A 57,671-nucleotide genomic window follows, 5' to 3' on the forward strand; every position below is an offset into this window, starting at 1 on the left:
GGCCACGGCGCGGGCTTTGACGTCATCGCTCAGCGTCGAAGGGCTCGACTTCGGTCGGCGTGTCCGAGGTTCGAGAACCGCAGCCGGCCCTTCGGTCTTTGCTCGTTTGCGTAACTCGTAGAACGACTTTCGTGAGATGTCATGCTCGGCACAGAACGTCGAGACCGCTCCACGGGGCGCGTCATCGGGCCACTGCGAGATCGCGAGGCGGACACGAGGATCGATGGGTTCATTGACAGCCACCCCCGCAGCTTCGGTGCAGAAGTGTCACCACCAAGACCCCTCGAAGTGTCACCGATGTCCTGATGCACAACTGTCACCGATGTCCTGATACATCACAAGATAATGTGTCGGACCCGGCTGGCATAATCGAACACATGTTCGAGACCCGGGGTGTCGCCTCCCACCTTGATGCCACCCGCGATCAACTACGGGCCGAACGTCAGGCCGTTGCGCTCAAGGTGATCGAGGCCGGCAAGTTTGCGCAGGCCAGGATGGCCGAGCTGGGTCACGCGTTCGAGGATCTCATCGTCGATGACTGGGAGTTGGTCGCCGCCGAGCTGGGTGCCGAGCTCGGGATCAGCCGCGGCCGGGCCTGCACCCTGATCACCCAGGGTCGCGACCTGCTCACCCGGCTGCCGGCCTTCGCCGCGGTCTTCGCCACCGGCGCGGTGGATCTGCGGGTGTTGCGGGTCATCCTGCACCGCACCGCCCTGATCACCGATGACGACGTCATGTCGGTCATCGATGCGCAATTGGCCGAGGCGGCACCCTCGTGGAATGCGTTGTCCGATGAGCGGATCGCCGAGCTGGTCGACTGGATGATCGTCGACGTGGACCCCGAGGCCGTACGGCGGGCACGGCAGGCGCGGAAGCAGCGTGGGATCACTGTCGAACCGGTCGGCGACGGCATGGTCGAGATTCACGGCCGCGTCGATGCCGCCAAGGGTGCAGTCTTCGATCAGGGCCTCGATGCCTTGGCGCGCACGGTGTGCCCGGATGACCCGCGGTCGTTTCAGGAGCGCCGCGCCGATGCCGTCGAGCCGCTGAGCCTCGGCGCAAAGAGCATCCCGTGCCTCTGCGGACGCGAGGATTGCCCGGCCGCAGACAACGAGGTATCCAAGGGACACATCGTGATCCATGTGCTCGCCGAACAGGCAACGGTGACCGGCGCATCGCCAAAGGCGGCGCTGATCCCCGGGTACGGCGTCGTGCACGCCGAGCAGATCCAGGAGATGGTCCCGCACGCCGAGGTGCGGCCCCTGCCCATCGCGGCCGATCTCGGCATCGAGGGCGGCTACCAACCCTCGCGCAAGCTCGCCGACTTCACCGGGTGCCGTGATCTGACGTGTCGCTGGCCCGGATGCAACGTCCCGGTCGGACGATGCGATATCGACCACACCGTGCCGTGGCCCTACGGGCCGACCCATCCGTCAAACACGAAGCTGTATTGCCGAATTCACCACCTGATCAAGACTTTCCACTGTGGTCCTGGCGGCTGGACCGATCAGCAGCATCCCGACGGGACCATCACGATCACCGCTCCCAATGGTCGTGTGTACACGACCACGCCCGACGGCGCCCTGTTCTTCCCGCAGTTCGCGGTGCGCACGGCCGAACTGTGGCCGACCACCATGCCGACGGCGAGCCCGCACCGAGCACTCGCCGCACCGAAACGCTCCCGCACCCGAGCGCAGAACCGCGCCTACCGAATAGCCCACGAGAGGGCGCTCAACCGTGCGTACCAGGAGGCCGACCCCCCGCCTTTCTAGGTGGCGGGGGATCGGCTCGACGGAGCGGAGCTACCCGGTGACCGCGATATTGGTGATATCGCCGCTGTTGCCGAGTGACTGCCAGGTCCAGTTGACCACCCGATCGGAGGTGGGCACCGATTTCACCCGCTCGATCAGCGGGAACCACGCCAGGTCTTCGGTGGCGATCCGGTTGGCCTGCTGCCAATCCGCCTTCGGGTCTTCGGCGGCGAACGCCCGCGTCACTGCGGCATTGAGTTCGGGGTTGTCGTAGGTCACCCCGTTCCAGGTGCCACCCGGCGCGAACTCCGAATCCAGCCAGCCGCCCAACGTCATCCGGGCGCTATTGCCCTGCCAGTCCGGGGTCCAGTTGGTGATCGCCAGATCCCACTGATCCAGTTTGGACTTGTCGGCAAGGAATGAGCTGAACGCGCCCCAGCCGTCACCCGGGATGGGTGTCAGTTTGACGTCGATACCTGCCCGCTTCGCCGCGGCCTGCACCGACGTGGCGATCTTCTCGAACTCGGGGGTCGTCCGGTAGGCCACGTTCACGGTCAGATTCGGCTTCCCGGCCTCGGCGAGCAATGCCTTCGCCTTCTCCGGATCACCCTTGTCTTCGGGTGTGGGATAAAGGTTCTCGTCGTTGTAGCCCACGATCGTGGAGGTCAGGATCTCGTTGCTGGGAATCGCGGCGTCCGGGCCACCCAACCCGCGCACCACGTCGGCACGGTTCAGCGCGTAGTTGAAAGCCTGGCGCACCTTGAGATCCTTGAACGCCTCCTGGGCGGGCGTCTTGGGTTCGGCCGGGTTGTTCCAGCTGACGAAGATCGCCGAGCCGCTGGCCGATTTGTGCAGGTGATCGGGATCGGTCTGCTTGTACTGTGCGATCACATTGGCCGGGTAGGCGCGGACGTACAGCGCGATGTCGGCAGTGCCGGTCTGCAGCTGCTGGGAGGCGGCGTCGGGGGAGGCCACCGTGGTGTCGAAGACGATCTTGTCGGCGTACGCCTTTCGGGGATCGCCCTCGGCGTTGTAGCCGGGAACCTTGGCCAGCGTCAGTTGCTTGCCCGGGTCGTAGGACTCGATGAAGTAGGGGCCGCTGGAGACGTAGTTCTTGCGGAACTCCAGGCTGTCGGCGTAGTACTTCGACACCACCTCCTCGGGCAGTGGGGTGACGAAGTTCAGCGTCAGGATGTCCAGGATGTCGCTGGCCGGCTGGGTGAGGGTGAGCTGTAACGTCTTGTCGTCCAGTGCCTTCAGCCCAGTGATCTCGTGGGTGTCGATGAAGTTCTTGACCGCCCCGAGATCCCCGGTGGGCACCTTGGCGAACTCGTCGGAGTATTCGGTGAAGCCCTCGAACAGCGCGTTGTAATAGGTGATGGCGCTCACCTGTGCGTTGGGGTCCGGGAAACGCTTCACCGCGTAGACGAAGTCCTGTGCGGTGATGGGCCGGGTGCTGGCCCCGGAGAAGTTGATGTCGTCACGCAGGTGGAAGGTGTAGGTCTTGCGGTCCGGGCTGATATCCCAGCTCTCGGCGAGGTCGGGCACCACCTCGGTGTCGGCGCCGATGCTCTCCTTGTTGCCGGCATAGGTGACCAGCTGGCGGGTGGTGGCCCGGATCACCTGCCAGGATTCCGCGGAGTACGCGATCAGCGGATCGAGTGCGTCGACATCGCCCACCGAGGCGACCTTCAGGGTCCCGCCGGTCAATTGGGCCGGGTCGGTCGGGGTCGGCTGTTCGGCGCCGGTGCCGCAGCCGGCGACCGCCAGCATGGCGGCCGCCGCGACGGCGACGATGGACCGTTTGGACATTCTCACGGTGACGCTCCTTTACTTGCCGCTGCGGGCGTGGGTGATGATGTCGACGACCGAGGTGGCGACGACGAAGATGACCGCGCCCAGCAGGGTGCAGCCGATGACCACGGGGGCGTCGCCGCTGTTGGCGGCACTGACGGCCAGCCGTCCGACACCGTCAAGGCCGAAGATCTGTTCGGTGATGATCGCACCGCCGAGGATCGAGGCGAATTCGATGGCCCCGAGGGTGAGAATCGGATTCAGCGCCGCCGACAGCGCATGATCGAAGTACACCCCTTGTGGGCCGACGCCTTTCGCGCGTGCCGTGCGGATGTAGTCCTTGCCGGCGACCTCCAGGACCGAGGCGCGTACCACGCGTTGGAACAGGCCGACCTGGGCGATCACCAGCGTCAGCCACGGCAGCAGGAGGTGGCGCGCCCATTCCGTCGGCGACGTGGTGAGCGCCACGTAGCCGCCGCTGGGGAAGAACTTCACCCCGGCCAGGGACAGCTGGTAGTAGCAGACGAACAGCAGGATGACGCCGGTGACGAAGGTCGGCACCGACAGGAACAGATAGGAGATCCCGGAGGTGACGGTGTCGAACCAGCCGCCGGGGCGTCGCGCGGCGTACACGCCGAACAGCACCGACAACGCGACCCAGGCCACCAGGGCGCCGACCGCCAGGCTGACCGTGACGGGTAGCTTCTCCAGGATCAGCCCGGTGACCGGACGCTGCTCGCGGTACGAATAGCCCAGGCTCGGCGGCCAATTCAACAGACCGCTCGCGGTGCCTTTAATCTCCGGGCCGTGCACGACGTAGTGCCACAGCTGTATATACCAGGGGTCGTCGAGGTGCAGGCTGCGGGTGATCGCGTCGACGGTCTCCTGGGTGGCGTTCTCCGGCGCCAGCATGCGGCCCGGATTCTGGTAGGCGATCTTGGTGAGCCCGAAGGTGATCAGCACGACCGCGAACACGGTCAGACTCATCCGGGACATCCGCCAGGCGATGAAGCGGGTCTGGGTCATGTCAGCCGACCGACCCCGGATCGAAACGGCTGCGCAGCCGGGTGCTCAGCACGTTGAAGCCGAGGACGGTGATGAACAGCGCGGTGGCGGGGGCAATGAGCATCAGTGGCTGCGGCTGGTACAGCGCGGAATCCTGCGCGTTGGCGATCATGGTGCCCCAGCTGGGTGTCGGCGCCTTGATGCCGACCCCGAGATAGGACAGCGACGCCTCGGCGATGATGTTGATCGGCAGTTGCACGGCCCAGTAGATGATGACCGTCGGCGCGATATTGGGCAGGATCTCCCGGACGATCACCCTGGTGTGCGAGCTGCCGGCCCCGACGGCCGCCAGCACAAAGGGTTTGGACTTGATCTCGATCACCGAATTGCGCACCAGGCGGGCGAAATACGTCCAGGAGAACAGCGCCACGACGCCGATCACCACGAAGACGGGATCGATCAGCGTGCTGCCCGCGGTGCCCCGGTTCAGGGTGACCACGCTCAGCGCGGTCACCAGGAACGGGAACGCCAGGGCGATATTGGTGACCTCCGAGAGCACGGCGTCGATGCGGCCGCCGAAGTAGCCGCCGACCAGACCGACGAGGACGCCGACCAGCATGGCGATGGTGGTCGCCGGGATCCCGATCCCCAGTGAGACCCGGGCACCGTAGAGGGTCCGGATGAAGACATCGCGGCCGCTGCCGTCGGCGCCCAGCAGGAAACCGTTCCCCCCGGTGATGGGCAGCCCTGCCGCGTCGAGGGTTTCGTCGGGGAACTGGTCGTTGGGTCCGTGCCCGACCAGGGCGGCGATCACCGGTGCGGCCAGCGCGGCCAGCACCACGAAGGCGACCAGCGCCGAACCGGCGACCAGGCCGGGATCGGCGAAGAAGGATCGCAGCCGGCCACAGGCGAGCGGGGGCGGCCCGGCGGCGGGCCGCATCAACAGCTGACTCATGAGGCGTGCGCCTGCACCCGGGGTACCGTGTCCAGCAGCGTACGGGTGTATGCCGATTGTGGTGCGGTGAAAACGTCTGCGGTGTCACCGGTTTCCTCGACACCGTCGGGGCCCAGCACGATGACGCGCTCGGCGATCGAGGACACCACCCCCAGGTCGTGGGTGATGAACAGAAACGCGGTCTGGTGCTCGCCGACGAGGCGACCGATGAGTTCGATGATCTCGGCCTGGGTTGTGACATCCAGGGAAGACAGCGCTTCGTCGGCCACGATCAATTGCGGGGACAGCACCAGCGCGCGGGCGATGGCCACCCGTTGGCGTTGTCCGCCGGACAGTTCGGCGGGATGGCGGTCCATCAGGATGCCGGGCAGCCGGGCGGCATCGGCCGCTTCGGCGACCTTCGGGCCGATCTGTGCGCGGTTCACCCCCTGGGCGAGCAGCGGCTCGGCCAGCGATCGCGCCACGGTACGGCGCGGGTTGAGGCTGGAGTACGGGTCCTGGAACACCAGTTGCACCGCGCGGCGGGTGGCCCTGTCCAGCGGCGGTACGCCGTCGTGTACCCCGGTCGGGTAGCGGGCACCGGCCAGCGTGATGTCCCCGGCGTCGGCGTACTGCAGGCCGGCCACGATCCGGCCCACCGTCGACTTGCCGGAGCCGGATTCGCCGACCAGGCCCACGATCTCGCCGCGGCCGATGGTGAAGTCCAACTGGTCGATGACGGTCCGGCGCTCTGCGCGCGTGCGGTCCCGGTAGGACTTGCGCAGCCCGGTCACCTGTAACAACGGCGCGCGCTCCACGGGCGACCGTCGCGCGACCGTGGTGACGTCATGCAACCGGGACGCCGCCAACAGTTCGCGGGTGTAGTCCTCCCGCGGGGAGTGAAAGATCCGGTCCCGTGGGCCCTGCTCGACGACCCTGCCGTCGCGCACCACGGCGACAGTGTCCGCGATCTGGTGCACGACACCGAGATCGTGGCTGACGAACACGATGGCGGTGCCATGATCGCGCTGCAGACGGCTGAGCAGACGCAGGATGCCGGCCTGCACACTGACATCGAGTGCGGTGGTGGGCTCATCGGCGATGATCAGCGCGGGGTTGAGCGCGATCGCGATGGCGATCATCACCCGCTGGCGCATCCCGCCGGAGAATTCGGCCGGGTAGCTGCCGTGCGCGGCCTCCGGGTCGGCGATGCCGACTTCGTCGAGCAACTCGATGACCCGGCGGCGACGGGCCCGCCGGTCACCGTAGCGGTGGATGCGCAGCACTTCGTCGATCTGTGCGCCGATGGTCTTGAACGGATGCAGATTGCTCTGCGGATCCTGGAAGACGAAACCGATGTCCTTGCCCAGTGTGCGTCGCAGTTCCCGCGGGCTCAACGCCAGCAGGTCGCGGTCCCGGAAGCGCACCGCGCCCGAAACATCGGCATCCGGGCCGAGCAACCGGGTGGCCGCGAGCAGCGAGACGCTCTTGCCGGAGCCGGATTCCCCGACGATGGCCAGTGTCTGCCCGTCCTCGACGGTGAAGCTGAAGGACTCGACGGCCCGCACGGCTCGCCGGCCGGTGGCCCGGTTTCCGGTGTGCAGGGTGACGGCGAGTTCAGTGATCTCAAACAGAGCCATCGCGCACCATCATGGGAACCATGATCCGCCAACCAGCCTGCGCGGCCACCGGTTTGGCTCAGCCGGAAGTTATTCTCCGACTCAGAAATAAATGCCGGAATGCGGTGCCTGCGCCACCGTGAACAGCTCATCGGCGGCCGCGAGCGCCGCCGCGTTGCGTACCCGCACCAGGCCGGCCAACGCCAGATCCCTCCACCGGGTGCCGCCCAGCAGTGCAGCCCCCAGCGCCGCGACGTCCGCCTCCAGATCGGCGGGGGCAGTGGTGATCTCGGACCCCTCCGCAGAGATCAGGTAGGTCGCGGTGTTCCGGGTCAGCACCGGGTCCTCGATGCGCACGGTGACGGTGCCGGTCCCGGCGTAGCTGCGTTTGCCCAGGGCGGCGGCCACATCGATCACCCGCAGCCAGGTCTCGTCCCGCAGTCCGGTGACCTGAGCCGCGCGCCGGTCGTGCAGCAGCCACGGCAGCGGGTCGTCGACCGGGGCGAGGCTGAACACCAGGCGGTCCACCAGATCGAGATCGAGCAGGAAACGCAACAGTCCCAGGTAGGCCTCTTCGGAGGGGGCGAAGAGATCATCGACGACGACGGTGCGCTGGTCGCTGACGAACCAGGCGTCCGTGTCGACCGGGTGGTAGCGCACGAATCCGGTCTCGTCCCCGGCAGGTCCTTGCACCGCAACGTATCTGGCGGCCGGGCTCGCCTCGGCCCGCAGCTGCTGGTTCAGCCACCAGGCGGCATTGCGGTCGATCGTGCCGGCGCGATTGCCACGGTTGGCCGCATAGATCCGCGGCAGCACATCCCATTCCCGACCCGGGTCGATGAGCCGCACCGGGCCACCCGGCGCAACCCCGGGACGCAGGCCCGCCCGGTCGGTGCGGACCTCGATGGTGGCCGTGCTACTGGCGACCGCGTAGCCGAATCGCTCGTAGATGGTGGCTTCGGACGCCCGCAGTGAGGCCACCACCTCACCGCGGTCGGCGATATCGCGCAGCTGGTGGCGCAGCAGTTCGCGGGCGATCCCGCGGCGGGTGTAGGAGGGCAGCACCCCGACGTGGGTGACCGCGGCATGACTGACCTTCGCCCCGCCGGGCAGGGTGAGGGTGCTGGTGGTGGAATCGGAGGTGGCGGCCAGCCGGCCGTCGACGAAGACGCCGAGGGTGCGGCCGGGCTCCAGGAGCTTGCCGATCAGGCCACGCTGCTGTTCGTTCAGCGGCGGGAAGCCGATCATCGCGGTGCGGAAGATGTTGCCCGCCTCGATGAGTTCGTCATCGGTGGTCAGTACCCGGATGTCAGGTGTCTCGCCGCTCACCGGCGCGACCGTACCTCGAGTGCGTCGCGGTACCGGGCGGCCGGGTGGTCGTCGCGCACCCGGGTGTGCCCGTACAGGCGTTCGCGCAGAGTGGCGTGCCCGGTCGGTCTGGGTCGCAACCGGCCGCGCCGGTCCAATTCGGGGACAACGAGTTCGGCGAAGTCCCGGTAGCTGTCCGGGTTGACGATGTGGATGAGATTGATGCCGTCGGTACCGGTGTCGGCGAGCCAGGTCTCGAGCTCGTCGGTCACGGCGCCCGGGGTGCCCACCAGCGTGTGGGACCGGCCGAAGCCGGTTTCGGGCGCCAGGGCCTGGCGCAGTGTCCAGTTCCGGTCGGCGCCGGCGAACATGCTCAGCAGCGAGCGGTTCGAGTCGGTGTGATGGTGGCCGATCGGGCTGTCCAGGTCCTGGCCGGAGAAATCCACCCCGGTGCTGGCCGAGTAGTGGGCCAGCGCACCCTCGACGCTGAAATAGCGCTGATAGTCGGCGAGTTTGGCCCGCGCGCCGGCCTCGGTGTCGTCCACCACCACCGACAGCGCGCTGACGAATTTCAGTGAACCGGGGTCGCGGCCCTGCTCGGCGGCCAGCGATCTGATGGCGTCCACGTTGCGTCGAATGCCGGGTGCATCGGCCCCGGCGACGAACACCGTCTCGGCGTGCCGGGCGGCGAACAGTTGACCGCGCGGGGAACCGCCGGCCTGGAAGAGCACCGGGGTGCGTTGCGGACTCGGCTCGGACAGATGGGCGTCGGGGACGGTGAAAAACCGTCCGTGATGCCCTATTCCGTGCACCTTGGCCGGGTCGGTGTAGACGTCGCGGGCGTGGTCCCGCACGACGGCATCGTCCTCCCAGGAGCCCTCCCACAGCTTGTAGGTGACATCGAGGAACTCGTCGGCGCGCTCGTAGCGTTCGTCGTGCGGGATCTGGCGGTCCAAGCCCAGGTTTCGCGCGGCGCTCTCCAGCTGCGAGGTCACCACGTTCCACGCGACCCGGCCCCTGGTCAGGTGATCCAGCGTGCTGAACTTGCGGGCCAGCAGATAGGGATGCTCATAGGTGGTGGACACGGTGATCCCGAATCCCAGGTGCGATGTGCTCGCCGCCATGGCCGACACCAGCAGCAGCGGGTCGCTCACCGGCGACTGGGTGCCGGTGCGCAGCGAGGCGTCGGCGTTGCCACCGTGGGTGTCAAGCAGCCCGAGGGCATCGGCGATGAACAGGGTGTCGAACCGGCCGTCGTCGAGGATGCGGGCGAGTTCGGTCCAGTATTCGATGGTGTTGTAGCGATGCGTCTGATCCCGGGGGTGCCGCCACAATCCGTAGTTCACGTGCGAGACGGCATCCATCGAGAATGCGTTGAGCACGACGGGTTCGGGTGCCGCCATCAGGATGCGGCGGGGACGGACACCGCGCGACGGCGGCCGATCAGGTCTCCCCATGCGGCGAAGGCCTCGTCATGGCCGCCCGAGGACGCGCCGCGGGCCAGCGCCGCCAGTCCGGTGGCGATCCCGCCGATGCCGATTCCGGTGTGGTTGACCACCTCGACGAGTTCCTCGAACGCCGCCTGCTCCGAGCAGCCACGCAACCCGACCAGAATGCCGACGGCGACGTCGATCTCCCGACGCGATGTGTGTTCTCCGGCGCGATAACTCATGCCGCCAATGGTGCGCGCCACCGGTCTGCCCGCCGATACTTTGGCGCGAGCAGACGCAAATGGCCAGAGGTCAGGCAGAGCCCTCCGCGATGCGGCGGACCGCGTCGATGAACACGTCGATCTCGTCGAACGTGTTGTAGAACGCGAACGACGGCCGCACCGTGGCCTCCAAGCCCAGACGGCGCAGGATCGGCTGGGCGCAGTGATGCCCGGCCCGCACCGCGATGCCCTCGGCGTTGAGTGCCTTGCCGACCTCCAGGGGTTCGTGGCCGGCCAGCACGAAGGACAGCACGCTGGCCTTCTCCTCGGCGGTCCCGACGAGCCGGACCCCGGGAATGGCGGCCAACCGCGGCGTGGCGTACTCCAGCAGGGCGTGCTCGTGGGCGGCGATGCGTTCGATCCCGATCTTCTCCACGTACCGAATCGCCTCACCCAGCCCGACGGCGTCGGCGATGTTGCCGGTGCCGGCCTCGAACTTGTTCGGGATGCCTTGGTAGATGGCACGATCCAGCGTGACGTCGGCGATCATGTTGCCGCCGCCCTGCCATGGTGGGGTCTCCTCGAGTGCGTCCTCGGTGCCGTAGAGCACGCCGATCCCGGTGGGCCCGAAGATCTTGTGCCCGGAGAACACGAAGAAGTCCGCCCCGAGCGACTGCACATCGATCGGGATGTGCGGTATCGACTGGGCGCCGTCGATGAGCACCCGGGCGCCGTAGCGGTGCCCGAGTTCGACGATCTTCTCCACCGGGGTGACCGTGCCCAGCGCATTGGAGACCTGCGTGGCGGCGACCAGCTTCGTCCTGGGCCCGAGCAGTTTCTCGAACTCGCCCAGCAGCAGGTTGCCGGCGTCGTCGACCGGGGCCACCTTCAGCACCGCTCCGGTGCGCTGCGAAAGCAGTTGCCAGGGAACGATGTTGGCGTGGTGCTCCAGGTGAGTGATGACGATCTCGTCGCCGGGACCCAGATGCTTGCCACCCCACGAGTACGCCACCAGGTTGATCGCCTCGGTGGTGCCGCGCACGAAGATGATCTGCTCGGTCTTCGGTGCCCCGATGAACCGGCGCACCGCTTCGCGGGCATCCTCGTACGCGTCGGTGGCCCGCGCCGCCAGCTCGTGCGCCGCCCGATGGATGTTCGAATTCTCGTGCGCATAGAAGTACGCCAACCGGTCGATCACCGCCTGCGGCTTCTGGGTGGTCGCCGCGTTGTCGAACCAGATCAGCGGTTTGCCGTTGACGGTCTCGCGCAGGATCGGGAAGTCGGCGCGGATTGCGTCGACATCGAAGATCTCGTGGTCATCGCGCAGCTTCGGCACGGGCGGGGAAGCGTTCTCCGGGCCGGACAGGAAGTAGTAGCTGTCGCCGTCCTGCGACGCGGGCGCGGCACCCGTCCACCCCAGATGCGGGACATCGGGCACGGTTCCCGGCCAGGTGGGTGCCGACCCATGCGGCGACGGGGGAGCGGACGGCGGAGCCGCCAACACACCCGGTGCTGTCGGCACGAGCCCCTTCGGGACCGCGAACGCCTCCAGGCCACCGAACGGCGACACCGGACTCGCGGCGTTCCCGCGCGGCGCCACCGCAGCGACGCCCGGCGGAATGCCTTCGGGCCCAGGCGAAGTCGGTGCCGGAATGTTGACCTCCGGTACCGACACGAATTGGGCCGGGGTGCCCGGATGGGCGGCGCCCGCGGCGGTGGAACCCGCGGAGGTCGCCGTCGTGACGTCCGGGGCCACGCCGCGCGGGGCCACCTGGGTGGTCGCCGGCGGGCTGTCCGGACCGGGCCGGATGCTCGTCGCGAACAGCTGGGAGGCCAGCGCCGACAGTTCGGCTTCGCTTATCGGCAGGTCACTTTCGGCATCCAGCGAGCGGTACTCGTGCTCACTTGTACTCATGGAAGTGGTCCACTCCGACGTCCTCGAGGACCGCCAGCGCATCGTCGGTCAGCACGGCCAGCGACGAATACAGCGTGACCAGGTAGGACGCGATGGCCGACCGGTTGATGCCGGTGAACCGCACCGACAGACCCGGCGCCTGCTCGCCGACCAGGCCGGGCTGGAACAGGCCGACCACGCCCTGGCGTTCCTCGCCGGTACGGACCAGGATGAACTTCGTCTTGCCGTCGATCACGGGCACCTTGTCCGAGGGCACGATCGGGATGCCACGCCAGGTGATGAACTGGGCGCCGAACAGGCTGACCACTGGCGGCGGCACACCGCGCCGGGTCGCTTCCCGGCCGAACGCGGCCACCCCGAGCGGGTTGGTCAGGAAGAAGGCCGGCGTCTTCCACACCTTGGTGATCAGCGAATCGAGATCGTCGGGGGTGGGGGTGCCGCCGAGGGTCTGGATGGTCTGCTCCGGGGTGACCTGCGAGAGCAGGCCGTACTCCGGGTTGTTCACCAGTTCGGATTCCTGGCGTTCCTTGATCGTTTCGATGGTCAGCCGCAGCTGCTGGGCAACCTGGTCGTGCGGGCTGGAGTAGAGGTCCGAGACCCGGGTGTGCACATCGAGCAGGGTGGAGATGGACCGCAGCGTGTACTCGCGCGGGCTCGTCTCGTAGTCGACGTAGGTCTCGGGCAGCGGGTCGTCGGTGCCTGCGCCCTCATCCGCATGGATCGCCACCCGGTCGGGGTTGACGACCCGGTTCACCCGGTAGATACCGGCCTCGACGGGCACCCAGCTGAGCAGGTGCAGGAGGAAGCGCGGGGTGATGGTGGAGAGCTGGGGAACGGTCTTCGTGGCGTTGGCGAGTTGCCGTGCAGCGGCATCGCCAAGCGCCTGAGATTCGTTCTGGGCAGACGTCATGGTGCTACCTCCGACGGGTTTCTGTTGTGTGGTGCGGCGGCCACGATACGGCCTGAAAACGATCGGCACAGCCTTAGCGCGCACCGCGAACCGAAAGCGCTCGGGCTGGTGTTTCGGCGGACTTGACGTATGGTGGCCGCATGGCTCACGACGGATCTCAGCGCGCCGCATTCGCGCGCTGCCTCGTGATGCATTGTTGTTGTTGTTGATTTTCTGACGCCGGCCCTCTGCGTTTCTGCCCGCCCTTCTCTGGCGGTGTGCGGAATACGCGCTGCTCACAGCCTTCAGAAAGCCAATTGCAATGCCTGCTCTTGCTCTGCACACCCCCGCCCGCATCCCGGTCACGGTTCGCCGCTCGGTGCGCCGCACCGCTGACATCCCCCGGATGACGAGGTACCGCGGCGGTACCTACTCGTCGACGGTGGACACCGTGGTGTTCGCCGACGGCAGCACCGCCCGCACCGATCTCATCCGGCTCAACCCGAATATCGACGCATATTCGCTGGATTTCGCGGGCGTGGCGCCGACCCGGCCGTCGCGGTACCGGCCGGCCAACTGGTCCGCGGTGCCCAATGCGTCGGCCCGTGCGTACGAGGCGGAGGTGGACTGGATCATCCGTAATTCGTTCCCGACGCTGGGCACCGCCGAGTTGAGCCGCCGGGTGCGCGCCGCCGGGCATCTGAGCGGGCAGGCGCACCTTGCCGACCATGAGGCGATCGCCGCCACCCAGGCCGCCATCTGGCATTTCACCAACGGTCTGGAGTTGGACAACCGCCCACTCGACGTTCCGGTGTCCACCGTCGCAGCGCCGGGCAGCATCACCTTCGAATTCGACGGTGAGCCCCAAATAGCCAGCTATACAGTGCAATTGGGTGCCGAGACGGCCGTCTCGCTGGTGTTGCAGAAGTCGGTGGACGGCGTGCGGTGGCGCGATGTCGCGGCCTCGGGTCTCAATGTGCCCGCCGGTCGGGGTCGCCACCGGCGCAGCCTCGGCTACGGCACCACCACGTCGGAGGCCCGGCCCGGCCGGGCGCAGCGCGGCTACCGTTTCTATCGCCTGCAGTTGGGTTCCGAGGCGTGCCTCGGCAAGGGAGTCGACATCGACGAGGTGACGTTCACGCTGCACGGGGCTCGTCGCTACCGCAACGCCGAGCGGGTAGTCGCGTTGTATGACCACCTGGTCGCCGGCGCGCGCGCGGCGCGCCGGCTCACCGTGGTGCCACGGCTGACGGCCGACCGCGCCGTCGTCGACGCCGCGGGCATCGCCGGCCCGTTCGGATTTCACGCCACCGATGCCGCCGCGCTGACCGCATCCGCCGGAACGATCGTCGACGCCGACGGTGCGCCGATCACCTGGCCGGTGACCCCCGGGAGCGACATCTATCTGCGCGGGCAGCTGCCGGGCGCGCCCGTGACGATCACCGCGAGCATTCCCGCCGCCGGTGACGGCTTCGGCGGGCGGGTCATCACCGGCGTGGCCCATGACGATGAGCGGCTGACGCCGGTCGCACTGGCCACGCCCGCACCGACCGTCATCGACTTCGAGATCACGCTCGCGGCGCGCTGATCCGACCTGTCAGGCCGGCGCGTTCGCGGGCTGGAAGACGCCGGTGCTGTCGGCCTCTTCCTCGGCGCGGATGACGTGCACCACCGCGTTGATCAGCGCCAGGTGGGTGAACGCCTGCGGGAAGTTGCCCAGGTGGCGTCCGGTGCGGGGCTCGATCTCCTCGGCGTAGAGGTGCAGCGGGCTGGCGAACGACAGCAGCCGCTCGCACAACCGTTTGGCCCGGCTGACCTCACCGATCTCGACCAGCGCGGACACCAGCCAGAACGAACAGATGGTGAAGGTGCCCTCCTCGCCGGACAGGCCGTCATCGGTCTCGTCGGTCCGGTAGCGCAGCACCAGCCCGTCCTCGGTGAGTTCCTCGGCGATGGCCAGCACGGTGGCCCGAATGCGCGGATCGTCAGACGGCAGGAACCGGGTGAGCACCGCGAGCAGCAGGGACGCATCGAGTGCGTCGTCGCCGTAGCGCTGGGTCAACACGCCGCGGGCGTCCACGCCGTGGGCCAGGATGTCGGCCTGGATCTCCTCGGCGATCTTGCCCCACTGCTGGGCGTAGCTCTTCTCACCCTGCAGCTCGGCCAGTTTGGCCCCGCGGTCCAGCGCCACCCAGCACATGATCTTGCTGGAGGTGAAGTGCTGCGGTTCGCCGCGCACCTCCCAGATGCCGCGGTCGGGTTCGCGCCAGTGCTTGATGGCCTCCTCGACCTGATTCTTCAGGATCGGCCACAGCGCCTCGGGCATCTGCTCACGCGACTTGGCATGCAGATACACCGAATCCAGCATGGTGCCCCAGATGTCGTGCTGCATCTGGTTGTACGCGCCGTTGCCGATCCGTACAGGCCGGGAGTTGTCATAGCCGGACAGGTGGTGCAGTTCCTCTTCGACCAGGCTGCGTTCCCCACCCACGCCGTACATCACCTGCAGCGGGTGCCGATCGCCGTTGGTGGCCCCGGACACGTCGGCGATGAACGAGAAGAAATCGTCGGCCTCACGGTCCAGCCCGAGCGTGTACAGACCCCACAGCGCGAAGGTGGAATCACGTATCCACGAATAGCGGTAGTCCCAGTTGCGTTCTCCCTGAGGGGTTTCCGGCAGCGACGTGCTGCTGGCCGCCAGCAGGGCGCCGGTCGGGGAGTACACCAGGCCCTTCAGCGTCAGCGCGCTGCGCTGCAGGTAGGCCCGCCACGGATGGTCGGGGAAGTCACCGATGTTGATCCACTGCCGCCACGACTCACTGGTCTTCCACATCTTGTCCGCGGCCTCTTCGAAATTCTGCGGCGCAGGGTGTTTGGACCAGCTCAGTGCCACGAACACCTTGTCGCCCTCGGTGAGCCGGGTGCGGGCGCGGGCCTCGTGGCCCTCCAGGCCGATGCGCAGGTTGGTGGTCAGCCGCAGCGTCGGATTGGCCTCGGGATCCTTCCTGGCGCGCGCGATCGCCTCCCCGTAGGCCGAGGAGGAGTACTCCCAGGTGGCCGGACTGCGGCCGTAGTCGAAGTTCGGCTCGCAGCTCATCACCAACTCGACGGTGCCGCTGACGCAGCGCACGGTGCGCAGCAGGATGTGTTCGGCATCCCAGTCGGTGGGGGTGCGGCGGTGGGTGCGTGAGCGCGTCTCGGTGTCGTGCCAGGGACCCATCACCAGCGCGTCCCGCACGATCATCCAGCCGGTATGGGTCTGCCAGGTGGTCTCCATGATGAGACTGCCGGGCAGGTAACGCCGCGCCGAGGGCACCGAGACGCCGTACGGGCTCAACTTGAAGTGACCGGCGCCACGGTCCAGGATGGCGCCGAAGACGCTGGGCGAATCGGGGCGAGGCACGCACATCCATTCCACTGCTCCCGCCGACGAGACCAGGCAGGTGTTCTCGCAGTCGGACAGGAACGCGTAATCCGCAATGGGCGGGAACGGATTTCGCAGGGCTCCGGACGGGGCGTAGGCGATGGGAGCCGATGCCGTGAACGGCGTCGGCGTCGGATCGTGCTTGGTGTGTTCCAGAACCATGTCGCCCATCATGGGTGCAGAATCCGCCGCCGTCTAGTCGCCGGGACCCAGGTGTCAGCGCCGGGCGAACGCCGGTATGTGCTCCGGTAACGGGCCGATCGCCACGCCGTAACCGATGATCCTGCGCAGCAGCGGAACCCGGCCGACCACACGCACGGCGGCCGGTGCCTGCACCGGGGCGCCCTCGGTGACTGCGACGGCGATCACCCGGTTGTGCACGGTCTTCTGCGCGGCCTGCACCAGCGCGGTGGGCAGCCACCTGCGAATCTGCACGCGCCGCAGCTGGCGCGTCGTCACCGCACCGGAACGCAACGGGGCGGCGAGCAGGCGAGCGGCCGCCACGGCGTCGGCGACCGCCAGATTGATGCCCACCCCACCGACCGGTGACATCGCGTGTGCGGCGTCACCGATGAACAACAACCCGTCGGCGTACCAGCGCCTCAACCGATTCAACTGCACATCAAGCAGTTTCACGTCATCGAAGGAGGTGACCGAGTCGATCCGGTCGGCGATCCAGGGCACCACCGCGGTGACCCGCCGGTGCAGTGACTCGATACCCTCGGAGCGCAGCCGCTGATCGGATCCCTTCGGGATGACGAACGCGCACTGGAAATAGTCGCCGCGGTCGATCATGGCCACCACGTGGCCGGCCCCCATCGCGCCGGCAAGGCCTGCCGGGTCGGCCTCGGTGCGCGGCACCCGGAACCACCACACATCCATCGGGGCGCCAAAACTCCTGGGCACCAATCCCATTGTCGATCTCAGTGTCGAATCCCGGCCGTCGCAGGCCACCGTCAGCGGGGCATGGAGCTCGCGTTCGGTGCCGTGCTCATCGCGGTAGCGCACGCCGCACACCCGGCCGGACTGGCGCAGCGGCCCGAGCACCTCGCTGTGGCGCAGCAGCGTGAAGGTCGGCTCCTGTTGCGCCGCTCGGGCGAGCAACTCCAGGAAATCCCATTGCGGCACCAGCGCTATGTGTTGGTGTGCGCCGGGCAGGTGGCGCAGGTCGACCTCGACCGGGACTCCCTGCACCGAGAGCCGCAGCGATTCGATCAGCCGGTGCGGTAGCGCGGCGAAGCGATCACCGAGCCCGAGTTCGTCGAGCAGGCGCAGGGTGCTGGCGTGCACGGTGTCGCCGCGGAAATCGCGCAGGAAATCGGCATGCTTTTCCATCACGGTGACGTCGACTCCGGCCCTGGCCAGCAGCAGGCCCAGCATCATCCCGGCCGGCCCGCCGCCGACGATCACGCATCCGGTGGACATGACTACATGGTGGCACCGAATGCGGCCGCACTACTGTGGTTCTCGTGGGTGGATTCCTGAGCTGGTGGGACGGCGTCGAGCTGTGGCTGTCCGGGCTCGGTTTCGTTGCCCAAACCGCGGTCGTGATGCCGGTCGTGCTGGTGTTGGCCTATGGGATCGCCGTGGTCCTGGACGGCGCGCTCGGAAACGGCATCCGGCTGCTACGCCGGGCGCTGCACAAGAACGAGGAGCCTTTGTGAACCAGATGCCGCGGTCGCGGGTGACGCTGGCGCTGGTCGCCCTGCTGGTCCTGGTGGTCATCATGTGGCTGCTGGCGCGCTGAGTTCGTCGATCACCGCGACAGCCCGGACCATGTGCCCCCATCAGGCAGTCTTCGTCAATTCTGGTACTCTTCCGGCCATGCACGCAGCGACCGGCAACAAGAGCGGCCATATCTTGGCCCTCATTGCCGTGGGTTTTTCCGCTGTTGCTGATGTCTGTTGTTGTCGCTGACACCACACCCGTCTGCGGTTTGGCGTTGGTAGCGGCACCTGATTGCGTCGCGCACTGATCCATCACCCTTCCGTATGCACGGGCAGCCCCGCCCCGTATCCCGCCCCGGAAAGGTTCTCAATGCGCAACATCCTCACCTCCACCAAACGCTGGAGCGCGCTCACCGCTCTTGCGCTGTCCACCACGCTCGTCGCAGCGTGTGGCGGCGGTGCCAGCGATGTCGCCGGTGAGGGGAACTCTGCCGACGCCGACACCACGCTGACCCTGGTGGCCTACGCGGTGCCGGAACCGGGCTGGTCGAAGGTCGGACCGGTGTTCGCCGGTACCGAAGAGGGCAAGGGCGTCGGTGTCACCGCGTCCTATGGCGCGTCGGGCGATCAGTCCCGCGGCGTGGAGTCCGGTAAGCCCGCCGATGTCGTCAACTTCTCCGTCGAACCCGACATCACCCGGCTGGTGAAGGCCGGACTGGTCGACGAGGACTGGAACTCCGGTGTCCAGAAGGGCGTGCCGTTTGGGTCTGTGGTCAGCCTGGCCGTCCGCGAGGGCAACCCCAAGAACATCCGCGACTGGGATGACCTGCTCAAGCCCGGCGTGGAGGTCATCACGCCCAGCCCGCTGAGCTCGGGCTCGGCGAAGTGGAACCTGCTGGCGCCGTACGCGGCCAAGAGCAACGGCGGCCAGGATCACGCCGCGGGTATCGCGTTCGTGCAGGAACTGGTCAGCCAGCACGTCAAGCTGCGTCCCGGTTCGGGCCGCGAGGCCACCGACGTCTTCCGGCAGGGCACCGGCGATGTGCTGCTCGCCTATGAGAACGAGGCACTGCACTACGACCTGGAGTACGTGACGCCCCCGCAGACCTTCAAGATCGAGAACCCGGTCGCCGTCGTCAACACCAGCAAGCACCTGGACAAGGCCACCGAGTTCGTGAACTTCCAGTACACCCCGGAGGCGCAGAAGGTGTGGGCCGAGGCCGGTTTCCGGCCCGTCGATCCCACGGTCGCCGCCGAGTTCGCCGACAAGTTCCCGGCACCGGAGAAGCTGTGGACCATCGCAGATCTCGGTGGCTGGTCCAAGGTCGACGGCCAGCTGTTCGACAAGGAGAACGGCGAGGTCACCAAGATCTACAAGCAGGCCACCGGTTAGACGACGACAGCGAGAAGCGAAGCGGATCGCGCATGACGGTTAGCACCAACCCCGAGGCGAGTCGCCCGGAGCTTTCTCCGGGCGACCCGTCTGCGCGGCGGCGGTTACCGCGGCGGGCCAACGCAGCCACCCTGCAGGTCGGGGTGGCCGTGTTGTGGCTCTCGCTGATCGTGCTGCTGCCCCTGGCTGCCATCGTGCTGACCTCGGCCGAGGGCGGCTGGAGCGCGTTCTGGTCGGCGGTGAGCTCGCCGTCGGCGCTCGCGTCGTTCCGGGTGACGCTGACCATCTCGATCGGCGTCACGGTGGTCAACGTGATCTTCGGACTGCTGATCGCCTGGGTCCTGGTCCGCGACGACTTCCCGCTCAAACGCGTGGTGGACGCCATCATCGATCTGCCGTTCGCGCTGCCCACCATCGTGGCCAGCCTGGTGCTGCTCTCGCTGTACGGACCCGGCAGCCCGGTGGGCATCCACATCCAGCACACCTCGTGGGGTGTGGCGCTGGCACTGGCCTTCGTGACGCTGCCGTTCGTGGTCCGCGCCGTGCAGCCGGTGCTGCTGGAACTCGACCGCGAGGTCGAGGAGGCGGCGGCCTCGCTGGGCGCCAACAGCGCGACGATCTTCCTGAAGGTCATCCTGCCCGCGCTCGCCCCGTCACTGCTGTCGGGTGCGGGGCTGGCGTTCTCCCGGGCGATCGGAGAGTTCGGTTCCATCGTGCTGATCGGCGGGGCCATTCCCGGCGAGACCGAGGTGTCCTCGCAGTGGATCCGGACCCTCATCGAGAACGATGACCGGGTCGGTGCGGCGGCCATCTCGATCGTGCTGCTGCTGATCTCGTTCGTGGTGCTGTTCGTCCTGCGGTACTTCGGTGCGCGGGCGGCCAAACGGGAGGAGTCGGCCCGATGACGCTGTCCCGTTCCACCCGGCTGATCCTGCGGGTCATCGCATCGCTGTACATTTTCGCGCTGCTGGTCGTCCCGTTGGGCGCGATCCTGTGGCGCGCACTCGCGCCCGGGCTGGGGGAGTTCGTTGCCTCCATCTCCACACCCGCTGCGCAGTCCGCCCTGTCGCTGTCGCTGCTGGTGGTAGCCATCGTGGTGCCGCTGAACGTCATCTTCGGTGTGCCGACGGCCATCGTGCTGGCGCGGCGGAAGTTCCGCGGCAAGAACGCGTTACAGGCCGCGATCGATCTGCCCTTCGCGGTGTCGCCGGTGGTCATCGGTGTCGCGCTCATCGTGCTGTGGGGCAGTGCCGGACTGTTCGGCTTCGTGGAGAACAGCTGGGGCTTCAAGATCATCTTCGGCTTCCCGGGCATCGTGCTGGCCAGCCTGTTCGTCACGATCCCGTTCGTCATCCGGGAAGTCGAGCCGGTGCTGCATGAGGTGGGTACCGACCAGGAGGAAGCGGCGGCCACCCTGGGCGCCAACTGGTGGCAGACGTTCTGGCGGATCACCTTGCCGTCGATCCGGTGGGGCCTGACCTACGGGGTGGTGCTCACGGTTGCGCGCACGCTCGGCGAGTTCGGTGCGGTGTTGATGGTGTCGTCCAACCTGCCCGGCCAGTCGCAGACGCTGACCCTGCTGGTGCACGACCGCTACACCCTGGGTAACCCGTACGGGGCCTACACCATTTCGGTGGTGCTGATGGCGGTGGCGCTCATCGTGCTGGTGGCCCAGATTTTGTTTGACGTCCAGCGTTCGCGTGTCAAGACTGAGGACTGAAGGAGATCAGAGATGAGCGAAACCGCCATTTCGGTGACCGGCGCGAACAAGCATTACGGCGAGTTCGCGGCCCTGGACAACATCGACTTCGTGGTGCCCAAGGGCTCGCTGACGGCGCTGCTGGGACCCAGCGGCTCGGGTAAGTCGACACTGCTGCGTGCCATCGCCGGCCTGGATCAGCCCGATACCGGGTCGATCACCATCAACGGACGCGATGTGACGGGTGTACCGCCGCAGAAGCGCGGTATCGGTTTCGTCTTCCAGCACTACGCCGCGTTCAAGCACCTCACGGTCCGCGACAACGTCGCGTTCGGCCTGGCGATCCGCAAGAAGCCCAAGAGTGAGATCAAGGAAAAGGTCGACAACCTGCTCGAGGTGGTCGGTCTGGCCGGATTCCAGAACCGCTACCCGGCCCAGCTGTCCGGCGGGCAGCGTCAGCGCATGGCGCTGGCCCGCGCCCTGGCCGTCGACCCCGAGGTGCTGCTGCTCGACGAGCCGTTCGGTGCGCTGGACGCCAAGGTCCGTGAGGATCTGCGGGCCTGGCTGCGCCGGCTGCACGACGAAGTCCACGTCACCACGGTGCTGGTCACCCACGATCAGGCCGAGGCGCTCGACGTGGCCGACCGGATCGCGGTGCTCAACAAGGGCCGCATCGAACAGGTGGGCTCACCGACCGAGGTCTACGACTCGCCGGCCAATCCGTTCGTGATGTCCTTCCTCGGCACCGTGTCGCTGCTCAACGGAATCCTGGTGCGCCCGCACGACATCCGGGTCGGGCGCAACCCGGACATGGCCATCGCCGCGGGCGACGGCACCGCCGAGACGACTGGGGTGACCAAGGCCGTCATCGACCGGATCGTGACGCTGGGCTTCGAGGTGCGGGTGGAACTCACCAGCGCGGTCAACGGCACGCCCTTCACCGCCCAGATCACCCGCGGCGACGCCGAGGCGCTCGGCCTGCGGGCCGGCGACACGGTGTACGTGCGGGCCACCCGGGTGCCGCCGATCGCCGGGGAACTGCAGAGCGCCGAGGTGCGCGCCGAGGCACTCACCTAGCAGGGTGCCACCCGGTCGGCCCACGGCAGCGCCTCCTCGAGCTGGGCGGCCAGCCGGATCAGCAGGGCCTCACCGGCCAGCGGCGCCACGAACTGGACGCCGAGTGGAAGCCCGTCGGTGGTCCAGTGCAGGGGCAGGCTGATCGCCGGGCGTCCGGTGAGGTTGGCCAGCTGCGTATAGGGCACCCAGCCGAGATTCTTGTCGACCATGTCGTCGACGATCGTGGTGTGGCGCAACAGCTTTGCGGTCCGGGTCCGCAGCAGCAGGTCGGCTCCGCGCGCCAGGGCGGCGGGCAGCTCGAATTCGCCGATCCTGGGCGGCGGGGTCGCCAGGGTGGGCGTGAGCAGCAGGTCATAATTCTCGAAGTAGGCGCTCAGCCTGCGGGTGTGTTCGTGGCGGCGCTGCACCGCGTCGACGTAGGCGACGCTGCTGGTCGCCCGCCCCAACGCGGCCATGATGAGGGTGTCGCGTTCGAAGGCGTCATCGCCCGCACCGGACAGGCGTTTGGCCTCGTCGACCTCCCACGCGACGTAGACGAACCAGGTCAGCAGGAACTCGCGGGCCAGCTGGGCGTCGTCGAACGGTGCGGTGGGGAGTTCCTCGACGTGGTGACCGAGATCGGTCAGCACCCGGATGGCCGTATCGACCGCCGCGTACGCCTCGCGATGCGGTTGCGGCGTGATCGCCGAGGGCACCCGGACACCGATCCGCAGCGTGCCTGGATCCTGCCCGACGACGGAGGCGTACGCCGCCTCGGCCGGCGCCGGGGTGTAGGGCCCGAACGGTTCGCCGCCGGCGATGACGTCGAACATGGCCGCGGTGTCGCGGACGGTGCGGGACACCACGCCCTGGACCGCGGCGCCGTGCATGGATTCCGAGTGGCCGGGACCCATCGGCGTGACCCCGCGGCCGGGTTTGAGACCGACCAGTCCGCAGCAGGCGGCCGGGATACGGGTCGAGCCGCCACCGTCGTTGGCGCCCGCGCACGGGACGATGCCGGCGGCGACCGCGGCCGCCGAACCGCCCGAGGAGCCACCGGGTGTCCGGTCGAGGTCCCACGGGTTGCGGGCGGGCCCCCAGAGCACCGGTTCGGATATCGCCTTGGCGCCGAACTCGGGCAGGTTGGTCTTGCCGAAGATCACCAGCCCGGCGTCGATCCAGCGCTGCACCACCGTGGCGTGCTCGGCGGCGGGAGTGCCGGCCAGGGACCGCGAGCCCGCGGAGCTGGGTAGCCCGGCATAGTCCTGGGCGAGGTCCTTGATGAGGAACGGCACACCGGCGAACGGTCCGGTCAGATCGTCCGACGGTGTGGCGGGGACATCGCGGACGATGGCGTTGATCTTCGGGTTGACCTCCGCTGCGCGCTCCCGGGCCAGCGTCAGCAGTTCGGCGGCCGATATCTGCTTGTCGGCGACCAACTTCGCCAGACCGGTGGCGTCATGACTGCGGTACTCGTCGAACCTCATGGCGTCAGATTAGGCGAGCAGCCCCTCAGTTACTTGTGCTTGCAAGTTCCTGCGGGGACGCAGCCGGCGTCGTCTCGGTCCATCCGGGCGGCTGCAGCAGATAGCCGACCCGCGCCCGCCAGGTCTTGGCCCGCCACACGTCGCGGACCATCAGGGCGAACTCGTGGAAATTCACCTTGATGGGGTTGTAGGTGTCGATGTTGTGGGTCAACCCGTAGCGGACCTGCTCGGCCTCGTGGGCGTAGCTGTTGAACAGCCGGTCCCAGATGATCAGGATGCCACCGTAGTTCTTGTCCAGGTAGGGGTTGTTGGAGCCGTGGTGCACCCGGTGGTGTGATGGTGTGTTGAAGACGAATTCGATTGCTGGGTGCAGCTTTCCGATGCGTTCGGTGTGCAGCGGATATTGGAACAGCAGCACGATCGCCTGCGAGAGGAAGATCATCCACACCGGCACGCCGATCAGTGCGAGCGGAATGTAGACCACCGATGTCAGGAAGCGTCCCGGAATCAGCCACGGCAACCGCACCGCGGTGGACATGTTGAAGTGCTGACTGGAGTGGTGCACGCTGTGCGCCGCCCAGAACAGCCGCACCCGGTGCTGCATCCGGTGCTGGGCGTAGTAGCCGAGGTCGGCCCCGATGACGGCCAGCACCCACACCCACCAGTCCGATGCGGACAGTGAGATCGGGGCCAGCATCGCGGCGAGCACCACGATGGGCAGCTGGATGAAGTCCTCGACCAGGTTGGCGAATCGGCCCAGCCCGTAGACGCCCAGGCTGGCGAACGTATCGCGGGCGGAGAAACCCACGCGCCGAGGGCTTTCCGTGGTACCTCCGGCGCGACGCTCGCGGCGGCGCTCCAGGTGGTCGCCGAGGAACTCGATACCCAGCAGCAGCAGGAACGCCGGGATCGCATACAGCCCGATGTTGCCGATCCATTCCATGTCAGCGGGTCTCTTCCGTCTTGCGGGGCATGCCGGCGATCTGCCAGCGCAGGGCCTGGCCGAACATCTCCTCGGTGACGCGTTCCGGTTCGATGCGGCGTTGCCGGATCAGGCCGCCGAACATGGCGAGGGTGGTGGTGGCGAAATCGTCGATGGAGATCGCCTCGACGTCGACGCCGTTGCGGTCCAGCATCTCGGTGAGGATGCCGCGCACCGCTTCCAGGGTCTTCGCCGAGGATGCCGCCTCGATCCGCATGAGTTCGGGATTGCGGACCGCGTGCAGCCAGAACTCGGTGCGCAGCACGGCGACGTCGATCTCCTTGTCCGCCATGGCGATCAGCATGGCGCCCAGTGCGCGCATGGGGTCCGCCTCTTCGGCTCGCGCGTCGCGGATGGCCTGGGCCACCTCACTCATCCGGTCGACGGCGCGGTCGGTCATCAGCGTGGCGAAGAGTTGTTCCTTGTTGGTGAAGTTCGAGTAGACCGCGCCGACGGAGTAGCCCGCCGACTCGGCGATCTCCTCGACCGAGGCGGCGGTGTATCCGCGGTGCGCGAACACCTGCGCGGCGGCATCGAGAAGCCGCCGCCGGGTCTGCTCTTTGCTCTCGGCGCGGGTGAGTCGCCGCGATTTCTCATCGGAGGCCATATTCAGATAGTAACCATTATTTGAATGGCGCGCACTATCCCGGCGGTGTGACGTCTGGGTGGGGCTGGGTCAGGCGGCGGCGGAAAGTGCGAGCGCCGCGTCGAAGCGGTCCAGCACCGTCTCGGCCACCAGGCGGTGCGCCCCGAGTGGGGATGCCATCGGAATGCCTTGGGCCGCAGCAAATTCGGCGACCCGGTCGGTGATCTTGCCGTGCGCCAGGAACCACGGCGCGATCACGATACGTTCGGCGCCGAGCAGCTGCAGGCGCTGCGCGGCGGCGGCCAGCGACGGTTTCGGTCCGGTGGCGAACGCGGTGGTCGTACCGATCCACCGGGTGCCGATCGCGACCGCCTGCGCCACCGTCGAGGTGCGGGCATTGGCCGCCGGGCGCGAGGACCCGACCGCGGTCACGATCACCCCGACATTCGAATCCTGCGCGGACACACCGGCTTCGGCGATCCGTCGGCGCAGCACCGCCAGGAGCTGGTCGTCCTCGCCGAGTACCTGCGCCTGCCGTGCATGCACACCACTGTCGGCGATCATGGCCGGGATGTCGGTGCGTGCGTGAAAGGCGTCGGCCAGCAGCAGGGGAGTGACGACCGCGCGGTCACCGACAGCGCGCAGCACGTCGACCAGGTTGGGCGCGGTCTGCTCGCAGAACGCGGGCACCACCTCGAGGTCCGGCCGCAGCCTGCGGATGGTGTCGGCCACCGCACGCACGGTCACCGCCGAGCGGGGATCGGCGCTGCCGTGGGCGGTGAGGACCAGGACCGGCGGCAGCACCGCCGGACTCATGACGCGTGCAGTCCGCATTCCGTCTTCGCCTGGCCGGCCCACCGGCCGCTGCGCGGATCGGCGCCCTCGACCGGCTTGCTGGTGCACGGGGCGCACCCGATCGACGGGTAGCCCTCGTAGACCAGCGGATTGACCAGGATGCCGTTGGCGTCGATGTAGGCCTGCATGTCCTCGTCGGTCCAGGCGGCGATCGGGTTGATCTTCACCAGTCCGAACGCGGCGTCCCAACTGATCAGCGGCGCGTTCGCGCGGGTCGGGGCCTCGACCCGCCGGATGCCGGTCACCCACGCCGAGTAACCGCGAAGCGACTTGCCCAGCGGCTCGACCTTGCGCATCCGGCAGCACGCCGCGGCGTCGCGGGCGAAGAGATCCTTGCCGTGCAGCTCGTCCTGGCGCGCCACGGTGTTCTCCGGGGAGACATTCACCACATGCACCCCGTAGACGGCCTCGACCGCGTCGCGGGTGCCGATGGTCTCGGCGAAGTGATAGCCCGTGTCCAGGAACAGGACGTCCACGCCGGGGCGCACCTTGGCGGCCATCTCGACGAGCACGCCGTCCTGCATGTTGGACGCCACGATGTAGTTACCGCCGAAGTTCTCGTCGGTCCAGCGCAGGAGTTCCTCGGGACCGGCATCGGCCAGCTCAGCGGCACCGCGCTCGGCCAGCTGCTTCAGGTCGCTTTCTGTTCGTGTCACTGCCGTCATGTCCACATCACCTCAAGTCCGCATCATCGGCGCGTACCGCCCACTGAGCGAAACGCTCATCGGGCTCGCGTTGTTTCACGAAGTTGCGAACGACCCGTTCGATGTAGTCGCCGAGCTCGGTCGCGAGCACCTTGTGCTGGCGCAGTTTGCGACCGAAACCGCTGTCCAGGCCCAGGCTGCCGCCCAGATGCACCTGGAAGCCCTCCTCGGGCCCGTTGCCGTCGTCGATCATCTGGCCCTTGAAACCGATATCGGCGACCTGGATACGGGCGCACGAGTTGGGGCAGCCGTTGATGTTGATCGTCACCGGCACGTCGAGCTGGGCGTTGATGTCTTCGAGCCGCTTCTCCAGCTCGGGCACCAGCACCTGGGAGCGGCTGCGCGTCTCGGCGAAGCTCAGCTTGCAGAACTCGATGCCCGTGCAGGCCATCAGGTTGCGGCGCCAGTGCGACGGGGTCGAGGGCAGGTTGAGGGCATCCAGGCCGGCCCGCAGCTCGGCGAGCTTGTCATCGGCGACGTCGAGGATGATCAGCTTCTGGTACGGCGTGAAGCGGATGCGGTCGGATCCGGCGGCCTCGGCCAGGTCGGCGACCTTGGTCAGGATGGTGCCCGAGACGCGGCCCGCGATGGGGGCGACGCCGACGGCGTTCAGGCCGTTCTTGAGGCGCTGCACGCCGACATGGTCGATCGGCCGGCTGACCGGCGCGGGCGCGGGTCCGTCGAGCAGCGGGCGCTTGAGGTACTCGGTCTCGAGAACTTCCCGGAATTTCTCGACACCCCAGTCCTTGATGAGGAACTTCAGCCGGGCCTTCGCCCGCAGCCGGCGGTAACCGTAGTCGCGGAAGACGCTGACCACGCCCTCCCACACGTCGGGCACCTCGGCCAACGGCACCCACACGCCGACCCGCTGGGCCAGCATCGGGTTGGTCGACAGCCCGCCGCCGACCCACAGATCGAAACCGGGGCCGTGTTCCGGGTGCTCGACGCCGATGAAGGCGACGTCGTTGACCTCGTGCACCACGTCCTGCAGACCCGAGATCGCGGTCTTGAACTTGCGCGGCAGGTTGGAGTACTCCGGCTTGCCGATGTAGCGCTTGACGATCTCGTGGACGGCGGGCGTGCCGTCGATGACCTCGTCGAGCGACTCGCCGGCCAGCGGGGAGTTCAGCACGACGCGCGGGCAGTCACCGCAGGCCTCGGTGGTCTGCAGGCCGACCTCGTCGAGGCGGCGCCAGATCTCGGGCATGTTCTTGACGTCGATCCAGTGGTACTGGACGTTCTGCCGGTCGGAGATGTCGGCGGTGTCACGCGCGAATTCCGTGGAGATGCCGCCCAGGGTGCGCAGCGCGGCGACCGTCAGGGCGCCGCCGTCGCTGCGGACCCGCAGCATGAAGTACTCGTCTTCGAGCATGTCGGTGTTCTCGTCACCGGTCCAGGTGCCGTCGTAGCCGGGCTTGCGCTGGGTGTAGAGGCCCCACCACCGGAAACGGCCTCGCAGGTCGCCCTTGTCGATGGACTCGAAGCCGCCGGGGGCGTAGATGTTCTCGATCCGCTGACGCACGTTGAGCGGGTTGTCGTCCTTTTTGGCCTGCTCATTGGGGTTGAGCGGCTCGCGGTAACCCAGGGCCCACTGCCCTTCGCCGCGCGGCCGTTTGACCGGCTTGGCGGGCTTCTCAGGGGCGTTGGAGACGGTGTCGGTCATGTTGTCGGGGCTCCTTGTCGGAGGAGCGGGCTCGTGAATCGCGCGTTCGCCGGGGGCTGGCCGGCGGCGCAGATCCGGCGGCCGCTCAGGATGTGGGCGGGCTGATTCCGATATCGACGCGGGTCAGGACGGACAACAACAGGTGCAGATGCGCTTGAGGTCGACATGCCGCCGGACCACCAGCGCAATGCGGGTGGTGCTGTCAACGGCGGCGGTCACGCCCGCCATTCTGCCACGACAGCCCCCACCTGCCCTAACCGGGCCAGATTTGCGATCAGGGTGAGCAAAACAGTTTCTGGGATGATTCGGGGCATGAGCAGTGACGGCCCCTTCGGTATCTACATCCACGTGCCGTTCTGCGCGACCCGCTGCGGTTACTGCGACTTCAACACCTACACACCGTCCGAGCTCGGCGGGGCCAACCCCGACGGCTGGCTGGCCGCGGTGCGGGTCGAGCTGGAACTGGCGGCCCAGCAGGTGGGGGCGCGGCCGGTGGACACCGTCTTCGTCGGGGGTGGCACGCCGACGATGCTGGGCGGCCACGGCCTGGCCGCGGTGCTCGCGGCGGTACAGGACCATTTCGAGCTGGCACCCGGCGCTGAGGTGACCACCGAGGCCAACCCCGAGTCCAGCTCGCCGGAGCTGTTCGCGACACTGCGCGCGGCCGGCTACACGCGCATCTCGCTGGGCATGCAGTCGGCCGCGACGCACGTGCTGAAGGTGCTCGATCGGGTGCATTCGGCCGGACGTGCCCCGGCCGCCGCACTGGAGGCCCGCGCCGAGGGGTTCGAGCACGTCAACCTCGACCTGATCTACGGCACGCCCGGCGAAACCGACGATGATCTGGTGCGCTCCATCGAGACCGCACTGGGTGCGGACGTCGACCATGTGTCGGCCTACGCACTGATCGTCGAGGACGGCACCGCACTGGCCCGCCGGGTGCGCCGCGGCGAACTGCCGGCACCGGACAACGATGTGCTGGCCGACCGCTACGAACTGCTCGACGCGCACCTGTCGGCGGCCGGCCTGCAGTGGTACGAGGTGTCCAACTGGAGCCGCCCCGGCGGCGAGTGCCGGCACAACCTCGGGTACTGGGACGGCGGGCACTGGTGGGGCGCCGGGCCGGGGGCGCACAGCTTCCTCGGCGCGACGAGATGGTGGAACATCAAGCATCCCAACGCATATGCACAGGCGCTGGGCGAGCGCCGGCTACCGGTGGCCGACTCCGAGGATCTCGACGACTCGGCCCGCCACATCGAGGACGTGATGCTGCGGATGCGGCTGCGCAGCGGTCTGCCGCGCGATGCGCTCACCGAACCCGAGCAGCGCCGTGCCGACACCGCGCTCACCGATGGACTGGTGGTCGCCGCCGCGGACCGGCTGGTGCTCACCGACCGGGGCCGGTTACTGGCCGACGCGGTGGTGCGCGACCTGCTCGACGACTGAGGCCTCAGGCGCAGGACGCGCTGATCTCTTCGGATTCCTCGGCACCCGAATGATCGTGCGGGGTCAGCATTTCCACGATCCTGGTGGCCACCGCCGCGGCGGTCGGATGCTCCCACAGCAGGGTCGGCGGCAACGCCAGCCCGGTCTTGCGCTCCAGCTGCTTGCGCAACGCCACCGTCATGATCGAGTCCACGCCGATCTCCGCCAGCGGCAACCGCGGATCGACACCACCGTCGGGCAGGCCCAGTTCGGCGGCCACCGCGGCGACCACCACTTCGGCCACCCACACCGCGGTGTCCACCCCCTCGCGCCCGACCGGCAGCTGCAGGCCGCCCAGGCCGTCGTCGTCCTCGTCGTCCCGAGGTGCGATATCGGCAAGCATCGGCACCGAGGCGGCATCGGCGGTCACCGGGAGCACCACGATATGGGCCTGATCGGCACGCACCGCGAGATCCAGGGCGCGCATGGCGTCGTCGGCCCCGACCGTGCCCATGCCCAGCGCGTTGAGCTGTGCGGCGACAAAGCTTGAGGCAGAACCCATTCCGAGGCCACGCCAGGCTGTCCAGGCCACCGCGGTGGTCCGGTCACCCAGGCTGCGACGGTGCTGGGCGAATGCGTCGAGGAAGGCGTTCGCGCACGCGTAGGCGCCCTGGCCGGGGAAGCCCGCGAGGTACCCGCAGGACGAGAACAGCACCAGCCAGTCCAGCTCACCGGGCGGGAACACCTCGTGCAGGGTCAGGGTGCCGTTCACCTTGGGGTGCATGGCCGTTGCGAAATCCTCGGCGGTGGTGCCGGCCAGCAGCGCGCCGGCCTCCACGCCGGCGGCATGCACCACGCCGCGCACCGGCGGCAGATCGCGCAGCGCCGCGCGCAGCTCGTCGGCCGCACCCGCTGCGGCGATGTCGACGGCGGCCACCCGCACCGATACGCCGCGTTCCTCGAGTGACAGGATGGTGCGATAAGGCTCTGCCGCAGCGTCATGCGCCGGGTCGCTGCGCTCCCGGACGGTGTCCCAGGACGCGCGGTCGGCGGCCAAGCCGCTGCGGGACAACAGCACGATGCGGCGTGCCCCCAGATCGGCCAGTCGGGCGGCGACACGCACACCCAGGGCGCCGGTGCCGCCGGTGATCAGATAGGTGCCGGCCGGCGAGCAGGACAGCGTGGCCCGCTTGGTGGGTTCGGCCTGGGCCAGGCGTGCGGTCAGCGCGATGTCGTCGCGGACCACGACCACACCCTGACCGCCGAGTGCGGCGAGCACCCCGATCGGCAGGCTGTCATCGGCCACATCCAGGACGCCGCCCCATAATCCGGGATGCTCGGCGGCCGCGACCCGGGAGAAGCCCCACAGCGGCGAACTGCCGATATCGCTGCCCTCGTAGACCCCGCGGGTCAGCGCCCACAGCTGAGCCGGAGCACCGCCCACTCTCCCGTCGCTGCGCTCGCCCAGACGGTCCAGCAGTGTGGTCAACGCTTGGTGCACCACGTTGACGGTGTCGCCGGGCGCATCTTCGGGCCGGGGCAGTACCAGCACGACCGCGCCCGGGGTCAGTGTCGTGGGGATCTCGTCCGGCGACTTGCACAGCCGGTGGTCCACATCGGCCGCAGCGAGATCGCGCATGCACCAGGCCAGCGTCTGCGCGTCGCCACCGACCAGGATCACCTGCGACGGGCGTGCCGATTCGGCCCACTGCGCGGGATGCCAGGCCAGCTGCTGAATCATCCGGGCGACATCGTTGCCGCCGGGATTCTCCAGCTGGTCGAAGAACATGCCGTCGATCGCGCCGACCACCGTGCCCTCGGCGTCGGTGATCGTCACATCGGCGATCGTGCTGCCGGTACCGCGACGAATATGCATGAGCGCCAGGGAAACCGGTGCGCCGCGCAGCGCCACCCGGTCGATGCGGGCGGGCATCCGCAGCCGCAGCGGGCTCTCGAACACGATCGACGCCGCCGAGGTCGCGGCATCCAGCAGTCCGGCCCATGTGGCCGGCGCGGAGCCGTCGGGTTCGGCGCGCACCACGGCCAGCATCTCACCGTCACCGCGCAGCAGTTCGGTGATCTCCCAGGGGAATCCCATGGCCGCGACGCCCAGGTCGGCGAGGGTGTCCACCACGTGCCCGGCGGGCAACGTCTCGGTGCAGCGCGCCCGCGCGGCCACGATATCGACTGCGGGCAGCGGGTTTTCGGTGCCGGCCGCGGCCACGGCGGTGCAGTGGGTGAGCCAGCCGCCGCCATCGGAATCGGCGCCGCTGTCGGCGTCCTCGATCCGGGAGGCCAGCGCCAGCGCCCGGTCCTGCAGCACGACCTGCACCGAGCGGGCCCGCCCCGGCGCCACCGGGGTGCGCAGTCGGACATCGGCGAGTGCGCCACCGCCCGCGGTCAGGAATGTGTTGAGCAGCACCGCGGCCGGGATGATCTCGGTGCCCTGCACCGGGTGATCACCCGGGTAGGGCCGGGTGTCCATGTCCAGCTGGGTCTGCCACACCTTGGCCGGTACCGCGGCGGTCACCTCGAGGCGGCCGCCGAGCAGGGTGTTGGCCTGCGGGTCGTGCACCGCGCCGCCACCGGGCGGTGCGGCCGGGGTGCGCCAGAACCGGCGGTGCTGCCACTGCGTGCCGGGCAGATCATGCGCCCACCGGGCGGGTGACGGGTGCAGTGTCACCGGCGCCCCGTGACAGTGCAGCGCGGCGATCGCGGTGGTGACCGACCGCACCTCGGGCATGTTGCGCCGGTGCAGCGGCAGCACCGCGTAGTCGTCGATACCGGCGTGCGACAGGGTGTCCACGATGGAGTGCGAGACCACCGGATGCGCGGCGATCTCCAGGAACAGTCGGTGCCCGTCCTCGGCGGCGGCGGTGACGGCCTCGGTGAACCGGACCCGGCCACGCAGATTGGCCACCCAGTAGTCGGGACCGCGCAGTGCGCTCGACCGTGGATCGGTCATGGCGGTGCTGTAGAGCGGGATGGTCGGTGCCTGCGGGCTCAGGGCGCCGGTGAGGCGGGCCAGCTCGGCGGTCAGGTCGTCCATGGCGGGGCTGTGGAACGCGACATCGGTGTTCACCTCGCGGGTCACGATGCCTTCGGCCGACCAGTCGGCGGCGATGGCCCGCACCTCGTCGGCGGTGCCGGAGATGACGGTGGATTCGGGGGAGGCGCTGATCGCGGCGACCACCTGGGTCTGGCCGGCCAGGCGCTGCTCGGCCTCGGCGAACGACAACGCGACCAGGGCCATCGCGCCCTTGCCCTGGACGGAGCGGAAACCGCGGGCCCGGTAGCAGGCGACCCTGGCGCCGTCGGTCAGGTCGAACACCCCGGCGATGACGCAGGCGGCGACCTCGCCGACGGAGTGCCCGATGACCGCTGCCGGTGCCGCGCCCCGGGAGCGCAGCACCGCGGCCAGCCCGACCTGCATCGCGAAGGTCAGCGCCTGCACCTGGTCGGTGCCGCCGTGTTCGCCTGAGGTGAGCGCCGCGCGGGCCGAGAACCCCAGTTCGGCGCCGAACACCGGGTCGATCGCATCGATGACGGCGGCGAAATCCGGTTCCTCGCGCAGCAGTTCGGCACCCATGCCGACCCAGTGTGAGCCGTGCCCGGAGCACACCCAGACGGCGCCGCCGGCGGCACCGGGTACCACCGAACCGGTGGCCACCGAGGAATTGCGCTCACCGTTGCCCAGTGCGTCCAGGCCGACGATCAGTTCCTTGTGGTCCTCGGCGATGATGGCCGCGCGCACCGGCTCATGGGTGCGCCGCGACCACAGGGTGGCGGCCACATCGTTGAGCGCGTGGTGCGCGGAACGAAGATGGTCGCCGAGTGCCTCGGCGTTCGCCGACAGCCGCGACGGTGACCGCCCGGACATCGGAATGACTTGGTAGGAAGTATCTTTCGGCGTCTCGACGGCGGCCGGTGCGGGTGCCTCTTCGAGCAGGACGTGCGCGATGGTGCCGCCGTAGCCGTAGCTGCACACCGCCGCGCGGCGTGGCTGTGCGGCGCGCGGCCAGCTCTCGGTCTCGGTGTTGACCCGCAGGCCGTTGGTGGTCCAGTCCACCGCGGTGGTGGGGGTACGCACGCCGGCGGTCGGGGGGATCGCCTCGTGGTGCAGCGCCAGTGTCGCCTTGACCAGGCCGACCACCCCGGCCCCACCCTCCAGGTGGCCGGTGTTGGGCTTGACCGAGCCGACCACGCACGGCTGATCCGCGCGGCCCGCTCCGTATACGGCGGACAACGCGGTCAGTTCCACCGGGTCACCGGTCGGGGTGCCGGTGCCGTGCGCCTCCACGAAGCCGATGCTGGCCGGGTCGATACCGGCGGTGCGGCAGGTGCGCCGGAACATCTGCTCCTGTGCCGCACCGTTGGGCGACATGATGCCGACGGTCTTGCCGTCCTGGGCGACGGCGCCGCCTCGCACGATCGCGAGCACCCGGTCGTTGTCGCGCTGCGCGTCGGCCAGGCGTTTGAGCACCACCACGGCGGCACCTTCGCCGCGGCCGTAGCCGTCGGCGGACTCGTCGAAGGATTTGCACCGTCCGTCCGGGGCGGTGGCCCCGGCCACGTCCAACACCCGGGTCAGCCCGGGGCCGATCAGCGCGCTGACACCACCGGCCAGTGCCAGTGAGGTCTCGCCGGCGCGCAACAGTTGGCAGGCCTGGTGCACGGCGACCAGGGAGGCCGCGCAGGCGGCGTCCAGGGCGACGCTGGGTCCGCGCAGGTCGAGCAGATGCGAGACCCGGTTGGCGATACCGCACAGCGCGGTGCCGATCCYGGTCCAGGCTTCGATGCCGGGCAGGTCCTCCATGACGAGCTTGCCGTAGTCGTCGGAGTTGACGCCCATCAGCACCGCGGTGTCACTGCCGGCCAGCGAACGCGGCGGCACGCCGGCGTCCTCCAGCGCCTCCCAGCTGACTTCGAGCGCCAATCGCTGCTGGGGGTCCATCAATTCGGCCTCGCGCGGGGAGACCCCGAAGAACTCGGCGTCGAAACCGGGCAGGTCGGACAGGAAGCTGCCCTTGTGGGTGGTGGCCTTGAGGATGGCGGCGTTGCGGGGATCGCGGCGCAGATACGGCTCCCACCGTTCGGCCGGAACCTCGCCGACCGCGGTACCGCTGTCGAGCAGGAACCGCCAGAAATCGGCCGGGGTGTTGACGTCGCCGGCGAGCCGGCACCCGATACCGACGATGGCGATCGGTTCCAGGGTGGGGTCCTGGTTAAGCGTCACGGCTGCGAATCCTCTTCACATCATTTGCGTTTACACAGATCGTGGCACGGGACGGCGGTCGGTGGAGGGCTACCTGATGTGCCCCTGGGCACACCGGGCGGCGAGAAGTGAAGTACGTGAACGGATTAGCGGTCACGAAGACCCCAGCAAGGCGACGATCTGGTTCTTGTCGACCTTGCCGACGGCGGTCTTGGGTAGCGACGGCAGCGGCGCGAGCATGTCCGGCTTGGTGTGCGAGGACACCCCGCGGCTGTCCAGGAAGCTGTTCAGCTCGGCCAGCGTGAGCGCCTTCCCGGAGAAAACGACTGCGGCGCAGATCTTTTCGCCGAGGTATTCGTCCGGCATGGCCACCGCCGCGGCAGCATAGATCCCGGGATGGGCGAACAGGTGCTCCTCCAGATCGGAGGCCGACACCGTCTCGCCACCGCGGTGGATGACGTCCTTGATGCGCCCGGTCACCTCGACGTAGCCGGCCAGCGGGCCGTCGGCGAAGATCCGCACCCGGTCACCGGAGCGGTAGTAGCCTTCCGGGCTGAATGAGCGGGCGTTGGCTTCGTCGGCGCGGTAGTAGCCGTTGATGGTGTTCGGTCCGCGCACCAGCAGTTCGCCCTCGTCGCCGGGGGGCACGGCAGCGCCGTGCTCGTCGACGACCAGCATCTCGTCGAGCGGGGACATCGGCCGGCCCTGGGTGTGCAGCAGCACATCGACCGGGTCGCCGGGGCGGGTGAAGTTCAGCATGCCCTCGGCCATCCCGAAGATCTGGCTGAGCCCCGGGGTGAGGTTTTCCAGGATGAACTTGGCCTCGTCGGCGGTCATCCGCGAGCCGCCGACCTGCACGACGCGCAGCGACTCGGGCAGCACCGGTTCCCAGTCGCAGGCCTGCGCCCAGACCTTGGCCAGCGCGTTGACCAGGCCCGTCACCGTCACGTGGTGCTTGTCGATGAGCGCGAAGGCGTTCTCCGGGCTGGGGTCGTGGGTGAAGACGGTGGGGGCGCCGACGGTCATCGCGCCCAGCAGTCCGGGGCAGCCCAGTGGGAAGTTGTGCCCGGCCGGCAGCGCGACGAGGTAGGTGTCATCGCTGGTCATCAGGTATTCCTGGGCGGAGGCGACGGCGGTGTAGACGTAGTCGTCGTGGGTGCGGGCGATCAGCTTGGGCAACCCGGTGGTGCCGCCCGAGACGAGCAGCAGTGCGGGTTCGGCCGCGTCGAAACCGTCCCGGGTGGGCGTTGCGGTCGGCGCGTCGCCGTCCGGATCGGTCAGCGCGGACCAGGCGAGGTACTCGCCGGGGTCGCCGTCGACGATCACGCGGGTCAGCGCGGGGTGATCTCTCTGCAGTTGGGCCGCCATCGTGCGGAAATCGAAACCGGCTGCGGTATCGGTGATTACGAGCCCCACCGCGCCGCTGATACCGGCGAAGTGGCTCAGTTCGGCCGAACGGTGACCGGACAGGCACATCACCGGGACCACGCCGGCGCGCAGCAGTCCGAAGAAGGCGACGGCGAACTGGGTGGTGTTCGGTAACTGCAGCAGCACGCGGTCACCGGCCCGCCATCCCAGGCCGGCGAGCCGGCCGGCAACACGGTCGGCCACCGCATCCAGTTCGGCGAAGGTGTAGCTGCGCTGCGCATCGACGATCGCAGTGACATGGGGCCACCGTGCCGCGGCGTTGCTGAGTATCGAGTCCAGCGGTTGCCCGGTCCACAAGCCCGCCTGCCGGTAAGCGGCGGCACGATCCGCCGGGAACGCGACGAAACCGTCGTTCAGATCGCCGTATCCCTGCGGAAAAACCGTGCTCATGCTGGAGAAACCGTCCCTCTGGGTAGGTGCGTTGCCGATATGAATATAGGGTAGCCTCACTGCAGTTAGGGCAGCCTGTACTAAAACTGCGGAGGAATAGCGTGGCCGTCGCTGCGACGACATCAGAAACCGTTCGATCCGAGGTGGCCGATCTTCTCGGGATCACGGCGGATGCGCTGGACCCGAATGCTGATCTCATCGCGTCCGGTCTGGACTCCATTCGGATGATGTCGCTGTCGGGACGCTGGCGGAAACAGGGCATCCAGGTCGGTTTCGCCGCGCTGGCCGCCAACCCCACCGTCGCCGCCTGGCAGGACCTGGTCGCCGAACACGCGCCCGCCGACGCGGTACCCGCCGCCGAGGTGATCGCCGGCGATGCCGACGCACCGTTTTCGCTGGCCCCGATCGCCCACGCGATGTGGGTGGGCAGGCACGGCGAACAGGAACTCGGTGGTGTGGCCGCGCACCTGTATGTCGAATTCGACGGCTTCGGTGTCGATCCCGTCCGTTTGCAGCGCGCCGCCACGAAACTCGCTGCGCGCCATCCGATGCTGCGCCAGGAGATCCTGCCCGACGGCACCCAGCGGATCAGCGACCGGGGGTTGCCGGTCACCGTGTACGACCTGCGTGATGTGGCCGACGCGGACGACAGGTTGGACAGGATCCGGGACGACAAGTCGCATCAGTTGCTGGACAACGAGGTTCTGCAGATCTCGCTGTCCCTGCTGGCGGATGGGCGCACCCGGCTGCACGTCGACATGGACATGCAGGCGGCCGACGCGGTGAGCTACCGCAACTTCATGGCCGACCTGGCCGCTTTCTACCGGGGCGCCGAACTGCCCGAACTCGGGTACACCTACCGCGAATACCGGGCCCGGCTGACCGCGTCGACGCCGCCACCCTCGCCGGAGGACCTGCAGTGGTGGGCCGAGCGGGTGCCCGATCTTCCGGAACCGCCTGCGCTGCCGCTGGTTCCGCGCGACGAGCAGCAGGATCCGTTGCGCAGCATCAGGTTGTGGCACATCTTCGACGTGGCCACCCGCGATGCGCTGTTCGCCGCCGCGCACCGGCGCGGACTCACCCCGGCGATGGCCGTCGCCGCCGCCTACTCCAATGCGCTGGCCCGCTGGTCGACCGATTCACGGTTCCTGCTCAACCTGCCGATGTTCGGCCGCGAGCCCTACCACCCCGACGTCGACAAACTGGTGGGCTGCTTCACCTCGTCGCTGATGCTCGACGTCGACCTGGCAGATACCGACACCGCGGCATCGCGGGCACGTGCGGTGCAGGAGACCCTGCACGCCACCGCCCAGCACGCGTCGGTGTCCGGCCTGTCCGTGYTGCGCGATATGAGCAGGCACCGCGGCACCCAGACGCTGGCGACCATCGTCTACACGAGTGCGCTCGGCCTGGGTGACCTGTTCGCCGGTGACGTGACCGACCAGTTCGGCGAGCCGGTGTGGACCATCTCGCAGGGCCCACAGGTGCTCATCGACGCCCAGGCCACCCCGCTGGCCAACGGACTGATGATCAACTGGGACGTGCGGGTGGAAGCCTTCCCGCCCGGGGTGCCCGAGGCGATGTTCGCCTACGAGGTCGCCGAGCTCGCGCGCCTCGCCACCGATGACGCGGCCTGGGACGAACCGGACCCACCCGCGCTGGCCGACGCCTCACACGATGTTCGCGACACCGTCAACGCGAGCATCGTGGCGCCCAGCGGCGACAACCTCGTCGACGGTTTCTTCCGCAACGCCGCCGCCGGCCCCGAGGCCACCGCGCTCATCGCCCGTTCGGGCACGCTCAGCTACGGCGAACTCTCCGACCGGGTGCTGGCGGTCGCAGGCACCCTGCAGGCCGCCGGCGTCGGCTCCGGCGATATCGTCGCGGTGCTGGGCCCCAAGGGCGCCCAGCAGATTCCCGCGCTGCTCGGCATCCTCACCGCCGGTGCCGCCTACCTGCCGATCGGCGTCGATCAGCCCGCCGACCGCGCCACGCGCATGCTGACCACCGGCGGGGTGACATTCGCCCTCGTCTGCGGTGACGACGTTCCCGACGTCCTGGCAGCCACCGGGATACCGTCCCGGCGCATCACCGATATCGAGACGGCTGCAACAACATTCGATGCCGTCACCGTCGCACCGAGCGATCTGGCCTATGTGCTGTTCACCTCCGGTTCCACCGGAGAACCCAAGGGGGTGGAGCTCACCCACGATGCGGTGATGAACACCCTGGAATTCCTCTACCGGCACTTCGAGATCGGGCCGCAGGACCGCGAATTGGCGCTTTCACACCTGGAGTCGGACATGTCGGTGCCCGATGTGTTCGGCATCCTGCGCGCCGGCGGCGCCATCGTGATGGTCGACGAAGACCAGCGCCGCGATCCGGACGCCTGGGCCCGGCTCATCGAGCAGCATCAGGTCTCGGTGGTCAATTTCCTGCCCGGATGGCTGCAGATGCTCACCGAGGTGCCCGGCTCTCTGGAGTCGTTGCGGGTGGTGCTCACCGGTGGTGACTGGGTACGTCCGGAGATGGCCAGGGCACTACGCGCCCGGGCGCCGCGGATGCGGTTCGCCGGTCTGGGCGGGGCCACCGAGACCGCCATCCACGGCACCATCTTCGAGATCGGGCCCGACGACGAGATTCCCGCGAAACCGTCGGTGCCCTACGGGGTGCCGTTCCCGAACAACGCCTGCCGGGTGGTCAGCCCGGCCGGTGAGGACTGCCCGGACTGGGTGCCCGGCGAGCTGTGGTTCACCGGCCGCGGCATCGCCCGCGGCTACCGTGGCCGCCCGGATCTGACCGCGGAGAAGTTCGTCGAGTACGACGGGCGCACCTGGTACCGCACCGGTGACCTCGCCCGCTACTGGCCCGACGGCACCCTGGAGTTCATCGGCCGCACCGATCACCGCGTCAAGCTCAGCGGATACCGCATCGAACTCGGCGAGGTCGAAGCCGCGCTGGGCCGGGTGCCCGGAGTAGGCGCGGCGGTGGCCGCCGTGGTCCCCGTCGACCGCGGACGCGACGTGCTGGGCGCGCTGGTGCGGATCGACGATGCCGATCTCGGGGCGGACGCGGTGCTCGACGCGCTGGCCGATCTGGTTCCGGCCCATATGATTCCGCAGGTCATCGTGCCCACGGACCGGATTCCGTTCACCATCGGCGGCAAGATCGACCGCAAGGCGGTGGCGCTGCGTCTGGCCGAGGCCGAACTGCCCGCAGAACGCGGCTACCGGGCGCCGTCCACCTCCCTGGAGACCGCGCTCGCGCGGATCATGTCTGACCTGTTGGGCCGTGACGCCATCGGCATCGACGACGACTTCTTCGGTCTCGGCGGCGACTCGGTGATGGCCACCCAGGTGGTGGCGCACGTGCGTGACTGGCTGGATACCCCGACCATCATGGTGCCCGACGTCTTCGCGACCCGGACGGTGGCCGCCATCGCGCAGCGCCTCATCGAACGGGAAACCGACGCGCAGCGCCTGGAACTGGTGGCCGAGCTGTACCTGGAGGTCGCCGCCATGGATGACGCGGATGTGGTCTCCGAGCTGGATACCGCGGGCCGATCGTGAGCACCTTCAAGCCCTGGATCAAGCAGTATCCCGGCTCGGGCGGGCAGGCCGCCCTGGTGTTCCCGCACGCCGGGGGAGCGGCGCTGGCCTACCGGTCGCTGGGCACCGCGCTGGCCGCGGCGGGCGCCGACACCTACGTCATGCAGTACCCGCAGCGCGGGGACCGGCTCACCCACCCCGCCCAGGACACCGTCGGCGAACTGGCCGCGGACCTGTTCGACGGTGGCGACTGGGCCGACCTCGGGCCGCTGCGATTGTTCGGGCACTGCATGGGCGCGGTGGTGGCCTTCGAGTTCGCCCGCGTCGCTGAGAGCAAGGGCATCGAGATCAGCTCGCTGTGGGTGTCGGCCAGCGAGGCGCCGTCCACGGTCGCCACGGCGCCCTCGCTGCCGATGGCCGAAACCGAGATCATCGCCGAGATGGTCGATCTGGGCGGCACCGATCCGCAGCTACTGGCCGATGACGATTTCGTGGAACTGCTGCTGATGGCCGTGCGTGCGGACTACGCCGCCTTCAACCGCTACTCCTGCGACGACGATGTCCGCATCGCGGCAGATATCCACACCCTGGGCGGCGCGACCGATCACCGGGTCAGCGAGAACATGTTGCGCCGCTGGGAAACCCACACCAGCGGAGCCTTCACGGTATCGATGTTCGACGGTGGTCACTTCTTCATCAACGACCACACCGCGGATGTGGCGGAGCTGGTCAATGCCCTCTGATGTGACCCGACAGGACGATCCGGTGGTGATCGTCGGCATGGCGGTGGAGGCACCCGGTGGTGTCGACTCGGCCGATTCGTTCTGGGACCTGCTGTCCGGGCAACGGGAGGCGCTCGGCCCGTTCCCGACCGATCGCGGCTGGGCGGTACCTGACCTGCTGGAGGGGTCGCGTCGCGACGGTTTCAAGCAGATCCACGATCTGGGCGGATTCCTCTCCGACGCAGCCAATTTCGACCCGGCGTTCTTCGGCATCTCGCCGCGGGAGGCGGTGGCGATGGACCCGCAGCAGCGGGTGGCGCTGCGGCTGGCCTGGCGCGCCCTGGAGAACAGCGGGATCAACCCCGACGATGTCGCCGGCCACGACGTGGGTTGCTATATCGGGGCATCCGCCCTGGAGTACGGACCGGAGCTGTCCGAATACTCGAACCACAGCGGCCATCTCATCACCGGCACCTCGCTGGGCGTGATCTCCGGTCGCATCGCCTACACCCTCGACCTGGCCGGACCCGCGCTCACCGTGGACACCTCGTGCTCCTCGGCGCTGGCCGCGCTGCACACCGCGGCCGGTGCGGTGGCCGGCGGCGACTGCGACATGGCGCTCACCGGCGGGGTGTGCGTGATGGGCACCCCCGGATACTTCGTCGAATTCTCCAAGCAGCACGCACTTTCCGATGACGGCCACTGCCGGCCCTACAGTGCCGCCGCCAGCGGCACCGTCTGGGCCGAGGGCGCCGGAATGTTTGTGCTGCAACTCCGGTCGGCGGCGCTGCGCGACGGCAGGACGATCCTGGCCGAGGTGCGCGCCACCGGCGTCAACTCCGACGGCCGCACCGTCGGGCTGACCGCACCCAGCGGCACCGCCCAGCAGCGGCTGTTCGCCCGCGCCATCGCCCGCGCCGGCGTCCGGCCCGAGGATGTCGGCATGATCGAGGGCCACGGCACCGCCACCCGCCTCGGCGACCGCACTGAACTGCGCGCCCTGGCCCAGACCTACGGCGCCACCGCACCCGGGGCGGGCGCGCTGCTCGGCTCGGTGAAATCCAATATCGGACACGCCCAGGCCGCCGCCGGTGCGCTGGGGCTGGCCAAGGTGATCCTCGCCGCCCAACACGGCGCGGTGCCCGCCAGCCTGCACATCGATGCCGCCAGCCGCGAAATCGACTGGGATGCCCAGGGGCTTCGACTGGCCACCGAACTCACCGCATGGCCCGCCGTCAACGGCGAACGGATCGCCGCCCTATCGGCGTTCGGGATGAGCGGCACCAACACCCACGCCGTGGTGGCGATCCCGGACACCGCCGGGCAGGCCGCATGACGACCCTCACCACGTTGCCCGACGGGCGCATCCCGGTACTGCTCAGCGCGCACGCCGAAGAACTGATCGCCCAGGACGCCGGCGCCATCCTGGATCACCTGCACCGCCGACCGGCGCTGAGCACCGGTGCCGACGTGGCCCGGGTGGCCGCGACCCTGACCGCCACCCGGCGGGTACGCAAGGTCCGGGCACTGATCCGGGCCGCCGATGTCGCCGAGCTCTCCGACGCCCTGCGCGCCCTGCAGGCCGGGGCGGACCATCCGCTCGTCACCCGGTCCGCGCAGACCGGGCAACCCCGGGTCGCGTTCGTCTTCCCCGGGCAGGGCAGCCAGTGGCCGTCCATGGGGGTCGAGGCCTACCACCGGCTGACCGTCTACCGCGACGAGGTCGACCGCTGCGCAACGGCATTCACCGATGCCGGGCACGCCTCCCCGATGGCGTATCTGCTGGCCGATCCCGGCGCGCTGACCAACGATTTCTCCCAGGTGCAGATCCAGGGCGCACAGTTCGTGCACGGCGTCGCGCTGGCCCGGGTGTGGCAGTCCTGCGGGGTGACCCCGGACATCACCGTCGGGCACAGCCTCGGCGAGGTCGGTGCCGCCCACATCGCCGGTGCCATGACGCTGTCCGACGCCGTCGGCGTGGTCGCGGCGCGGGCCACCCTGCTGGACGGCCTCACCGGCCCGTACCGCGTCGCCGTGCTCGGGATCGACCAGGACCAGGCGCGGGACGCGATCGCACAGACGCCGGGCTGGCTGGAACTCTCGGTGGTGAACTCGACATCCTCGGTGGCGGTCTCCGGGGACACCGAGGCCATCACCGCGGTGGTGCGCCGGGTCGTCGAGAGCGGCCGGTTCGCCAAAGAGATCGAGATGTGGTTCCCCGCGCACACCACGAAACTGGACACCAAACGCGCGGAGCTCGAATCGATGCTTCCCGCCGGGACATTCGGTGCGGCCCCGGTGCAGTTCATCGGTTCGGCGACAGCGCAGGTGGTGCCGGCCGGCACCGATTTCGCCGACTACTGGTACACCAACCTGCGCAGCACGGTGCGCTTCGATGATGCCGTGCGGGCCGCGGTGGCGGCAGGCGCGCGGACGTTCGTGGAACTCTCGGCCCATCCGGCGCTGCTCTACGCCATGGCAGATGTGCTCGACGAGGTGGCCGACCCGCCGCTGATCGTCGGATCCGGCCGCCGCGACGAGCCCCTGGTCGACCGCTTGTCCGCCAACCTGACCGCGGTGGCGCTGGCCGATCCCGCATGCCGCTGCAGTGGACGGCCCGCAGAGCTGCTGCGCGACTTCCCGTTCGCGCCGATGCGCGCCCAGCACCACTGGGCCACACCCGAACCGCTGCCGCCGGTGCCCGGCCTCACGGTGCTCACCGAGCGGTGGGAACAGCGGGCACCCGCCGCCGCCGGGCCACGGCGCGCCGCAGTCGTCGACCTCGGTGACGACGGCCGACTCGCCGCCGCCCTGGGCTCCCGGCTCGAGATCGCCGATCCGGCCGAGGCGGACCTGATCATTGTGCTGGCCCCGGTGCTCGATCATCTGGACGCGGTGGCCGCGGGGGTCGAGCTGTCCGCCCGCATCGACGCCGGGCTGCTCGGGTACACCGACGCCGTCGGCCCGCTGTGCCGCGACGTCTGGCTCGTCACTGTCGGCGGCGAGCAGGTGCGCACCGGTGAACCCGGACCGCTGCCGGCCCAGGCCGCGCTGGCGGCGATGCACCGCAGCATCGGGCTGGAACACCCCGATCAGTCCTTCGGCCACCTCGACCTGCCCTCATGGGAACTCGACGACGCAGCCGCCGCGCTGGCGGTCGGCGCCCTCTCCGGCGCGGCCGCCGACGTGGCGTTGCGCCACACCGATTCCGGGCCGGCACTGTTCACGCACGGCACCGTCGAAGACCGGCTCCCGCAGCCGGGTTGGGGCGCACCCGGTGTACTCGACGAGGTGGTGATCACCGGCGGCTCCGGTGCGGTCGGTACCCACTTCGTGAACTACCTTGCCGCGCACGGGGCGCGGCGCATCGTACTGCTCGGCCGCAGGGGCGCCGACCCGCAGCAGGTGGCGGGTGTGGAGGTGCTGGCGCCGCCGTGCGATATCACCGACCCCGCGGCCCTGGCCGCCACCGCCGCCGAATTCGGCGGCGGCGGGGCCTCCCTGGTCATCCACGCGGCAGGCGCGGCCACCATGACCGGGCACCGGGACCTCACCGGTCCGGTGTTCGCCGAAGCCGTGTCGGCCAAGGTCGCCGGGCTGGCCGCGTTCACCGCGAGCTGGCCGCTGCGAGCCGATGCGCGAATCATCCTGTGCTCCTCGGTATCCGGCCTGTGGGGCGGGAGCGGCCACACCGCATACTCGGCGGCCAACCGGCTGCTCGATGTGATGGCCGGCCAGATGCGGGCCGACGGCAGGCACTGCACCTCGGTGCGCTGGGGACTGTGGCCGGGCACCGGCATCATCGACGCGGATGAGGTCGCCCGCGTCGAACGCTCCGGCCTGCACGCCATGATCCCGGAGCGGGCCGTCGAGGCCTGCCTGCGGGACTTCACCGGCGACCCGCTGGTGTTCTCCGCCGACGCGGCGCGGCTGCAGGTGTTCCTGGGGGGAACGCGAGCCGAACCGGTGTCCGCAGGGCAGCCGGAACCGTCGCTGGACGGACTGGACGCGGCCGGCGTACTGCGGGTGGCACTCGGCTCGGTGCTCAACCTGCCCGCCGATACCGCGCTGGAGCCGTCCGCGTCCCTGCTCGATCTGGGTGTCGACTCACTGCTGGCGCTCGACCTACGCAAGAAGCTCAAGAAGGCGGCCGGCGTCAACGTCCCGCTGGCGACCATTCTCGGCGGCGCCACTGTCGCCGAGGTCCTTGAGCACCTGGAACGACCTGAGAAGAAGGCACGCCTGAAGTGACTGACACCGTAGCCGCATCCGTCGATTCATCCCGTCTGGAGTTGATGCGCCGCAAGCTCGCCGAGCGCGGCCTGTCCTCGAGCACGGCCGGCGAGGTCGATGAGAAGGCGCTCTCCGACGGGCAGCGCCGGATGTGGTTCGTCCAGGCCTTCGACCCGACCGGTGTGTTGCTGAACATCAGCTTGTCCTACCGGCTGACCGGCGCCCTGGACGCCGACCGTCTGCACGCCGCGCTGAACGCGGTGGCGCGCAGGCACCCGTTGCTGCGCACCACCTACGTCGCCGACGAGAACGGTGAACCGCAGGCCGTCCTGCACCAGGACCTCAACCCGTCGTGGGCCTTCCACGATCTCTCGGAGATGTCCGAGCGCGCCCGCGGACTGCGCCTGGAGGTGCTGGCCCAGCGCGAATTCGGGCAGAGCTTCGACCTTTCCGCCGATTCGCCACTGCGGATCACGCTGGTGCGCCTGGCCGCCGACGAGCACATGATGCTGTTGGTGGCCCACCACATCGCCTGGGATGACGGCAGCTGGCGGGTGTTCTTCGGCGATCTGACCACTGCGTACGGCGGCGACGATCTGGGCCCGACCCCGCGCCCGCCCGCACCCGCGGCCGACACAGGAGAGGAGGACCTGGCGCACTGGCGGGCGGTGATGAGCGATCCGCCCGAGCCCCTGGAACTTCCGGGCCCCACGGGTTCGGCTATCCCGACCGGGTTCCGTTCCCAGCGCACCGCGCTGGCGCTGGCGCCCGCGACGGTCACCAAGGTGTCCGCCCTGGCCCGGGAGACCGGTGCCACCCCGTACATGGTGCTGCTCGCCGCGTTCGGCGTCCTGATCAACCGTTACACCCACACCGATGACTTCCTGGTCGCCAGCCCGGTGCTCAACCGCGGCACCGACGACGCCATCGGCTACTACGGCAACACCGTGGCCATGCGGCTGCGCCCGCAGGCCTCCCAGGGTTTCCGCGACTTCGTGCTGGCCACCCGCGACACCGCGCTGGGCGCGTTCGCGCACCAGCGCATCAACCTGGATCGTGTGGTGCGCGAACTGAATCCGGACCGCCGCCACGGCGCCGAGCGGATGACCCGGATCAGCTTCGGCTTCCGCGAACCCGACGGTGGCGGTTTCCGCCCCGCGGGTGTGCAGTGCGCCCGCGGTGAACTGCGCGGGCACGTCACCCAGTTGCCGCTGGGCTTCATGGTCGAGTTCGACGGCACCGGTGCGGTGGTGGAGGCCGAGCACCTCACCGAGATCATCGACGCGGACCTCGCGCAGCGCATGCTCACGTCGTTCGCGGTGTTGCTGGACAACGCCCTGGACGACCCGGAGCGCCCGCTGGCCCGCCTCGACATCTTCTCGGCCGAGGACGCCGAGTGGATGCGCGCGATGTCGCACGGTGAGCGGTTCGACACCCCCGCCACCACCCTGACCGCGCTGGTCGAGGAGCAGGCCGCCAAGACCCCCGATGTCACCGCCGTGGTGTACGAAGGCCGCCACCACAGCTACCGCGAGATCAACGAGGCCGCGAACCGGTTGGCGCACAAGCTGATCGCGCAGGGCATCGGCACCGAGGACCGCGTCGCGGTGCTGATGGAGAAATCACCGGAACTGGTCATCACCGCGCTCGGCATCGTCAAGGCCGGCGCGGTGTACCTGCCGGTCGACCCGACCTACCCCGAGGACCGGCTCAGCTACATCCTGTCGGACTCCGACCCGAAGGTCGTGCTCCGCGAACTGGCCACCGACCTGGACGCATACTCCGGTGCGGATCCCACCGACACCGACCGGGTGCGTCCGCTGCTGCCGGAGAACACCGCCTACCTGATCTACACCTCCGGTTCCACCGGCCTGCCCAAGGGCGTGCCGGTGCCGCACCGGCCGATCGCCGAGTACTTCGCCTGGTTCGGGCCGGAATACGAAGTCTCCGATCAGGACCGGCTGCTGCAGGTGGCCTCGCAGGGCTTCGACGTCTCGATCGGCGAGATCTTCGGCATGCTCGCCGCCGGCGCCCGCCTGGTGATCCCGAAGCCCGACGGGCTGACCGACATCGGCTACCTGACCGACCTGCTGCGCAACGAGGGCGTCACCTCGATGCACTTCGTCCCGTCACTGCTGGGCCTGTTCCTGTCGCTGCCCGGGGTCAACGAATGGCGCACCCTGCAACGCGTCCCGATCGGCGGCGAGGCACTGCCCGGTGAGGTGGCCGACAAGTTCCACGCCATGTTCGACTCGCTGCTGCACAACTTCTACGGACCCACCGAAACGGTGCTCAACTGCAGCCGCTTCAAGGTCGAAGGCAAGCAGGGCTCGCGCATCGTGCCGATCGGCACCCCGAAGATCAACACCACCATGCACCTGCTCGACGATTACCTGCAGCCGGTGCCGGTCGGGGTGATCGGCGAGATCTATATCGGCGGAACGCATGTCGCGCACGGATACCACGACCGTCCGGCGCTGACCGCCGAACGCTTCATCGCCGATCCGTTCAACCCGGGCAGGAGGATGTACCGCTCCGGTGACCTCGCCCGCCGCAACGCCGACGGTGACATCGAATTCGTCGGGCGCGCCGATGAGCAGGTCAAGATCCGCGGTTTCCGGATCGAACTCGGTGAGATCGCCGCCGCCATCTCGGTGGACCCGTCGGTGGGGCAGGCCGTGGTGGTGGTCAGCGACGTCCCCGGACTGGGTAAGAGCCTGGTCGCCTATGTCACCCCGGCCGGTGCGGCCGGCATCGTCGAGATCGACCGGATCCGCGCCCGCGTCGCCGCCGCCCTGCCGGAATACATGATCCCGGCCGCCTATGTGGCCATCGACGAGATCCCGATCACCGCGCACGGCAAGATCGACCGGAAAGCGTTGCCGGAACCCGAGATCGTGGTCGCCACCGAATACCGCGAACCGGCCACYGACACCGAGCGCGACGTCGCCGAACTGTTCGCGGAGCTGCTCGGCCGCGACGCGGTGGGCGCCGACGATTCGTTCTTCGAACTCGGCGGGCACTCGCTGCTGGCCACCAAACTGGTGGCGGCGGTGCGCGCACGCTGCCGCGTCGACATCGGGGTGCAGGAGATCTTCGAGCTCGGCACCGTCAGCGGTATCGCCGCGCACATCGATGTGATCGCCGCCGCCGGTGGCCGCTCCGACCGTCCGGCCATGGTGGCCGTCCCGCATGAGGGACCGCTGCAGATGTCGGCCGCCCAGCTGCGGCAGTGGTTCCAGTTCCGCATCGACGGCCCGAACCCGGTCAACAACATCCCGTTCGCGGCCCGACTGAGCGGACCGAACAACCCGGAGGCGTTCGTCGCCGCCATCACCGATGTGGTGAACCGGCACGAGATCCTGCGCACCACCTACCGCGAGATCGATGGGGCACCGTTCCAGATCATCAACCCGGCTGCGGCGGTGCCGGTGCGCCGCGCGCGTGGCGACGGCGAGGAGTGGCTGCAGGCCGAGCTGACCGCCGAACGGCGTTACTGCTTCGATCTGGAGCACGAATGGCCGATCCGGGCCGCGGTGCTGTCCACCGCGAATGAGCATGTGCTGTCGTTGGTGGTGCACCACATCGCCGCCGACCACTGGTCGGCCGGGGTGCTGTTCACCGACATCCTGACCGCCTACCGGGCCCGCAGTGCCGGGCAGGCACCGGATTTCGAGCCGCTGCCGGTGCAGTACGCCGACTACGCGGCCTGGCAGGCCGGACTGCTGGGCGGCCAGGCCGAGAGCATCACCGCGCAGCGTGACTACTGGGTGGAGCAGCTCTCGGGACTGCCCGAGGAGAACGGGCTGCGCCCGGACTTCCCGCGCCGGCCCGTTCCCGGCGGGGAAGGTGACGCGCTGCCGTTCACCATCGACACCGCAACCCGCGCGAAACTGACCGAACTGACCCGCGAACTCGGCATCACCGAGTTCATGCTGCTGCAGGCCGCCGTCGCCGTCGCGTTGCACAAGGCGGGCGAGGGGACCGACATCCCGCTGGGCACGCCGGTTGCCGGCCGCACCGAGCCCGAACTCGACGGGCTGATCGGCTTCTTCATCAACATCGTGGTGCTGCGGAACCGTCTGGACGGCAACCCGACCGTGCGCGAGGTGCTGAGCCGGGCCCGGGAGATGGCGCTGGGCGCGTACGCGCACCAGGATCTGCCCTTCGACCGGGTCGTCGATGCCGTCAGCCCGGTGCGCTCGCTGTCGCGTAACCCGCTGTTCGGAGTGGTCGTGCACGTGCGGGAGGAACTGCCCTCGGATCAGGTCATCGACACCTCGGAGGAGGGCGAGACCCGGTTCACCGCGCTGGAGCCGACATTCGATGTGGCACATGCCGATCTGTCGCTGAACTTCTTCGCCGAGACGGCGCCCGACGGTGCACCGGCGGGCTACCAGGGAACCGTCATCTACCGCACCGAGCTCTACCGGCAGGAAACCGCACGACGGTTGATCTCCTGGCTGGAGCGGGTGCTGCAGGCCTTCGCCACCGAGCCCGACCGCACGCTGCGCGATATCACCATCGCCGACGGCGACCAGGACATCGTCGCGGAGTGGAGCCGGTCGGCCGTCCCGCTGACCGGCCTGCCGCAGACCACGGGCGCCGACCGGGTGCACCTGCTCGACGAGTGGCTGTCCCCGGTGGCGGCCGGTGTCACCGGCGATGTGTACTACGCCGGTGGTGCCGTCGACGCCTCCTACGAAACCATCAGCCCCGCAGCGGCTTTCCGGTATCCGGAAAACCCATTCGGCCCCGGCACCCGGCTGTATCGCACCGGCGACCGTGCCCGGTGGAACTCCGACGGCACACTGGAATACCTGGAAGGCGGCGAGCATCGGGTGCAGGCCGCCCTCGAGGCGGCCCCGGGTGTCGCCGCGGCGGCCACCCGGTACTGGGAGACCCGCAGCGGCACGGTGCTGGGTGGCTACGTGGTGGCCGCCGAACCGGTGACCGATGCGGATGCGTACGTCGCCGCGCTGCGCGCGGCACTGCCCGACGAGCATGCGGCGCTGCCGATCACCGTGCTGAACTCGCTGGAGGGCGGGTCGTTGCCGCGCCCGGTGGTGGTGTCCACCGCACCCAGCGAACCGGCCCGCACCGAGACCGAACGCGCACTGGCCGCCATGCTGATCGACCTGCTGTCGGTGGAGGAGTTCGGTCGTCACGACGACTTCTTCACCCTCGGCGGTGACAGCATCCTGGCCGTGCAGTTGGCCGCCCGCGCACGGGACGCCGGTATCCCGCTGACCGCCCGGATGGTTTTCGAGCATCCCGAACTCGCCGAGCTCGCCACCGCGATCGACGCCAGGGCCGGTGAGGCAGTGGCCGGAGGCATGAACACCGACACCCGGCACGAGCCGATGGCGGCATCGGGGCTGTCCGACGACGAATTGGCCGCTCTGACCGCGGGGTGGGGCACCGACCAGACATGAGCTCGCCGCCTCCCAATCCCCGGGTCGCTCCGCTCCCGCCCGCCGACAAGCCCTCCATCTCCGATGTGATGGCACTCAGCCCCCTGCAGCAGGGGCTGTACTCGCTTGCCGGTCTGACCGACAGCGAGGCCGGAGCCGACCCCTACTTCATCGCGATGGCCGCCGACATCGAGGGCGACCTAAATGCCGAGCTGCTGAAGTCCTGCGCCGAGGCGATGCTGGAGCGCCACCCCAATGTCCGGGTCAGCTTCTTCCAGGGAAACCTGAGCCGGCCGGTCGCGATCGTGCCCGCCACCTTCGAGCTGCCCTGGCAGCACATCGTCGCGGACGCCGGCGAGGCTGCCGCGCTGGAGGCCGAGGTGCGAGGCCGGCCCTTCGATCTCGGCAAGGGCCCGTCGATCCGGTTCCTGCTGGTGCAGATGCCGCAGCGGCAATGGCGGCTGGTGGTGGTCGCACATCACATCGTGATCGACGGCTGGTCACTGCCGGTGTTCGTCAGCGAGCTCATCGGCCTGTACCGGGCCGGTGGCGATCTCGCCGCAATACCGCCGGCGCCGCGGCCCTACCGCGACTACATCGGCTGGCTGGCCGGCCGGGACCCGGAAACCAGCAAGCAGCGGTGGCGCACCCATCTCGCCGATCTGGACGGCCCGACGCTACTGACCCCGGCGCTGGGTGGCGAGGCCGTGCCCGGCCTGCCCACCCGTACCGAGATCGAGCTCGACGAAACGGCCACCGCAGAGCTGATCGAAGCGGCCAGGAGCCGGGGCGTCACCGTCAGCACGATGTTCCAGATGGCCTGGGCGACAATACTGTCCGCATTCACCGACCGCTCCGACGTGGTATTCGGGGTGACGGTGTCCGGCCGGCCCGACGAACTGTCCGGCGTGGAAGCCATGGTCGGGCTGTTCATCAACACCGTGCCCCTGCGCATCCGGCTCGACCCGACCGAACGGGTCGGGCAGCAATGCCTGGCGCTGCAACGCGAAGCCGCCGAACTGCGCGACCACGGCTACCTCAGCCACACCGAACTGCGGGCGGCCGGCGGTATCGGCGAGCTGTACGACACCCTGCTGGTGTACGAGAACTTCCCGCCCGGCGGATTGGTCGGCAGCGGCGAGTTCGACCTGGGCTCGGCGGTGATCCGGCCCGCCGCGCTGGAGAGCCTGTCGCATTTCCCGGTCACCATCGCCGCCCACCCGACGCACGGGCGATTGACCGTGCTCGTCGAAACCCTGGACGGCGCACTGGGACTGCTGAATCCCGAGACGCTGGGGCAGCGGGTGCTGGCAGTCGTGCAGCGCCTGCTGAAGTCGTGGGGACGCCCGATGCGGGAGGTGAACGTCACCCTCGACGGCGAAGTCGTGACCTCCGAGATCACCGAAACTGCCGGCGCCACGGGTGGTTTCCACACCGCGGTCGCCGCGGTCGCTGCCGAGTACCCGGACGAGATCGCGTTGAGCTGGGATCCCGCCACGTCGTCGAACTTCGGAAACCGCAGCGAGTTGAGCTACCGCCAATTCGACAGCGCCGCCGACCGGTTGGCGGCGGATCTGCAGCGCAGGGGAGTGCACGCCGAGACCCCGGTGCCGATCCTGTTGCGCCGCGGCCCCGACTACGTGGTGGCCATGCTCGCCGTGCTGAAGGCCGGCGGACTGATCGTGCCGCTGGATCCGGGGATGCCTGCGGAACGCGTCCGCGAAATCGTCGGCCAGACCGGCGCACACCTGATCATCGACGACGCATTGTTGGTGGACGTCGGGGACCCGGAACCGGACTACCGGCCCGCGCAGATACGGTCCGGGCAGGGCGCCTACATCATCTTCACCTCTGGAACGACCGGAAAACCCAAGGGCGTCATCGGAACTCACAGCGCACTGCTCGCCTACGGTGACGATCACGTGCGCAACGTGCTCGGCCCGGCACAGGCCAGGCTGAACCGCACGTTGAGCATCGCCCATGCCTGGTCGTTCACCTTCGACGCGGCGTGGCAGCCRCTGGTGGCACTGCTCGGGGGTCATCGGGTCCACATCATCGGCGACGATGTGCAGCGCGACGCCGAGGCGCTGGTAGCCACCATCGGGCGCTTCGGCCTGGACATGATCGACACCACGCCGTCGATGTTCACTCAGCTGCGGGCCGCCGGGCTGCTGTCCGCCGTGCCGCTGGCGGTGCTGGCCCTGGGCGGCGAGAACATCGACACCGCGGCCTGGCAGGGCATCCGCGCCGAATGTGAACGCACCGGTATGCGGGCCCACAACTGCTACGGCCCCACCGAAACCACCGTGGAGGCCGTGGTCGCCGCGATCGCGGAGAACGATCAGCCGTGCATCGGCGTGCCGACCGATCCGATGACCGCGCACGTGCTGGACAGCTGGCTGCGTCCGGTCCCCGCGGGGGTCGCCGGCGAGCTGTACCTGACCGGCGGGCAGCTCACCCGCGGCTATCTGGGGCGCGCGGGGGAGACCTCGGGGCGCTTCGTCGCCGATCCCGTGCACCCGGGTGCCCGGATGTACCGCACCGGCGACGTCGTCCGGCGGCTGAAGGGCAATGCCCTGCAGTTCCTCGGCCGCAGCGACGATCAGGTCAAGATTCGTGGCTTCCGGGTGGAACCCGCGGAGGTGGCCGCCGCCCTGCACCGCCACCCCGATGTCCGGCACGCGCATGTCGCGGTGCGACGCCACCGCAGCGGACCGCGGCTCACCGCGTACGTGGTGAGCGGCGTGCCGGTGAGCGAACTGCGGCGCATGCTGACCACCACCCTGCCCAGATACCTGGTGCCGCACCACATCATCGACGTCGGGGCGATACCGCTGACCTCACACGGCAAGGTCGACGACGCCGCACTGGCCGCCCTGGACGCCGACCGCGGCGTCGGGCAGGCCGACGCGTTCGCCGCCCCCGCCACCGATACCGAGGTCGTGCTCGCCGAGGTGCTGGGCGAGGTGCTGGACACAAAGGTCGTCGACGTCAACGCCGACTTCCTGGACCTCGGCCTGGACAGCATCGTCGCGCTGTCCGTGGTGCAGGCGGTGCGCCGGCGCGGGGTGTCGCTGCGGGCCCGGCTGATGCTGGAATGCACCAACATCCGCGAGTTGGCCGCAGCCATCGACACCGACGTCGCGGCCGAACAGTTCGACATCGAGGACACCGGACCCATACCGCTGCTGCCCGCCGGGCACTGGCTGCTGGCCCACGGGGATCCGCGCCGGCTGGCATCCACCGAGGCGATCCGGCTGCCCGGCGGCGCCAGCCGCGAACAATTGGATGCTCTGCTGCGCAGCGTGATCGACGGCCACGCGGCGCTGCACAGCCGATTGGACCGCGTCGCAATGACATTGGTCGATCATCCGGTGGGCGACATCCTCACCGAGGTCGACGCATCGGGTGAGCTGACCGCCGCCGTCGCGCTGCACACCGACGCCGCGGTGCAGCGGCTGGACCCCGACCGGGGTGCGATGTTCAACGCGGTGTGGCTGCACCACGACAGCGGCGCCGAGGTGCTGCTCATCACCGCCCATGTGCTCGCCATGGACCCGGCCTCCTGGCACATCGTGCTCGGCGAACTCGAAACCGGTTGGCACGCCGTCACCGCCGGCCGCACGCCCGCCGCCGTGCGTGAGCACACCTCACTGCGGCAGTGGTCACGGATGCTGGCCGAGCGTGCCCTCAAACTCGACACCTGCGATTTCTGGGAGCGCCAGCTCGACGGTGCGGATCCCGATCTCGGCACCCGCCGGGTCCGGCCGGACACCGACCGCGCCGCCGACGCCGTGGTGTCGATGTCCTTCGTCGGCCGGGCCGTCACCGCGCAGGTGCTGGCCGCACCGGTCCCGGTGCCCGAGGTGCTGGCCGCGGCGACGGCCCGGGCACTGACCGCCTGGCGTCGCCTGCGCGGACAGGACACGCCCGCACCGCTGCTGGCGCTGGAGACCTATGGGCGCGCCGACGGCGTCGTCTCGGCCGGGCTCGCCGACGATTCCCGTCAGATCGACACCGGGGACACGGTCGGCCTGCTCAGCGCGATCTACCCGGTGCGCCTAGGGGCCGAGGATGTCCGCGGGGTCGCCGACGAACTGGCCGCCATCCCCGGCGACGGCATCGACTACGCGCTGCTGCGTTATCTGCGCACCGATACCGCCGAACGGCTCGGAGCCCACCGCGGTCCGCAGATCCTGCTGAACTACCTGGGCCGCATGCGCCAGGCGCCCGGTGGTTCGGCGCTGACACTGGACCGGGACCTGCTGACCCAGGTGTCCCGGACACCGGAACCCGATCTGGCGGTGCGCCATGAGATCACGCTGAACGTGGCAATGGTCGACAAGGACGGCTCCCCGGTGCTGGGGACGCAGTGGCGCACCCTGCCCGACATTCTTTCTGCCGACGACGTCGCCACCCTGCAGGCGCTGTGGCAGGACGCTCTACGAGAGGTGATCCAATGACATCCACTCCGACCCTCGCCGTCATCGGTGCCGGCGTGAAGGCGATCGCGGTGGCCGCCAAGGCCGCCGAGCTGCGCGCCATGGGCGTCGCCGCCCCCGATGTGGTGGCCATCGAACGCACCGCGGTGGCCGCCAACTGGCAACCCGCCGGCGGCTGGACCGACGGGCAGCACCGGCTGGGCACCGGCCCGGAGAAGGACATCGGGTTCCCGTACCAGTCGGCGCTGGTGCCGCGGCGCAACGCCGAACTGGACCGGCGGATGATGGGGCACAGCTGGCAGTCCTACCTGATCTCGACCGGGCAGTTCGCCGAGTGGATCGACCGCGGGCGACCGGCCCCGGCGCACAAGCGCTGGAGCCAGTACCTGAAATGGGTGGCCGACAACACCGGGATGACGGTCCGCCACGGTGAGGTCTCCGAGATCGGGCTGCAGTACGGCGATGACGGGGTGCGCTGGGAACTGGGCACCCGGGAAGGCGTCGTGCACGCCGACGCGCTGATGGTCACCGGGCCCGGACAGGCCGAGCGCTCCATCCTGCCGGGCAACCCGCGGGTGCTCTCCATCGCTCAGTTCTGGCACCGGGCGGCGCAGCACGAGCTGATCGCTGCGGACCGGGTGGCGGTCATCGGCGGCGGCGAGACCGCCGGCACCATGCTCGATGAGCTGTTCCGGCACCGGCTTTCGACCATCACGGTGATCTCTCCGCAGGTGACGCTGTTCACCCGCGGCGAAGGATTCTTCGAGAACGCGCTGTACTCCGACCCCATCCACTGGGCCGGTCTGACGCTGGCCGAGAAGCGCGACGCGATGAACCGCACCGACCGTGGCGTGTTCTCGGTGCGGGTGCAGGAGGCGCTGCTCGCCGATGACCGCATCCGGCATCTGCGTGGCCGGGTGGCGCACGCGGTGGCCCGCGACGAACGCATCCGGCTGACCCTGCAGACCGAGCGGGGCGGGGAGCGGCTGGAGACGGTGCACGGTTTCGATCTGGTGATCGACGGATCCGGCGCCAACGCAATGTGGTTCGTGCCGTTGCTGCTCCAGGACGCACTCGACGTCCTGGAGCTGGGGATGGGCAAGGCGCTCAACGCCGACAGCATCCAGGAGTCCATCGGTTACGACCTGTCGGTCAACGATGTCGAGCCCAAGCTGTTCCTGCCGGGCCTGGCCGGTCTGACCCAGGGGCCCGGATTCCCGAACCTGAGCTGCCTGGGCCGGTTGTCCGACCGGGTGCTCGGGTCCGAGTTCTTCACCAAATCCACTGCCAGCGCGAGGAGTGCCGATGAGCAACAATCCGTTCGATGACGAGGACGGCGTCTTCTTCGTCCTGGTGAACGACGAGGAGCAGCACAGCCTGTGGCCCAAGTTCGCCGAGGTGCCCGCCGGCTGGCGGGTGGTGTTCGGTGAGAGCACCCGCGCGGACTGCCTGGCCTACGTCGAGGAGAACTGGTCCGACCTACGGCCCAAGAGCCTGCGCGACGCCATGGCGAATTGAACTGCGCGAGCAGACACAAATGGCCCCCAAAGTGGGCACTTTCGGGGCCATTTGCGTCTGCTCGCGGGGCAGCGGGGGAGGATGTTTGCCGTGATGGCCAGATTCGCGGCGGTGCTGTGRCTCCTCGCCGCCGCCGGGTATCTGGCCGCCGAGGCGTTCGCCGCGACCGCACTGCCCGGCTACGGCTACGGCGCCGACTACATCAGCACCCTCGGTGATCCCGCCGTCTCGCCGCACGCGCCGTTGATGAACGCGGCCTTCGCCGTTCAAGGTGTGTGCTTCGCCACCGCCGGGGCACTGTTCGCCGCACACGCACCGCGATCGCGGAACCGGTTGGGGTTCATGGTGTTCGCCATCGGCAACGGAATCGGCAACGTGCTCATCGCTGTCGTGCACAGCGGCCAGGGCAACCCCTGGCACGTCATCGGGGCGGTGCTCGCGATCGTCGGCGGAAACGGTGCCGCGCTCGCGGGGTCGGCCCTGCGCACGTCGAAGCCATACCGGGTGGCGTCGATCGCGCTGGGCGCGCTGGGTCTGCTGTGCCTGGTGATGGTGGGTAGCGGGGCGGGCCAGGTCGGTCTCTGGGAACGCGGCAGCGTCTACCCGATCTTTGCCTGGCAGATCCTCACCGCGGTGGTGCTGCTGCGGCGTCAGGCCGGCAGCGCGTCGTCCATCTCATAGACCCGGGCGTGCAGCACGGTGCGGTTGCGCAGCGCGGCCCGCACCGCGTGGTGCACGCCCTCTTCCAGGTAGACATCGCCCTGCCAGCGCACCGCGTGCGGGAACAGATCGCCGTAGAACGTCGAATCCTCGGACAGCAACCGGTCCAGGGCGAGCACCGTCGTGGTGGTCACCAGTTCGTCGAGCCGGATCTGGCGCGGCGGGATCTGGGCCCACTGCCGGTACGTCAGATTATGTTCGGGATACGGCTTGCCGTCGCGGACACCTTTGAAG

39 protein-coding genes (1 of these 39 running past the window's edge) are annotated in these 57,671 nt (G+C 69.0%); 18 read left to right on the forward strand and 21 right to left on the reverse strand.

All coding sequences use genetic code 11. From position 1 onward, the window contains the following. On the reverse strand, positions 1-225 hold a 225-nt coding region (locus AC1DTF_RS11570), incomplete at its 3' end, for a helix-turn-helix domain-containing protein (RefSeq protein ID WP_477474197.1). Between the two features lie 152 nt (positions 226-377). Between AC1DTF_RS11570 and AC1DTF_RS11575 the strand changes: the two genes are divergently transcribed. Then, positions 378-1,772: an HNH endonuclease signature motif containing protein gene (locus AC1DTF_RS11575; RefSeq protein ID WP_477474156.1), complete on the forward strand. Its 1,395-nt coding sequence runs from the start codon at positions 378-380 to the stop codon at positions 1,770-1,772. Between the two features lie 30 nt (positions 1,773-1,802). On the opposite strand, the gene AC1DTF_RS11580 is transcribed toward AC1DTF_RS11575, so the two are convergent. From AC1DTF_RS11580 to AC1DTF_RS11620, 9 genes are all read right to left on the reverse strand, one after another. Beyond that, the gene (locus AC1DTF_RS11580; RefSeq protein ID WP_477474198.1) at positions 1,803-3,563 is read right to left on the reverse strand and encodes an ABC transporter substrate-binding protein; all 1,761 of its coding nucleotides are present in this window, start codon (positions 3,561-3,563) and stop codon (positions 1,803-1,805) included. Positions 3,564-3,581: 18 nt separating this feature from the next. After that, on the reverse strand, positions 3,582-4,571 hold the full coding sequence (locus tag AC1DTF_RS11585; protein ID WP_477474157.1) for an ABC transporter permease: 990 nt from the start codon (positions 4,569-4,571) through the stop codon (positions 3,582-3,584). A 1-nt stretch (position 4,572) separates the two neighbouring features. Then, entirely contained in the window at positions 4,573-5,505 is a 933-nt protein-coding gene (locus tag AC1DTF_RS11590; protein ID WP_477474158.1) for an ABC transporter permease, read from the reverse strand. Then, on the reverse strand, positions 5,502-7,124 hold the full coding sequence (locus AC1DTF_RS11595; protein WP_477474159.1) for a dipeptide ABC transporter ATP-binding protein: 1,623 nt from the start codon (positions 7,122-7,124) through the stop codon (positions 5,502-5,504). The genes AC1DTF_RS11590 and AC1DTF_RS11595 overlap by 4 nt, the downstream gene beginning before the upstream one ends. An 81-nt stretch (positions 7,125-7,205) precedes the next feature. Next, entirely contained in the window at positions 7,206-8,432 is a 1,227-nt protein-coding gene (locus tag AC1DTF_RS11600; protein ID WP_477474160.1) for a GNAT family N-acetyltransferase, read from the reverse strand. Beyond that, a complete protein-coding gene (locus tag AC1DTF_RS11605) occupies positions 8,429-9,814 on the reverse strand; it encodes an LLM class flavin-dependent oxidoreductase (protein WP_477474199.1) in 1,386 nt (461 codons plus the stop codon). Before AC1DTF_RS11605 ends, AC1DTF_RS11600 begins: the two co-directional genes overlap by 4 nt. Continuing rightward, positions 9,814-10,083 carry an ANTAR domain-containing protein gene (locus AC1DTF_RS11610; protein ID WP_057169667.1) on the reverse strand — a complete coding sequence of 90 codons (270 nt, stop codon included), beginning with the start codon at positions 10,081-10,083 and terminating at the stop codon, positions 9,814-9,816. The genes AC1DTF_RS11605 and AC1DTF_RS11610 overlap by 1 nt, the downstream gene beginning before the upstream one ends. 70 nt (positions 10,084-10,153) lie before the next feature. Further along, complete coding sequence (locus tag AC1DTF_RS11615) at positions 10,154-11,977, reverse strand: family 2A encapsulin nanocompartment cargo protein cysteine desulfurase (protein WP_477474161.1); 1,824 nt, start codon at positions 11,975-11,977, stop codon at positions 10,154-10,156. Further along, complete coding sequence (locus AC1DTF_RS11620; RefSeq protein WP_477474162.1) at positions 11,964-12,887, reverse strand: family 2A encapsulin nanocompartment shell protein; 924 nt, start codon at positions 12,885-12,887, stop codon at positions 11,964-11,966. The genes AC1DTF_RS11615 and AC1DTF_RS11620 overlap by 14 nt, the downstream gene beginning before the upstream one ends. 301 nt (positions 12,888-13,188) lie before the next feature. Here AC1DTF_RS11620 and AC1DTF_RS11625 point away from each other — a divergent pair, with 301 nt between their 5' ends. Further along, on the forward strand, positions 13,189-14,454 hold the full coding sequence (locus tag AC1DTF_RS11625; RefSeq protein ID WP_477474163.1) for a thioester domain-containing protein: 1,266 nt from the start codon (positions 13,189-13,191) through the stop codon (positions 14,452-14,454). A gap of 9 nt (positions 14,455-14,463) precedes the next feature. Here AC1DTF_RS11625 and AC1DTF_RS11630 read toward each other — a convergent pair whose 3' ends face one another. After that, positions 14,464-16,452: a glycoside hydrolase family 15 protein gene (locus AC1DTF_RS11630; protein ID WP_477474164.1), complete on the reverse strand. Its 1,989-nt coding sequence runs from the start codon at positions 16,450-16,452 to the stop codon at positions 14,464-14,466. A gap of 54 nt (positions 16,453-16,506) precedes the next feature. Next, positions 16,507-17,715 (reverse strand): FAD-dependent oxidoreductase, encoded by a 1,209-nt coding sequence (locus AC1DTF_RS11635; RefSeq protein ID WP_477474165.1) that lies wholly within the window; start codon positions 17,713-17,715, stop codon positions 16,507-16,509. 44 nt (positions 17,716-17,759) lie between these two features. On the opposite strand from AC1DTF_RS11635, the gene AC1DTF_RS11640 reads away from it, so the two are divergent. From AC1DTF_RS11640 to AC1DTF_RS11665, 6 genes are all read left to right on the forward strand, one after another. Further along, complete coding sequence (locus tag AC1DTF_RS11640) at positions 17,760-17,954, forward strand: hypothetical protein (RefSeq protein WP_477474166.1); 195 nt, start codon at positions 17,760-17,762, stop codon at positions 17,952-17,954. Between the two features lie 160 nt (positions 17,955-18,114). Further along, entirely contained in the window at positions 18,115-18,207 is a 93-nt protein-coding gene (locus AC1DTF_RS11645; protein WP_369320892.1) for an Ms4533A family Cys-rich leader peptide, read from the forward strand. 120 nt (positions 18,208-18,327) lie between these two features. Continuing rightward, positions 18,328-19,350 carry a sulfate ABC transporter substrate-binding protein gene (locus tag AC1DTF_RS11650; protein ID WP_057169673.1) on the forward strand — a complete coding sequence of 341 codons (1,023 nt, stop codon included), beginning with the start codon at positions 18,328-18,330 and terminating at the stop codon, positions 19,348-19,350. A 32-nt stretch (positions 19,351-19,382) separates the two neighbouring features. Next, the gene (gene cysT / locus AC1DTF_RS11655; RefSeq protein WP_057169674.1) at positions 19,383-20,255 is read left to right on the forward strand and encodes a sulfate ABC transporter permease subunit CysT; all 873 of its coding nucleotides are present in this window, start codon (positions 19,383-19,385) and stop codon (positions 20,253-20,255) included. Further along, the gene (cysW, locus tag AC1DTF_RS11660; RefSeq protein ID WP_477474167.1) at positions 20,252-21,070 is read left to right on the forward strand and encodes a sulfate ABC transporter permease subunit CysW; all 819 of its coding nucleotides are present in this window, start codon (positions 20,252-20,254) and stop codon (positions 21,068-21,070) included. The genes cysT and cysW overlap by 4 nt, the downstream gene beginning before the upstream one ends. A gap of 12 nt (positions 21,071-21,082) precedes the next feature. Next, a complete protein-coding gene (locus AC1DTF_RS11665; protein ID WP_477474168.1) occupies positions 21,083-22,126 on the forward strand; it encodes a sulfate/molybdate ABC transporter ATP-binding protein in 1,044 nt (347 codons plus the stop codon). On the opposite strand, the gene AC1DTF_RS11670 is transcribed toward AC1DTF_RS11665, so the two are convergent. The 6 genes from AC1DTF_RS11670 to AC1DTF_RS11695 all read right to left on the reverse strand — a co-directional run bounded on the left by AC1DTF_RS11670 (position 22,123) and on the right by AC1DTF_RS11695 (position 28,382). Next, positions 22,123-23,592 carry an amidase gene (locus AC1DTF_RS11670; RefSeq protein WP_477474169.1) on the reverse strand — a complete coding sequence of 490 codons (1,470 nt, stop codon included), beginning with the start codon at positions 23,590-23,592 and terminating at the stop codon, positions 22,123-22,125. The two genes, AC1DTF_RS11665 and AC1DTF_RS11670, sit on opposite strands and share 4 nt — an antisense overlap. Positions 23,593-23,617: 25 nt before the next feature. Then, positions 23,618-24,535 carry a sterol desaturase family protein gene (locus AC1DTF_RS11675; RefSeq protein WP_477474170.1) on the reverse strand — a complete coding sequence of 306 codons (918 nt, stop codon included), beginning with the start codon at positions 24,533-24,535 and terminating at the stop codon, positions 23,618-23,620. Between the two features lies 1 nt (position 24,536). Next, a complete protein-coding gene (locus AC1DTF_RS11680) occupies positions 24,537-25,181 on the reverse strand; it encodes a TetR/AcrR family transcriptional regulator (protein WP_477474171.1) in 645 nt (214 codons plus the stop codon). A gap of 69 nt (positions 25,182-25,250) precedes the next feature. Continuing rightward, positions 25,251-25,994, reverse strand: a complete 744-nt coding sequence (locus tag AC1DTF_RS11685; RefSeq protein WP_057169680.1) for a sirohydrochlorin chelatase — start codon at positions 25,992-25,994, stop codon at positions 25,251-25,253. Beyond that, positions 25,973-26,680: a phosphoadenylyl-sulfate reductase gene (locus AC1DTF_RS11690; RefSeq protein ID WP_477474172.1), complete on the reverse strand. Its 708-nt coding sequence runs from the start codon at positions 26,678-26,680 to the stop codon at positions 25,973-25,975. Before AC1DTF_RS11690 ends, AC1DTF_RS11685 begins: the two co-directional genes overlap by 22 nt. A 7-nt stretch (positions 26,681-26,687) precedes the next feature. After that, on the reverse strand, positions 26,688-28,382 hold the full coding sequence (locus AC1DTF_RS11695) for a nitrite/sulfite reductase (RefSeq protein ID WP_477474173.1): 1,695 nt from the start codon (positions 28,380-28,382) through the stop codon (positions 26,688-26,690). A gap of 312 nt (positions 28,383-28,694) precedes the next feature. Between AC1DTF_RS11695 and hemW the strand changes: the two genes are divergently transcribed. Continuing rightward, positions 28,695-29,828, forward strand: coding sequence for a radical SAM family heme chaperone HemW (gene hemW / locus AC1DTF_RS11700; protein ID WP_477474174.1), 1,134 nt, complete (start codon positions 28,695-28,697; stop codon positions 29,826-29,828). Between the two features lie 4 nt (positions 29,829-29,832). Here hemW and AC1DTF_RS11705 read toward each other — a convergent pair whose 3' ends face one another. Next, the gene (locus AC1DTF_RS11705; protein ID WP_477474175.1) at positions 29,833-35,043 is read right to left on the reverse strand and encodes a type I polyketide synthase; all 5,211 of its coding nucleotides are present in this window, start codon (positions 35,041-35,043) and stop codon (positions 29,833-29,835) included. A 132-nt stretch (positions 35,044-35,175) separates the two neighbouring features. Then, entirely contained in the window at positions 35,176-36,840 is a 1,665-nt protein-coding gene (locus AC1DTF_RS11710; RefSeq protein ID WP_477474176.1) for a (2,3-dihydroxybenzoyl)adenylate synthase, read from the reverse strand. Positions 36,841-36,941: 101 nt separating this feature from the next. Here AC1DTF_RS11710 and AC1DTF_RS11715 point away from each other — a divergent pair, with 101 nt between their 5' ends. The 9 genes from AC1DTF_RS11715 (at position 36,942) to AC1DTF_RS11755 (ending at position 57,398) form a co-directional block, all read left to right on the forward strand. Then, positions 36,942-40,409 (forward strand): non-ribosomal peptide synthetase, encoded by a 3,468-nt coding sequence (locus AC1DTF_RS11715; RefSeq protein WP_477474177.1) that lies wholly within the window; start codon positions 36,942-36,944, stop codon positions 40,407-40,409. Beyond that, positions 40,406-41,131 carry a thioesterase II family protein gene (locus AC1DTF_RS11720; RefSeq protein ID WP_082614387.1) on the forward strand — a complete coding sequence of 242 codons (726 nt, stop codon included), beginning with the start codon at positions 40,406-40,408 and terminating at the stop codon, positions 41,129-41,131. The genes AC1DTF_RS11715 and AC1DTF_RS11720 overlap by 4 nt, the downstream gene beginning before the upstream one ends. Next, positions 41,121-42,446, forward strand: a complete 1,326-nt coding sequence (locus AC1DTF_RS11725) for a beta-ketoacyl [acyl carrier protein] synthase domain-containing protein (protein WP_477474178.1) — start codon at positions 41,121-41,123, stop codon at positions 42,444-42,446. Before AC1DTF_RS11720 ends, AC1DTF_RS11725 begins: the two co-directional genes overlap by 11 nt. Continuing rightward, positions 42,443-45,361 carry a mycobactin polyketide synthase MbtD gene (mbtD, locus tag AC1DTF_RS11730; RefSeq protein ID WP_477474179.1) on the forward strand — a complete coding sequence of 973 codons (2,919 nt, stop codon included), beginning with the start codon at positions 42,443-42,445 and terminating at the stop codon, positions 45,359-45,361. The genes AC1DTF_RS11725 and mbtD overlap by 4 nt, the downstream gene beginning before the upstream one ends. A gap of 44 nt (positions 45,362-45,405) precedes the next feature. After that, positions 45,406-50,778 carry an amino acid adenylation domain-containing protein gene (locus tag AC1DTF_RS11735; RefSeq protein WP_477474200.1) on the forward strand — a complete coding sequence of 1,791 codons (5,373 nt, stop codon included), beginning with the start codon at positions 45,406-45,408 and terminating at the stop codon, positions 50,776-50,778. Further along, positions 50,775-55,220, forward strand: a complete 4,446-nt coding sequence (locus AC1DTF_RS11740; RefSeq protein WP_477474180.1) for an amino acid adenylation domain-containing protein — start codon at positions 50,775-50,777, stop codon at positions 55,218-55,220. Before AC1DTF_RS11735 ends, AC1DTF_RS11740 begins: the two co-directional genes overlap by 4 nt. Then, a complete protein-coding gene (mbtG, locus tag AC1DTF_RS11745; RefSeq protein WP_477474181.1) occupies positions 55,217-56,527 on the forward strand; it encodes an NADPH-dependent L-lysine N(6)-monooxygenase MbtG in 1,311 nt (436 codons plus the stop codon). The genes AC1DTF_RS11740 and mbtG overlap by 4 nt, the downstream gene beginning before the upstream one ends. Continuing rightward, entirely contained in the window at positions 56,505-56,717 is a 213-nt protein-coding gene (locus AC1DTF_RS11750; protein ID WP_057169692.1) for an MbtH family protein, read from the forward strand. The genes mbtG and AC1DTF_RS11750 overlap by 23 nt, the downstream gene beginning before the upstream one ends. 93 nt (positions 56,718-56,810) lie before the next feature. After that, entirely contained in the window at positions 56,811-57,398 is a 588-nt protein-coding gene (locus AC1DTF_RS11755) for a DUF998 domain-containing protein (protein WP_477474201.1), read from the forward strand. On the opposite strand, the gene AC1DTF_RS11760 is transcribed toward AC1DTF_RS11755, so the two are convergent. Then, positions 57,368-57,671, reverse strand: partial view of a type II toxin-antitoxin system VapB family antitoxin gene (locus tag AC1DTF_RS11760; protein WP_057169694.1) — the 3' portion only. The gene runs 5 nt beyond the window's last position; only the last 304 of its 309 coding nucleotides appear in the window; the start codon falls outside the window, past its right edge — the gene reads right to left on this strand; the stop codon is at positions 57,368-57,370. The genes AC1DTF_RS11755 and AC1DTF_RS11760 overlap by 31 nt on opposite strands.

Source organism: Mycobacterium sp. P4_H6 (assembly GCF_056400845.1).

What these genes read in the sequence shown, in the direction of transcription:
- AC1DTF_RS11685 (WP_057169680.1), bottom strand. Translation starts at nt 25,994, where the DNA reads ATGCGGACTGCACGCGTCATGAGTCCGGCGGTGCTGCCGCCGGTCCTG.
- AC1DTF_RS11670 (WP_477474169.1), bottom strand. Translation starts at nt 23,592, where the DNA reads ATGAGGTTCGACGAGTACCGCAGTCATGACGCCACCGGTCTGGCGAAG.
- AC1DTF_RS11680 (WP_477474171.1), bottom strand. Translation starts at nt 25,181, where the DNA reads ATGGCCTCCGATGAGAAATCGCGGCGACTCACCCGCGCCGAGAGCAAA.
- AC1DTF_RS11650 (WP_057169673.1), top strand. Translation starts at nt 18,328, where the DNA reads ATGCGCAACATCCTCACCTCCACCAAACGCTGGAGCGCGCTCACCGCT.
- AC1DTF_RS11605 (WP_477474199.1), bottom strand. Translation starts at nt 9,814, where the DNA reads ATGGCGGCACCCGAACCCGTCGTGCTCAACGCATTCTCGATGGATGCC.
- AC1DTF_RS11675 (WP_477474170.1), bottom strand. Translation starts at nt 24,535, where the DNA reads ATGGAATGGATCGGCAACATCGGGCTGTATGCGATCCCGGCGTTCCTG.
- mbtG (WP_477474181.1), top strand. Translation starts at nt 55,217, where the DNA reads ATGACATCCACTCCGACCCTCGCCGTCATCGGTGCCGGCGTGAAGGCG.
- AC1DTF_RS11620 (WP_477474162.1), bottom strand. Translation starts at nt 12,887, where the DNA reads ATGACGTCTGCCCAGAACGAATCTCAGGCGCTTGGCGATGCCGCTGCA.
- AC1DTF_RS11590 (WP_477474158.1), bottom strand. Translation starts at nt 5,505, where the DNA reads ATGAGTCAGCTGTTGATGCGGCCCGCCGCCGGGCCGCCCCCGCTCGCC.
- hemW (WP_477474174.1), top strand. Translation starts at nt 28,695, where the DNA reads ATGAGCAGTGACGGCCCCTTCGGTATCTACATCCACGTGCCGTTCTGC.
- AC1DTF_RS11580 (WP_477474198.1), bottom strand. Translation starts at nt 3,563, where the DNA reads ATGTCCAAACGGTCCATCGTCGCCGTCGCGGCGGCCGCCATGCTGGCG.
- AC1DTF_RS11695 (WP_477474173.1), bottom strand. Translation starts at nt 28,382, where the DNA reads ATGACCGACACCGTCTCCAACGCCCCTGAGAAGCCCGCCAAGCCGGTC.
- mbtD (WP_477474179.1), top strand. Translation starts at nt 42,443, where the DNA reads ATGACGACCCTCACCACGTTGCCCGACGGGCGCATCCCGGTACTGCTC.
- AC1DTF_RS11595 (WP_477474159.1), bottom strand. Translation starts at nt 7,124, where the DNA reads ATGGCTCTGTTTGAGATCACTGAACTCGCCGTCACCCTGCACACCGGA.
- AC1DTF_RS11610 (WP_057169667.1), bottom strand. Translation starts at nt 10,083, where the DNA reads ATGAGTTATCGCGCCGGAGAACACACATCGCGTCGGGAGATCGACGTC.
- AC1DTF_RS11630 (WP_477474164.1), bottom strand. Translation starts at nt 16,452, where the DNA reads ATGGTTCTGGAACACACCAAGCACGATCCGACGCCGACGCCGTTCACG.
- AC1DTF_RS11645 (WP_369320892.1), top strand. Translation starts at nt 18,115, where the DNA reads ATGCACGCAGCGACCGGCAACAAGAGCGGCCATATCTTGGCCCTCATT.
- AC1DTF_RS11575 (WP_477474156.1), top strand. Translation starts at nt 378, where the DNA reads ATGTTCGAGACCCGGGGTGTCGCCTCCCACCTTGATGCCACCCGCGAT.
- AC1DTF_RS11625 (WP_477474163.1), top strand. Translation starts at nt 13,189, where the DNA reads ATGCCTGCTCTTGCTCTGCACACCCCCGCCCGCATCCCGGTCACGGTT.
- cysT (WP_057169674.1), top strand. Translation starts at nt 19,383, where the DNA reads ATGACGGTTAGCACCAACCCCGAGGCGAGTCGCCCGGAGCTTTCTCCG.
- AC1DTF_RS11615 (WP_477474161.1), bottom strand. Translation starts at nt 11,977, where the DNA reads ATGAGTACAAGTGAGCACGAGTACCGCTCGCTGGATGCCGAAAGTGAC.
- AC1DTF_RS11585 (WP_477474157.1), bottom strand. Translation starts at nt 4,571, where the DNA reads ATGACCCAGACCCGCTTCATCGCCTGGCGGATGTCCCGGATGAGTCTG.
- AC1DTF_RS11710 (WP_477474176.1), bottom strand. Translation starts at nt 36,840, where the DNA reads ATGAGCACGGTTTTTCCGCAGGGATACGGCGATCTGAACGACGGTTTC.
- cysW (WP_477474167.1), top strand. Translation starts at nt 20,252, where the DNA reads ATGACGCTGTCCCGTTCCACCCGGCTGATCCTGCGGGTCATCGCATCG.
- AC1DTF_RS11665 (WP_477474168.1), top strand. Translation starts at nt 21,083, where the DNA reads ATGAGCGAAACCGCCATTTCGGTGACCGGCGCGAACAAGCATTACGGC.
- AC1DTF_RS11635 (WP_477474165.1), bottom strand. Translation starts at nt 17,715, where the DNA reads ATGTCCACCGGATGCGTGATCGTCGGCGGCGGGCCGGCCGGGATGATG.
- AC1DTF_RS11725 (WP_477474178.1), top strand. Translation starts at nt 41,121, where the DNA reads ATGCCCTCTGATGTGACCCGACAGGACGATCCGGTGGTGATCGTCGGC.
- AC1DTF_RS11690 (WP_477474172.1), bottom strand. Translation starts at nt 26,680, where the DNA reads ATGACGGCAGTGACACGAACAGAAAGCGACCTGAAGCAGCTGGCCGAG.
- AC1DTF_RS11750 (WP_057169692.1), top strand. Translation starts at nt 56,505, where the DNA reads ATGAGCAACAATCCGTTCGATGACGAGGACGGCGTCTTCTTCGTCCTG.